Below are 55,683 nucleotides of genomic sequence, written 5' to 3'. Positions count from 1 at the left end.
GCCGATTGACGCCCGTCGAGTACGAAACCATCATGGCCCCTCACACAGCACTCGCTGCGTAAACCCCAACTGTCACCCGATCACGCAGCAGTCCCGGGCGACGATCAGACCCCCGCTCCGGGTCTGTTCCACCCACGCGCGGGGGAACTCCCGCACGCCGACCGTGGCGATGATGCGATCGTACGGACCGCCGGCCGCGTGGCCGGCGAACCCGTCCCCGACGACGGCCTGCGGGGACAGCCCGAGGGCGGTGAGCCGGGTGCGGGCGTGGGCCGACACCGCGGGGTCCACATCGATGGTGGCCACGTTCCTGCTGCCCAGCCGGTGCGCGAGCAGCCCGGCCGTCTCACCCGTGCCCGTACCCACGTCCAGCACGGTCATCCCCTCCTCCACCAGCAGGTCCTGCAGCAGGGAGTAGACGACAGACGGCATCGACGAAGAGGACGTGGACACCGCGCCCGGCTCGCGGCCGCGGTGTCGGCCGTCGTCCCACTGCGTGACGATCGGGCTGTTGCTGTCAGCAGCGTCGCACCACGCATCGGCGTCCTGCAGGCGGTCCACGCCGACGCTGCTCTGCCGCGCGATGTCGAACGGCCACATCAGGTCGGGCAGGAACACGGCCCGGTCCACGGCGGCGAAGGCCTCAGCCCAGTCCGCGGACATCGCCCGCGTATCACTCAGGAACCGCCCCAACTCCTTGCGGCCGGGTCGGTCCGGATCTGCCTCGGAGATCACTTTCGGTGCGTCCCGTCGCCGAGAGGGGTGGAACCGTCCGGGTTCGGCGGGTCCTGCGGTGGCGTCCACGGCTGCCCCGGGTGCCGGCCCCCTCGCCACCGCCCTCGCCTCCGCCGTGCTGGCCGCCGGTGCCGGCCGTGGCCCACTCGTATCGACTCATCGCTCTGCTCCTCCCCCGTTGTGGGATGGTGCCCACGGGGGTGCACGACCGGCTGGCAGCCGGCTGCCCACAGCCGGGCGGAAGACTCCATACCCGGACCTGAAGCAGGTGTCCGCGCTGGCGACCAGACGTCCCATACGGGCGGCGGATTTCTGCTGACGGGGCTGCGAGGGCCGGGGCCGACGCCGTGCTGGGAATGCCGGCGACGATGAGCACGGCGAATTCGTGGGTGCAGGGCGTCACCGGGTCACGGCTGGCGGGTCAGCTGCCGAAACGATCGGCAGGTGCCGTGCGGGACCGGGGGTTCGAGCAACGCACCCGGCAAGCGCCGGCCGTACGGTGGGCGGACCTGGAGGGGCCGGTGGGGACAACCTGGATCCGTGGCGGCCGTGGACAGCCCCTCTGGCGATGAGGCCGTGCCGGGAGGCCAGGTGCAGGTGCGCCGTGTACCTTCGCTCCGTGGGCATGCCGGGCTGTACCTTGTCCGGCATGGACGCTTCCCGTGAGCCTCCAACAACCAACTTGCCGGGTGGCAGTTCAAGGAGAGCCGCGAATGCAACTAAATGAAGTCAGCCTGCTCCGCTGACAAAGCACCAGCTCAGCAAGGGGTCGACCCCGCGCCCGCGGGGATGCTCCGTTGGAGGTGACGAGGTCGCCGGCCTGGATCTGGTCGACCCCGCGCCCGCGGGGATGCTCCGCCGCTGATTCGCCCGCTCACTGACCGGGTTGCCGTCGACCCCGCGCCCGCGGGGATGCTCCCGCGTTCACCGCATCCTGCACGGCATCCGCCGAGTCGACCCCGCGCCCGCGGGGATGCTCCGGCGTCCTTGACGAGGCCGACGGCGCGCTTGATGTCGACCCCGCGCCCGCGGGGATGCTCCGCCGAGGCCTCCGACGTTGGGGATCCACAGCTGGTCGACCCCGTGCCCGCGGGGATGCTCCGCAGTGGGACGACCCCGACGTCCCGCCATGCGGCGTCGACCCCCGCGCCCGCGGGGATGCTCCGTGGTGCCGCACCAGCACGGCGAGGGAACGGCTGTCGACCCCGCGCCCGCGGGGATGCTCCGCGGATCGGTGAGCGGCACGCGGACGTGCTCGCGTCGACCCCGCGCCCGCGGGGACGTTCCGGCGTCACCATCGACCAGGTCCCCGACGGTACCGTCGTGGACGGCGCTTCCTGACACTGCGAGGTCCGCCGACAGGCTCGAAGACTTCCTCCGCAACGGCGGGCCCCATGTCTGGCCAGGCCCAGACCTGCAAGAGTCGTGAGGCGAGCCGCTCCAGAGCCCTTCCTGCGGGACGTGGCCCGCTTGGGTTGGTGGGGCTGAGGGCCATGCGGCTCGGCGGCCGTTCACCTCCTGTGCGGCCGCGCGGGAGCGGTTTGATGACGTACGGATGGGACCATCCGTAGCGGTTCAGGACACCGCAACCACGGGCGGTGTGCCGACCGGCGTCTTTCCCTGGCAGTTCAGACGTTTGCTGGACGGGCCGTTGGGTCGGTGGGGGTGTTGGTGAGGGCGTGGTTGATGGTGTCGTGCGTGGCGGGGTCGAGGGTGATGTCGTAGGCGCGTGCCATGTGTTGGAGGAGGGCGACGGTCCGTCGGACCCCAGCGTTGTTTCCGGTGGCCCGTTCGATCATGAGTAGGTCGCGGTAGAGGACTTCGGAGGTCTCCTCGACCTCGAGGGCCTTGAGTACGGTGCGGCGTGCTGCGTCGGGGTCGGGGTGGGGTCCGTCGGTGTGCCAGCGGGCGAGGGTGTGCGCGGTGTCGGTGATCCGTGCCTGGATCTCCTGGACGACGGGGTCCGCCCACGGGTGGGTGCGGCCTGCGAAGGGCTTTCCCCGTACGAGGGCCATGGCGGCTTCGAGGTGGGCTGTTCCGGCCTGCGGGCCGGTGGCCAGGCCTCGTACGGCGAGCTGTTGGAACTCCTGCCAGTCGGAGGTGACGGCCTCGTGGAAGCGGTAGCCGGCCCCGCTCTTGGGGCGGGGGAGGAGCGGCTGCCCGTCTGCGTGGTCTCCGATCACGTTGCGGAGTTCGGAGATGCGGGAGTGGAGGGTGCGGGTGGTCCAGGGCTTCGCCGGGTCCATAGCCCGGCACAGGGCCTCAGCGCTCCGTCCGGGCCGCAGGTGGATGTAGGCGGCGAGGAGGGTGGTGCGGTTGCTGTGCGCGCCGTCGGGTCCGCCCTCGATGTGCAGCGGACCCAGCAGGGAGATCCGGGCCGTGCGTCCGGGCCCCGGTAACCCGGCTGCAGGCCTGGGGCCGTCGGGGTGTGCGGCTGCCCGGGGCGCGGGTGTTGGCGGCGGGGTGTTGGTTGCGGGCCCGGCTGGAGGCTGGCCCGGGTCGGTCTGCGCATGGCCTGCAGAGAGCCGTTTGCCGGACTCCTCTGCAGTTCCCGCCTCAGGGGCGTTCCTGCCATCGGTCTGTACGGGTAGGAGGGCGGGGAAGGGGTTGCCGGGGTCGAAGGCTCCGTCGCCGAGGGTGCGTACGGTCACCGCTACTCCGCTGCCGGCCGGGTGGTCGTGGGATTCGGCGTGGTCCCAGGGCTGTTCAGCGGGGGAGGGGTCTTCGGTGGAGACCTGCAGGGCGTGGACGTACTGCCGATACTGCTCGTCGGTGATGCGCTGGAGGTCGACAGCGGTCTCCAGGCCGCTCACGTCGGCAGCGTCCCCGCGGGCAACGCCCAGGACTTCGGCGTGGGGGAAGCAGCGGCGGGCTGGGTCCGACGCGGGGAGGACGACCGCGGCCTGGAGGGTGCGGCCTGCGGCGAGTGCGTCGGCGAGCTGGACGAGATGCTCCTCGTCCAGCTCCCCGGCGGCGACGGCCAGCCACGGCAGGACCTGCCCGCCGTTCTGGTGGGCTTCGAGCATCAGCTCGCCCAAGTCGGCAGCGACTGCGGGCAGGTGGGGCGTGCTGCGGATGCGGCCTCGGGGGAGGAGGCCGGCGAGGCGGGTGCCGAGGCCGGTGGTGAGGATTTCGGTGTAGTCGGTCCACGGGCACGTGCCGAGCTCCAGCGCCAGGGCCCGCGCGACTTCGAGAACTTCGTCGCCGGTGCCGTCGAGGAGGAGGACCCGGTGCGTCATGAGGTCGGCGAGGACCAGGCCCTGGTCGTTCGCCCCGAGGGTGACGAGGCCGGGGTACGGGGCCGAGGCGTCCCCGAGGGCGTCGGGCTGGGGGATGTCCTCGTCCGGGTCGAGCACCCAGGTGCGGGGTGTGGGGCCTGCGGTGAAGGGGGCGATCGGCTCGGCGGGCTCGTCGAGGAGCAGTGTGATGCCGTCCGCGCCGAGGCGGGCCCCGCGCAGCGGGGGAAGGTCGCGGCCTGTGTCGGCGGCCTGGCGTGCGAGCGTACGCAGCACGCGGTCCAGGAACGCCACCCCGCCGGGCTCGCCGCCGGCGGCCAGGACCTGCTCGGTGTCGGTGGGGTCGGGGTCCTGGGCGATGGTCTGCCCTGCGCGTCGGCGGCGCTGCTGGAGGATGCGCCGTACGGCGAGGGCGGAGGTGAGCGATGCGGCCAGCAGCGTTCCGGTACCCGCGACGAGCGCGAGGTTGAAGCGGCTGGCAGCCTGCGGTTCTACGGCGAGCGCGGCCTCGGCCGACGGCACTGCCTGCGGGGTCCAGGGCCCTGCCGGTGGCGCGGCCGTGTTGATGGGAGCGGCCGGTGGGGACTGGGCGGGCAGAGACGTAGTCGGCGCGGGAGCCGGTTGGGCGGGGACGGACGCTGTCGGCGCGGGCGAGACCTCTGCCGACGGCTTCGGCACCGCGGCTGCTTCCGGAACGGTGTGTTCCTCCTCCGCTCCCACCTCTTCCTCCTGAGGCGGCGGGGCGGGCGCGGCCGCGTGGGGCGTGGGCAGGAGGAGGTTCTGCCCGGGGTGGATGAGGTCGGGGTTGGTGAACGTACCGCCGTCGGGCAGGGCGCTGCCCCGGTTCAGCTCGAAGACCTCGCCGTGCCGCTCCGCATCGCCGAGCTGCGACTCGGCGATGTGGGACAGGCTGTCGCCCTCACGGACCGTGTACGTGCTCGTACCCGCCGCACCGGGGCCCGTGCCCTGGTGCGTGGTGGTGCCGTCGTCGGCGTGGGGGCGGGAGTCGCGGGGGAGGTGGAGCACCCAGCCGGGCTGGATCGGCTGGTCGGCGTGGAAGGTCAGGCCGTCGCCCATATCCCGGCCCTCGTTGAGGGCGGCGATGTCGCCCCAGCGTGCGCCGTCGCCCAGGCGGGCTTCGGCGATCGACCACAGGCTCTCGGCCGGCTTCGCATCCGCCACCGTATGTGTGGCCGTGGCTGCCGCCGCATCCCGGCCGCCACTCGCGGGGCGAGTTTCCGCGGCCGCGCGCATGGTCCCGCTCTGCACGGACGCAGAGGCTGCAGCCGGTGCGGCGTGGGAGGGCGTCGGCGAAGCGATGGCGGTACCGGCCGGCAGGGCCAGCAGGACCGCGCCGACGAGCGCCGCGGCCGTGCGCTGGCCGGCCAGGCCCCGGATCTGCGGGGCTGCTCGCCCCCGCAGCTGCGCGGGGATCTCGACCACCACCGCGCACGCGAACATGCCCCAGCCCGCCCAGCCGGCGGCGGCGAGGGCCAGGAGGAACACCTGCCCCGAGTCCTCGGTCGACAGCAGGTGCGACAGGGCGGCCAGTCCGGACGGGCCGACCTGGGTGGTGGCCCACCACAGCAGCACGGGCAGTCCGGCCAGCAGGGTGGCGAGGACGGTGAGGCCGGCCAGTGCGCGCAGGGTGGCGGCGGCGGTTCCGGCACGGCTGCGCGCCGGACGGGCCGCGGCCCGGGCCTTGCTGTTCGGCATGAGCGGTCATCCCTTGGAGAGTGTGGGCGAGGGGCTATTGGGGTGTGCCGTGGAGGAGGCGCGCGCTTCCGTGCCCGGACACTGTCAGCGAACCGATTCCGGCGACGGCGAGGAACGTGGTGGGGTAGGTGTCGCGGACGGTCACGGACAGCCGGGTGCCGTCCGCGGACACGGCGACGCTGCCGGTGGCGCCTGCTCGGGCGAGGTAGCCGCGGGCTGCTGCCACCCCGGTATGCGGGTCGGCGCGGGCGCCGTCGCCCATGACGGCGCGGGCGGCGTCGAGGGCCTGTCCGCCGGCGCGGGCGGCTTCCATGGCGACGGCGTCGGCGCGTTCGGTGGCCCGTAGCCTGCCCGCGCCGTCGACGGCCAGCCCGATGATGCCCAGCAGGGCCACGGTCACCACCGCGGTGTAGACGGCGACGCCGCCCGCATCCCGCCCCGTGGGTAGGCGGCGCAGCCACCGCCTACGCAGTGCCGGCATCTGCATGATCAGCTCCTTCCCTTGCGGGAGAGTCGTGGGTTCGGCGGTCCCGGCACCACCGCAGCCGTAGACGACCTCGGCTCGACGTCCACCGCCCTCTGGTTCTGGCCGGTCCCGCCGAGATGGAGGCCGAGGCGCTCGCGTACCCTCACGGCTGTGCCCGCAGGTCGCACCGCCTGTCACTGCATCCTCCGCCGGGACGCCGACGGACTGGATCTCCGTACCCGGTCGACTGCCGAGGCCATCGAGCAGTACGGCTGGCAGGTCACGATGATTCCCGCTGATAGTCACGGGCCCGGCTGGGCCTACACCACCGGCCTGTGGCACAGCCACCGGATGCCCGAGGTCGCGATGTTCGGCCTGGACGTCCGCCTGATGCAGACGATCCTCAACGACCTCGCACGCAAGGCTGTTGACGGACAGCCGTTGGACGCCGGCCAGGAACGGCATGACGTCGCAACCGTCCCCGTCGCGCTCAGAGCCGTCGACTACCGCTGGTACAGGGCGTTCTTCGGAACCGCGGTCACCTACTACCGCAAGCCGCCCTTCCCCTTCCTCCAGGTCGTCTGGCCCCACCGCGACGGAGCCTTCCCCTGGCAGCCCGGCGGGGAAGCGCTCCTGAGCCACCAACCACGACTGGACCTGCGCCCCGACGAACACCCCGTCGGCGTATGGACGCAGGACCTGTGAGGCCACGGCGGGCCTGTCGCGGACAATGACGGCATGAGGCACTGGTTCCGCAGCTACTGGCCCGAGGAAGACACCTGGTTCTATTTCGAGGTCGACGCCGAGGGCTGGGTCACCCGCCAGATCGAACTCCAAGGCCCCGACGAGAAGCCGATCGCCGCGGCCTCCCTGGCCGAGTGGCAAGCTGCTCAGCAGGCCGGAACGCTCGCCGACTACGAGTTGATATTCGGCGGCACGGCAGAGGTGCCCCTCCAGGAGTGGGAGGGACACGAGCCGTACCACCTCACCCTCGAAGAGTTCGAGGCAATCTGGCTCACAGCACGAGCAGCCTGCCGAGAGGGATCGCGGAATCGCGCGACGCGCGGAGCGTGAACCCAAGCATTCGCGCCCGCTCACTGCACGGCCTCCCTGCTTCGGTTCGTACTCCACTGCCGTTCAGAAGTCGCGAACCCAAGAGCTCTTGATCGGTATGCGTCGACGATGGATGTGAACGTGCTGGTCAGCGTCTTGCTGCCCGGCGCCCCGGGCAGCAGCAGGTCCGACAGCGGGACGGTGCAGGAGATGGTGACGGTGACCGTTCCGGCCTGCCCGAGCGGTGCCGCCATCCCGGAGACATCCACGCTCGTAGACGTCTGCGTGCAGTGCAGGCCCCGCCCGGCCAGGGAGCGGGCAGCAGCCGCTGCCGCCGCGCTCTGCGCGGCCCCCTGCATACGGGCGAGGGAGGCGGCGCGGGCGGAGTCCTGGGCGGCTGCGTCGATCTTCGACCCGGAAGTCACGATCCGGCCGCCCGCGACGGCCGTGCACAGCAGCATCAGGACCAGAGGGGTGACGACCGCCGCGGCGATCGTCTCGCTCCCCCGGTCGTCCCCCGCCCGGCAGAGCATGCGCCACCCACCGAGGAACCTGTTGCCGCGCGCGCTCACGGGGTGGTCCACCGTTCGCGGGGTGCGGACGCCGACTGGGAGACGTGCAGTCCGGACACGCCGGGGATCAGGGAGGGGGCGTACCCGGTCACGGTGACGCGGACTTCGGTGACGGTGCCGGAAGTGCTGACGGTGCTGCCGGTGAGGCTGTCGCCGGCGACCCGCCCGAGGGTCTCCCGGGCCCGGGCCGCACCCGCGCCGTCGGTGGCCTGGTAGGCGCGGGCGGCTGCGGCGCCTTCGCGGGCCGCGGTCAGGGCGACGTTGCGGGCGTACACCCACATCGAGGCCTGCACCACCAGGGCCGTGACGAGGATGACGAACGGGAACACGATCGCCATCTGGATCGACGACTCCCCCCGGTCACCGGACCGGGTGCGCCGGATGCCCCACCGGCTCCCCGGCCCTGGCCGGCTGAATCGCTGCGCCACCCCGCTCCTTCCCCTTCCCCGTGTTGACCGGCTGTCTAGATGCCGGAGAGCTTGCCGTTGTACTTCGTCACGACCACGGCGATGGTTCCTGCGATGGCGAGGGCGCCTGCGGTGGCGGCGACCCAGATGATGATGGTGGTGATGGAGATGTCGCCGCGGTCGGTGTCGCCGCCCTGCTCGATGCGGGACTTGACCCACCCGGTGATGGCGGAGGCGGCGACGGCGGCCTTGGCGGCGAGCTCGTGGAGCATGGTCGTGGGACTCCTTCGGGACGTCTGGTTGCTGGGGGTGTGGATCAGGTGTGGAGCATGCGGATGATGGAGGGGAAGGCGATCAGGAGCATGACGAGGACGGCGAGGAGTGCGCCGGGGGCGGTCATCTTCTCGCTGTCGGCGTTCGCCTCTGCGGCCTGGGCGGAGAGCAGTTCGGTGCGGAGGTTCCTCGCGCGGGAGCGCAGGGTGGTGTAGACGGCGGCGCCGTCGTCGGAGGACTGCCGCATGATCGCGGCGAGGTCGTCCAGGACGGGCAGGTCGAGCTCGGCCGTCAGGCGGGCGAGGGACTCCCAGTGCGGGACCTTGTCCACCCTGGAGCGGGCCAGAGCACCCTGGATCCGCTGGAACGCCCACCCCTGCCCGACGAGGGCTGCCTGCTCCATGGCCTGCTCGGCGGACACGTTCCCGGCCCGGCGCAGCGCAACGAGGTCGAGGTAGGCGGCCATGGCGTGCGCGAACTCGGCCCGGGCCCGCCGGGCCTTGTCCCGCAGCGCGAGGTCGGGGGCGAACCACAGCACCACCGCGGCGAGGATCCCGACGATCGCCGGGAGGTAGAGCGGCAGGCCGAGCAGCAGCAGCGGGATTGTGGACAGCGGAGGCAGCAGCAGCCCGGCCCCGGCCAGCGCCACCTTCGTCAGGACGAACCGCGCCGGCGTTGAGCCGGTCAGCGCGAGGTCCTTGTGGGGGATGCGGACGCCGGGCAGGTCGGCGAGGCGGTCCAGCAGCCACTGCCCCCACTGCTCGTCTCGGCTCACCGGACCCTCAGCCCGTACGGGCGCGGGCTCGTTGAGCCGGCGCAGCGCCGGACCGAGCGCGGGCGCCGGGCGCAGCACTTCACTGATCAGCAGCGCGGCACCCGCACCGATTGCGGCCCCGGCCATGATCGCGGCCACGGCGGTCATCCGCGTACCTCCAAAGCCTCTTGGTCCTGCACTTCGTCCCGTTCGCCGCCGGGAACCGGATCGGGGGTCACTGCACTGCGGGGGTCGGCAACCAGGAAGCGGGGTACGGGCTTGACGTCGGCGATCTGCCGCATCAGGGCGAGGACGCCGACGAACCCGGCTGTCAGCACGGCGAGGACCAGCTGTCCCAGCAGGGTTCCGTACGGGGCGGTGTAGGAGGGGATGAGGAACCCGGCGGCGACGACACCGAGGGTGATGACCGTCATCCACCGCATCGTGGTCCTCGGCTTCGCGCGGTCCGCCTCGATCGCCCTGCGCCGCGCCACCTCTTCGTGCACGGACTCCGCGAGGTCGTCGAGCGCCTGGGCCAGGCCCGGCCCGCGGTCGGCCGCGGACAGTACGAGCGCAGCCACCACCTTGTCCGCGGTCACGTCGAAGAGCGCGTCGCCGAACAGGCGCAGGGCTTCGGTGGGCCGCCAGCCGACCTGCAGCCGGTCCACCAACTCGCCGACCTCGTCGGCGATGTCGTCGGGGCAGCCCTTGCGGGAGATCTGCAGCGCCTCGTCCAGCCCGCGCCCGAGCCGGAGCACGTTGGCCAGGCGCTGGGTCCAGTCCCCGAGGGCCTCAAGCTTCCCGATCCGCGCCGCCGCGGACCTGGTGGGGGCCAGCAGCCAGGGAACGCCGACCACCGCCAGGAGCACCAGGGCCCCGCCGATGAACACGCCGGTGATCAGCCACACCCCGATCCCGGCCACCGTGCCGGCGACCAGGCGCGTACGGCGCGCCATCGCGGCATCCCGGGACGCCAGTTGGCGCCCGGCCCGGAGCCGCGCGGTCAGGGACGGCCCGGCGGGCCGGGTGGTGCCGGCGATCCCGGCGGCCAGCCCGACGAGCCCGGCGGCGACGGCAATCCCGCACACCACCCACAGCAGGAGCGTCGTCACAGGGCCGCCTCCGCAACGAGCAGCGGCAGCCGCGCCTGCCAGGCACCGTCGGCCGCGTTCAGGAGCTCTGGGTTGAAGCCGGCGCGCCGCAGGTCGTTGATGCACCGCGGGTGCATGAGGGGTACGGCCCGCGGCTCGCCCCACTCCGGGCGCGGCCCGAAGACGAGGTTGGTCTCGGGGCGGCCGCCTTCGCCGATGCCGGTGACCTCCAGGACGTGGGAGACGAACCGGTGCCGGTGCCCGCCGATCTTCGTCTCGTCGACGGAGGAGACGAACACGATGAAGTGGAGTCCGTTCGCGGCCTGCCGGTAGGCGAGCTGCTCGGACATGTTGGCCTGGGCGAGGAGGTAGAGCTCGGCGATCCGGTCGAACACCACCGACGGGTGGATGGCGTGGAGGGTGCACAGGTTGCCGCCGGCCCCGTTGGTCATCGCCTGCAGCATCGCCACGATCTCCGGCCCCCGGACCTCGCCGACCACAATCCGCGTGAGCGTCATCCGCAGCGCCCGGTACATCAGGTCCATCAGCGTGATCTCGCCGGCGGCGTGCCCGGCGACGACCTCGCCGTTGGACTCGCGGGCCTCCATCGGCACGACCTGCCGGTGGTGGCCGTTCTCATGGGCGAACAGCTCGTACTCGGTCTCCAGCGTCGCGAACCGCTCGTCCGGATCGATCTCCCGCAGCAGCGCCCGCAGCAGCGTGGTCTTCCCGGCGGCCTGCCCGCCGACGACCATCACGTTCTTCTCCGCGCGCACGCAGGCCCGCAGGAAGGCCTCCAGCGTCGTGTCCAGCATTCCCCGCCCGACGAGCTGGGGGAGGTCGGCGTGCTGCATGGTGTGCCGGCGGATCGTCACGTACGTACCGGGCGTGACGTCGATGACGGCCTGCAGACGCGACCCGTCGGACAGCCGGAGCGCCAGGAACGGGTCCGCCGTCGACAAAGACCGCTCGGACTGACCCGTCGTACGCCGCGCCAGGTCCCGCAGCAGCTCCCGCAGCTCCTCGTCGGAATCGGCAACCGGCGCCACCTGGACGCGCCGCCCGTCGGTGAAGTCGAGCCACGTGTCCGCGTGACCGTTGATGAAGATGTTCTCCACGGCAGGGTTGTCGAGGTGCTGCTGCAGACGCCCCGCCCGGAACTGCAGGTCGAACACGGCCTGCGCGACCGCGGCGTCCTCGGCCTGCGACGTCGCCGCCCCGCGCTTGACGGCCTCGGCGTCCGACCACACCGCCACCTGCTGGTTGATCAGGTGCCGGCCCTGCTGCTCCTGCGCTGCCACCCCGAGGCCCGGCTGGCTGCGCAACAGGTCGGTCAGCCGCTCGCCGACTTCCTTCTTGATGAGGCGGACCGCGGCGTAGTCGACGGCGGCCGCGCCTGAGGGCCTGGTGGCGGGCGCGGTGAGCACCTGCCGCGGGTCCGCGTGCCCCGTACGGGGGGCCTGGGCGGTCCAGGGGGCGGCGAGGCGGGCCTGGAGGGTGGTGTCGTGGACCAGAGGGTTGCCGTGCAGGGGGTTAGCGCGCACCGGCCGCACCCTCCAGCACCGCGCCCGGCGGGGCGAGGAGGGAGCGGCGGACCAGCACCAGCTCCTGCACCCGTACGGTCGCCGACCGGGCCGCCCGCATCAGCTCACCCGACTCGAACCGCCTCGGCGCCTCAGCCCCGTCGGAGAGCACCGAGGCTTCCGCGGGCCGCCAGGGCAGCACCGCGGTCACCGGCGCTCCGAGATGCCTGCGGACGTCCTCCTTCGCGTACGGGCCCTCGTCGACCAGGAGCACACCGACCGGCGAGCCTGCCCCGACGGCCCCCTGCAGGGCGCGCAGCCGGACCTGCGCGCCCTGCAGGCCGCGCAGCGTGTTCCGGGCCACCAGCAGCACCGCGTCAGCCCGCTTGACGACCGCGGCGCCACCCGCCATCGCTCCCCGGCGGCCGAGGTCGACCAGGACGTCGAAGCCCTGCTCCTCGATCCCGGCGAACAACTCGGCCAGCGGCGCCCACACCGGCTCCAGCGCCGAGGCGTGCGACGGGTCGTAGATCCCCGGCAGCACCAGCCGGTCCCGACTCACCGCATCGGTCACATCGACCAGCTGCCGCCAGAACGCCTCGTCCAACTGGCCCTGACGGCCCGCCACAGCGAGGTTGCGCAACCCGTACGCATTGTCCAGCGTCCCCTGCAGCGCCCCGGGCAGCACCGCCCCACCGTCCGGATCGGCCTCCGCAAGCACCACCCGCCGCCCCTCGGCGAGCGGCCACGCCATCAACAGCGCCATCGCCGCCGTGGTGGCGCCCGGCGCTCCCAGCCCGCCGGCGAGTGCAATGACCGCCATGTCAGCCCTCCCGCGCAGCGACGATGAGCGCAACCGCCCCGGTGGCGACCTGGGCGGCCAGCGAGGGCCCGGTGCCTACGGGTACCGCCACGTCCACGACGACCATCCCGGTGGCCGGGGCCGGCGGCCCGACGGCCACGACCCTGGCCGCCACCGTGGCGGGGACCAGATCCTCCTCCACCCGCCCCCCGTCCGCGGCCGCCGGCCCGGGCGTCGACACGATCAGGACCTCCTGCCCGGGCGAGAGCGGACTGGCCGGCAGCTGCGACGGCTTGAGGGCCACCCCCACCAGCTGCTCGCCCGCCTCCACCAGGGACTCGGCAGTAACCTGCGACGGCGACAACAGCCCGCCGGCCGTAAGGCCGACAGCAGCCCGCTGCCCGACCACCCGGGCCTTCTGCGAGGCCGGGACGGCCTTGACTGCGGGGTCCAGCGCCAGCGACGCCACCGCCAGGTCGCCGCCCGTAATGGCAGCGCCCACCGGCACGTCCCTGGCCACCACCAGGACGGCCGTCCGCTCACCGGACGCGGTGAACAGCAGCGCGCCCGACAGGCCTCCCGCACAGATCAGCGCGACCGACACGGCGATCAAGCCGGGTCGCCGACGGCGCTGCCGCAACACCCGGGGTGCAGCCGCGGGCGCCGTGGCGGAAGCCCCGGGCCACGGAGCGGCCGCCGAACCCGGCCCCGGCGAGATCGTAGTGCCCACGTGCGACGCCTCCCGAAACGAAGTGAATCCGTACGCCAACCGGCCCCCACACGACTGCAGTTCACGGACGAATCCCGACGTGACGCACACCTCCACCGCGCCACCACAATCATCCGCAACAGAGCGCTGCCCCTGCGCCCACCGCTGCCCCGATTACGCCGTGAGACAGGGCAGAACGGGACGCACGAGCGGAAGAGGGTCCCTCACGGCGCCCTCCCCAACTGCTCGCCGGGCAGGCAGCCCCCACCCTCCAGCTCCGCATGAAATCGCGTTTGCAACCAAATTGATCTGCGGTGGATCGTAGTCGGAACCACGCGGCATGAACGTGCAGATCCTTCCGAGACCCCGTGGATGCGAGGCTTGTTTTACTGCATAACGAGTCCACAGTCTGTTCGAGTGGACGTAGTTTGTGATCTCTCAACTCGATGTAGCACCAGGTGAATGGCCTCTTCTGGCTGTCCTGGAGGTCGCTGGCGGAGGTGGTGAAGCTCTTGTACTTTGGCTCGTTTTTGCTCCAGTAATGCCCTGTATGCGCTACCGAAGGTGCGGGTTGTCGTACATCTGATCCCTTGTGAGATGTTCGCTATTCGCTTGCGGGCAAGAGATGCAACTAGGTGCCGCCGTGACTTGAGCGGCGACCGGGCGGCCTCAAGGCCCGGCAAGGGGCGGAACTGCGCCCCATGGCACGGCCGTCAGACGGGACCGCGAACGACCCGGGACCTTGCGCCTGAACTCGCCTTCACCGGTGGAGCCCCCGCGCTGACGGCCCCCGACACCACCCGTACGAACCGGGACTCCTCATCGCCCCGCCTTCGGCTGTGACGGGCCGGTGGGGCCGTCCCTGAGAGGGGTCCGGCGCCGATGGCATCAGCCACGGGCGGCCGCAGCCCGACCTGGGCTGTACCGTGGCAGCCATGGACGGGGCTTTTCCCCAGGCTCCAACAGTTCGCCGGAAGGCAGTCCAGCGAGTGCACCGAAATCAACTGAATGAAAACGGCAGCCTCGGCTGACAAACCTGCAGCTCAGGAAGTGTCGACCCCGCGCCCGCGGGGATGCTCCCTCCCGGGCGAGGGTGACCGCTTCTTCGACTGGGTCGACCCCGCGCCCGCGGGGATGCTCCGCGGCCTTCCGGGGCCTGGCAGTCGTCAGCCGCGTCGACCCCGCGCCCGCGGGGATGCTCCGGCGCGGGCGGACGCTCCCCGGATGCAGGAGCTGTCGACCCCGCGCCCGCGGGGATGCTCCGCCGCGTACACCTCCTCCTCGCCGGCCACCGGCCGTCGACCCCGCGCCCGCGGGGATGCTCCGGTGACTGAGGCTCAGTGGGAGTCTGCTACTCCGTCGACCCCGCGCCCGCGGGGATGCTCCGGGGTCCGGCAAGGGCACCGTGTCGGCCGCGGTGTCGACCCCGCGCCCGCGGGGATGCTCCGGCGGAGGCCGCGAAGGCGGCGGCGGTCGCGGAGTCGACCCCGCGCCCGCGGGGATGCTCCGTCGCGGCGGCTGGTTGCCAAATCTCTGGAATGGTCGACCCCGCGCCCGCGGGGATGCTCCGGGGGCGGCGCGCCTGTTGGAGGAGGGCGAGTAGTCGACCCCGCGCCCGCGGGGATGCTCCGGGGGCGGCGCGCCTGTTGGAGGAGGGCGAGTAGTCGACCCCGCGCCCGCGGGGATGCTCCTACTACCTGGCGAAGCCGATCGATATTTCGGAGGTCGACCCCGCGCCCGCGGGGATGCTCCGGCCGACCGCTCAGGCCTGGCTCGCGGGCCGCGGTCGACCCCGCGCCCGCGGGGATGCTCCGGCGGTCGCGGCGCTGTTTCTGGTTGGCGATCCGTCGACCCCGCGCCCGCGGGGATGCTCCGGGAAAATCTTCGTCCACCGCAGGTCAGAGGGGGTCGACCCCGCGCCCGCGGGGATGCTCCGTCGTCTCCCATGTCGGGGGTCTCGATCGACTGGTCGACCCCGCGCCCGCGGGGATGCTCCGCTGGTCGCGAGCATGAGGCTCGCCCGCCGGCAGTCGACCCCGCGCCCGCGGGGATGCTCCCGGAGGGGACACCACGGATGTCCCCCTCCTCGAGTCGACCCCGCGCCCGCGGGGATGCTCCGGCGGACGCCGGAGCGACGCAGTCCGGCGGCAAGTCGACCCCGCGCCCGCGGGGATGCTCCTGCCTCCTGGTACCAGAGCTCCTCGGCGATCAGGTCGACCCCGCGCCCGCGGGGATGCTCCGCCGTGGAGGCGCAGGCCTTGGCTGGCGAAGTGGTCGACCCCGCGCCCGCGGGGATGCTCCGCCGCGCAAGCCAGTCGCCGCCCGCCCCGCGGGGTCGACCCCGCGCCCGCGGGGATGCTCCGATCAACGCGATCCGGCGTGTCCCCGGGGCGACGTCGACCCCGCGCCCGCGGGGATGCTCCTCGCGGGCCGATCCAGACAGGATGTGACCCGGAGTCGACCCCGCGCCCGCGGGGATGCTCCGGAGCTGGAAAAGTGGATCTTCCCGACCTTCGGGTCGACCCCGCGCCCGCGGGGATACTCCGACGAAGCTGCAGGCCGGCGCCGAGCTGGACCTGTCGACCCCGCGCCCGCGGGGATGCTCCGGTACATCAATGGGAGCGCCAAGGTACATCCTTGTCGACCCCGCGCCCGCGGGGATGCTCCGCCGAGTACGCAGCCGCCGTGTACCGCGACCTGGTCGACCCCGCGCCCGCGGGGATGCTCCGAACGAGGACCGCGTGAAGGAGATCGCGCGCCTGTCGACCCCGCGCCCGCGGGGATGCTCCGCCGACGTCGCCCTCGCCGTCCACGTCGGTGCGGTCGACCCCGCGCCCACGGGGATGCTCCGGCGAGGGACGACCTCGTTGAGTGCCGCACCATGTCGACCCCGCGCCCGCGGGGATGCTCCGCCACCAACTACCGGTGCACCGCCTGCCCCTACGTCGACCCCGTGCCCGCGGGGATGCTCCGGAACAGGCCCTTCAGCTGCTACGGGTGTCGAAGTCGACCCCGCGCCCGCGGGGATGCTCCGGCGCCGTCGAGTATCGACCGGCACCTGGCCGGGTCGACCCCGCGCCCGCGGGGATGCTCCCCGTGCCCCAAGTAGTTCACCGCTCGGTGCGTAGAGCGGTGAGCCGGTCCTTGTACAGAGTCCCGCGAATTCGGTAGCCGTGTGTTCGGTCGGCGCGTTCACCTCCAGGAACCGGTGCGCCCTTGCCTTCCTACCGCCGCCCTCAGCTGCGCGGCCCGGCACGAGGGCGGGTCGAGCGGGATGTCGTACCCCGCGATGGCCGCGGAGATCCGAGGCAAGGCGGCGTGGACCCGGTGGTGTGTGCCTGCGTACGAGGGGTCGAGACGGGAGGCGTCCACACCGAGGGCGGACGCCAGCGCCTCCAGCACTACCGGGGAGGGCGTACGGACGCCCCGTTCGATGCCCTTCACCATCGGGAGGGATACGTGGGACTCGCGGGCCAGATCGGCCTGCGTCATGCGTCGGCTCCGGCGCCGCGCGGCGATGCGCTGCCCGATGTGCTCGGCCATCCGCGCACCGTACCGCGCCGCGAACCCTCCGGTGGGGCCTACGACTTCACGATGCCGACGAGGTCGTGCAGCGAATCGATCGACCAGTCCGCAGCCGCACGCACGGCCGGATCGTCGGCCCACCAGAACCCCCACGGCCCGCGACGTAGATGTGCGGTCCGCAGACCGGCGGCCGAGGCCGGGAGCACATCGTTCTGCGGGTGGTCACCGACGTACAGGGTCGCCGCGGGGGCCGAGCCGGACACCTCCAACACCCGGGTGAAGAAAGCACGATCAGGCTTCGCAACCCCCCATTCTCCGGACGTGCACACCAGGTCGGCGGGCAGATCGAGCGCGCGCAAGAGCTTGCCCGCCTTGGGGGATTGATTGCCCGCGACGACCACCCGGGCTCCGGCTGCTCGTACCGCTGCGAGGGCGGGCCGCACGTCGTCGTACAGGTCGGACTCATCCAGCTGCTCGCCACCGCCGGCCGCTTCTCGGGCCGCATACTCCGCACCCACGTCGATCCCGGGGCGGAGCAGTCGGAGCGCGTCGGCGTTGTCGCGGCCGTCGACGACGACAGCGCCCACGAGCGCGGACAGGGTATGCCGCGGCACACCGAGCCAGTCGGCCCAAGCCGCCCAGTAGCGGTCATCGCGGGTCAGGGTCTCGCCTACGTCCAGCACCACGGTACGGATCACTTGCACAGAGTAGAGTCACGGACACGCGAAGCCGCCCCCTCCCGCCCGAAGGGCGCGGTGGGCGGGGTTCTGGAATCCGACCTTGCGCCCGCGGGGATGACATCGCCGTTTGTGGCTGGTCGGGTTCGTTGCCGAAGTAGTCGCCCAGGACGTGCTGCTGGTCAGGCGGATGCGCGGGCGTCGTTCGGGCCCGGGGGCGAGCCCAACGAACCCGGTGAGCGTCGGCCGAATCCGTGGGCGGCCTGGACGGGATCGGTGAGGTCAACCGGTACCGCGCTCGCGAGGATGCTCCGCGGACCGCCGATCTGGCGGTGACGCTGGGTGGGAAGCCGTGTGCAGTTGCGTCTGACCCTGGGCCATTTCGCTCCGCTGGGGCCTGTACCTTGTCCGGCATGGACGCGTTTCCCGCCAGCCTCCAACAGTCAACTTGCCGGTTGCCTGTTCAAGGAGCGGGGCGAATGCAACTGAATGAAATCGGCCTGATCCTCTGGCAAAGTGCCAGCTCAACAAGTGTCGAACCCGCGCCCGCGGGGATGCTCCGCAGGCGCTCCCCTGAAGGTTCGCGCGGACGTCGTCGAACCCGCGCCCGCGGGGATGCTCCCGGAAGTTCCGGCGCGTCCATTGTCGGATTCGAGTCGAACCCGCGCCCGCGGGGATGCTCCGAGCTGTCCGTGGGCACCCGCTACACATTCCTGGTCGAACCCGCGCCCGCGGGGATGCTCCGTCCGGCCGGCCGGTGTCGAGCCCGTGCAGCCGGTCGAACCCGCGCCCGCGGGGATGCTCCGGAGGCGCCGCTCCCCTGGTGCACGCACTTCCGGTCGAACCCGCGCCCGCGGGGATGCTCCGGGTCCATGGCGCTGGGTGCGCTTTTCGTCGCCGTCGAACCCGCGCCCGCGGGGATGCTCCGCGAATCTCCCTGAACTGCTTCCGGGGCGTGCCGTCGAACCCGCGCCCGCGGGGATGCTCCGCGCTGCCAGGAACTGGTCGGCGGTGAGTGGGGGTCGAACCCGCGCCCGCGGGGATGCTCCGGCCAAGCGCCGCCAGAAGAGCGCCTACCTCTGGTCGAACCCGCGCCCGCGGGGATGCTCCGCAGTCGGCGGCCGAGCAGGCCGCGGAGATTGCGTCGAACCCGCGCCCGCGGGGATGCTCCGTGCCGTTCGGGGAGCTGGCGAACCGGCCTCGCGTCGAACCCGCGCCCGCGGGGATGCTCCGCCCGGCGGGGGGTGCGCGGTGTTCGCGGGCGGGTCGAACCCGCGCCCGCGGGGATGCTCCGGCCCGGGGCCGTCCGGCCCCGGGCCGACCTCTGTCGAACCCGCGCCCGCGGGGATGCTCCGGCCGGGAGGACGAAGTTGTTGCCGGGCATCCAGTCGAACCCGCGCCCGCGGGGATGCTCCTCGGAACTCACGCGCGCGCACGGCTGTGACGACGTCGAACCCGCGCCCGCGGGGATGCTCCGCACACCGGCAACGAGGCGACGGCCAGCCTGATGTCGAACCCGCGCCCGCGGGGATGCTCCGCAGAGAGGTGAGGACGGCGGCTGCCGTGTCGCGTCGAACCCGCGCCCGCGGGGATGCTCCGCGCTGGCCCAGCCCCCGAACCGAGCCGCACGGGTCGAACCCGCGCCCGCGGGGATGCTCCGGGGAAGGGGCTGATCCCGGTGGGGGCGGGCCTGTCGAACCCGCGCCCGCGGGGATGCTCCGACGTGCAGCTCGGCCAGGGCCCCCGCCATCAGGTCGAACCCGCGCCCGCGGGGATGCTCCGGCGCGGCAGCAGGTTCTGCCGTGCCTGCCCGGGTCGAACCCGCGCCCGCGGGGATGCTCCGTACTCCGGCCGGTACGGGTGGGCGGAGATCGAGTCGAACCCGCGCCCGCGGGTATGCTCCGCGGAACCACTTTCCGGCCCCGGTGAACCCGCCGTCGAACCCGCGCCCGCGGGGATGCTCCGAGGATGGCGCGCTGGAGGCGTCCCGTGGCTGAGTCGAACCCGCGCCCGCGGGGATGCTCCGACGAGGGAGGTGTCGGACACGGCAGGTCACCTGTCGAACCCGCGCCCGCGGGGATGCTCCGCGCTAGCACGCCCGCCGAAATTCTGCAAAAGGGTCGAACCCGCGCCCGCGGGGATGCTCCGGAGCCACGCCCATGCCGCTCGGCGACAGCTACGTCGAACCCGCGCCCGCGGGGATGCTCCGACGTCGAAGCGGCCGAAGTCGGCGTCCAGCATGTCGAACCCGCGCCCGTGGGGATGCTCCATGAACCGATCTGCGCTCAGTGGTGCGGACATGGTCGAACCCGCGCCCGCGGGGATGCTCCGTGGGGCGGCTTCTCCTTCTCGGACGACCCGCGGTCGAACCCGCGCCCGCGGGGATGCTCCGCTGCCGAACTCGGTCCAGGGCCCGTCGAGGCTGTCGAACCCGCGCCCGCGGGGATGCTCCGCTAGGACAGCGACCGCCACGGGGACTACCCCGGTCGAACCCGCGCCCGCGGGGATGCTCCGCTAGGACAGCGACCGCCACGGGGACTACCCCGGTCGAACCCGCGCCCGCGGGGATGCTCCAAACGAGTCGTACGGAGAGCGGCCGCCGGCCCCGTCGACCCCGCGCCCGCGGGGATGCTCCGGGCTGCGACCAGCCCTTTCGCGGCGCGACCCGGTCGACCCCGCGCCCGCGGGGATGCTCCGTCCCGAGGCCTGATCGGCTCCTACACCCACGTGTCGAACCTGCGCCCGCGGGGATGCTCCGACCGAGCTCGAGCAGGTCGGCGTGCCGGAGCTGTCGAACCCGCGCCCGCGGGGATGCTCCGTTGGCCGTACGGCGTGCCGAACGGCGTCGGCCAGTCGAACCCGCGCCCACGGGGATGCTCCGGGCCCCTGAGGAAGGGCCGACCAGTCAGTAACGTCGAACCCGCGCCCGTGGGGATGCTCCGTGTCCCGCGGATTCGAGGATCAGGCCGACGTTGTCGACCCCGTGCCCGCGGGGATGCTCCGTACGGCTACGCGTCCACCCTGTCCACGGAGTTGTCGACCCCGCACCCGCGGGGATGCTTCGGCTGCATCACGTTCCGGGCGGACGAGCGAGGGTGCTTCTGCCTTTTCGCAGCTCGGGCGGGCTGTCAGTGGGGCCCCCTAGTGTGTGAGCCCCTGGATGGTTGGCGGTTGGAGGCCTGGTGGATTTACAGGAGCTGGGCGGGCGGCACGAGCCTGCTGTCGTCGGGGCTTTGGCGGTGCTGTGGGGGAAGTCACGGGAGCGGGCGGGGGGTACGACGAGCCTGCTGATGGCGCATCTCCTGGATACCGCTGCCGTTGCCGAGCGGCTGTGGGACGACTTTCTTGCCCCGTCGACGCGGTCGGCGCTGGATGAGGTCGCCGGGGGGCCGGGGCGCGGCCGGAGGCTGTTCGTCTGGTTGTGCGGGGTTCACGACTGGGGGAAGGCGACGCCGGTGCACCAGCGTCTGTGGCCCGAGGGTGCCGAGGCGGTGCGGCGGTCGGGGTTGACGTGGGTCGAGTCGGCGGCTGTGGCGGGGCAGAGGAGCAAACGGCGTTGGCGTCATGACTGGGCCGGCGGGCTGGTGGCACGTGAGCTGTTGACCGCGGCGGGGTGGGGTCCGGGGCAGGTGGACTGGGTGTGGCCGTTGGTGGCGGGGCACCACGGCGCCTTTCCGTCGTTGAAGGATGTGCAGGAGCCGGGTTCTGCGAAGGGGCAGTTGAGGGGCCGGGGGGTCTGGCGCCGGGTGCAGGAGGCGGTGGTGGACGTCTTCACCCGGGAGCTCGGGTTCGGGGGCCTGGGTGAGGTCGAGCCGGCGGTGGTCCCGTCGAGGGCGCTGCAGTTGCAGTTGAGCGGTCTGGTGGTGATGGCCGACTGGATTGCGAGCGACGAGCGCCACTTCCAGGGGGTCGATGATCTGGAGCAGGTGGGTCTGGGCGCGTCGCGTGAGCGGGCGGCCGCGGCATGGGCTGCGCTGGGTCTTCAGCGCGGCTGGGGGTCTTTGGCGCTGCCGGGGCCTGAGGCGTTCGTGGACCGGTTCGGTTACGCTCCGCGGCTGTCGCAGGCCATGGTGGTCGGGGCTGCGCGCCGGATGGGTGGTCCGGGGCTGATGGTGGTCGAGGCCCCGATGGGGGAGGGGAAGACGGAGGCGGCGCACGCGGCGGCCGAGGTGCTGGCTGCGCGGTTCGGGGCGGACGGTGTCTTCGTGGGGATGCCGACCCAGGCGACCAGCGATCCGATGTTCACGCGGACGCGGCGGTGGCTGGGGGCCGTTGATGCCGGTCTCGCCTCGCGGGTGGTGCTGCTGCACGGCAAGCGGGCGTTCAACAGCGAGTGGAAGGACCTCCTGGCCGGCGCGGGCGCGTCTGCGGACGAGGCGTTCCGGGGAGTCGACGAGTACGGGATGGACGACGACCCCTACGGCGTCGGGCACGCCGGATGCGGTGGGCAGGAGCGGCTCGCGCCCGCGGAGTGGTTCCTGGGGCCGAAGCGGGGGCTGCTGGCCCCGTTCGTCGTCGGTACGGTCGACCAGCTGCTGTATGCGGCGACGCGCACGCGGCACGTGATGCTGCGGATGGCCGGGCTGGCGGGCAAGGTCGTCGTGCTGGACGAGGTCCATGCGTGCGACGTGTACATGAGCCAGTTTTTGGGGGAGGCGCTGCGGTGGCTGGGGCAGGCCGGTGTGCCGGTGGTGGCGCTCTCGGCGACGTTGGCGCCGGCGCAGCGGCAGGCCCTGTTCGAGGCGTACCTGGCGGGGGCCGCCTCGCGTGAGGAGCTGAAGGTGGGTGTTCCCGCGCCCGGGGGGTATCCGAGTGTGACGGCCGCCTGGCTGGACGGTGGCGGGGAGCCGCAGTTCCTTGCCGATGCGGTGGGCAGCTGGCGCGCTGACCTCCCGGTGGCGGTCGGTGTGCTGCCGGAGTCGCTGCCCGGTGCGGGCTTTACGCGTGAGGAGCGGCTGCGGCTGCAGGCGGAGGCGGACGCCGCTGTGGGGGACCTGTTGGAGGGGGAGCTCGCCGACGGGGGGACCGCGCTGGTCATCCGGAACTCGGTGGCGCGGGCGCAGAGCCTGTACGAGGAGCTGTGCGGCCGGTTCGGCGGGGACGAGGTGCGGCTGCTGCACGCCCGTTTCACGGTGGCCCGGCGCGCGGACCTGACGCAGGAGTGCCTGCACCTGCTGGGGCCGCGGACGCCGAGGCCGCGGGGCGGGAGGCTGATCCTGGTTGCGACGCAGTTGGCGGAGCAGTCCTTCGATGTCGATGCCGACCTGCTGGTCACCGACCTGGCCCCCGTCGACCTCCTGCTGCAGCGCATCGGGCGGCTGCACCGGCATGACGGGATCTGGCGGCCGGAACGGCTGCGGACGCCCAGGGTGTTCGTCACCGGTTTCGAGCCGCGCCCGGGCCGTGAGCCGGCGTTCGGCTACGCCAGCGAAATGATCTACGGGCGCCACCTGCTGCTGCGTACGGCTGCCGTCCTGCCGGGGGAGGGCGGGGGCTGGTCGGTCCCGGGGGACGTGCCGCGGCTCGTGGAGACCGTCTACGGGCAGGACCCTGCGCTTGTCCCGGATGCGTGGGGGGAGGCGGCTGGGGCGGCCCGGCAGGTGCAGGAGCAGGCGGACCACGAGCGTGCCGCGGTGGCCGCCGGCTTCCTGCTGACGGGTCCGGGCGAGCACGAGCGGCGGTCCCTGGCGGGCCTGCACTACGCGGGGTCGGGGGGCAGCGGGGAGGATGCGCTGCGGGCGGCGGTGCGCGACGGGGACGAGTCCGTGGAGGTCGTACTCGTGGTGCGCCGGGAGGGCGAGGGGGTGTTCCGGACCCTGGCCGGGCGGGCCCTGAGCGTCAACGGGGATGTGGCGCCGGAGGTGCTGGAGGAGGTGGTGGGCTCGACGGTGCGGCTGCCTCCCCGGCTGACGCAGTCGGCTGTGGACCTGAAGCCGCTGCCGGGCTGGCTCGGGCACCCCTGGCTGCGGCGCAGCCGGGCCCTGGTGCTGGACGGCTCGGGCCGGGCCCGCATCGGGGACTTCGCCGTGTCCTACGACGAGGAGTTCGGCCTGCGGCAGCTGTAGGGGGGCGCGGTGCGGGCCCGGTTGTCCGTCGGGGGAGGTCTGTTCGGGGGTGGTGGGCCGCCGGGCGGTGCCCGGCGGCCCGTACCCCGCAGGGCGCGGGGACTACGTGAGCCCCTGGCTGTGATGCAAACAGAAGAGGGGACCATCCCCGTCGGCGCGTACGGCTTGGTGCAGGCCGGCGGGGTCAACTGCGGGATTGTCGCACCTGGTTGTGGAGAAAGCACCCGTGCACCCCAACCCCGCTGCTAGCTTAAACACAAGAGATTCCCTCAAGGGGTACTGATGACGCATGGCTTCTCCCTGACCGATGATCCCTGGCTGCTCTTACCCTCGGCCATAGGCGGTCCGGCACGGCAACACTCTCTGCGGACGGCGCTCCTCGAGGCGCACGGGTTCGGCGACCTGGTGGTGGAGATCCCCACCCAGCGGGCCGCCGTCCTGCGGCAGGCGATGCTCCCGGTCGTCGTCGCCGCACTGGGCCGCCCGGCCGACGAACGTGAGTGGATGACCTGGCACTCCGCGGGCCGCTGGTCGCCGCAGCAGCGCCGGAGACTCGAGGACTACCTCGACGAGCACCAGCACCTGTTCGACCTGTTCGATCCGGTGCATCCCTTCGGTCAGGTCGCCGGGCTGTCCACCGCGAAGGGCGAGACGAAGAACGCCGCCCTGATCGTGGCCACCTCCGCCACCGGGAACAACGTGCCCCTCTTCGCCTCCCGCACGGAGGGCGACACCTGCTCGCTGACTGCGGCGCAGGCGGCGCACTGGCTGCTGCACACCCAGTGCTGGGACACCGCAGCCATCAAGACCGGTGCGGCGGGCGACCCGCAGGCGAAGGCGGGCAAGACCACCGGCAATCCGACGGGCCCGCTGGGGCAGTTGGGCGTGACGCTCCTCGCCGGCCGGACCCTGTTCGAGACGCTGCTGCTGAACATCCCCGTCGGCGCCCCGCCGACCTCGACCGACCTGCCCCAGTGGGACAGGCGCGACCCCGCAGCCCCCCGGCCGGCCGGCAGCCCCCAGTGGCAGACCCGCGCCCCCGAAGGCCTCCTCGACCTGTGGACCTGGCAGTCCCGAAGGATCCGCCTCTTCCCCGAGGCCACCGACGAGGGTCTGCGGGTCACCCGGGTCCTGGTCGCCGCCGGGGACCGGATGCCCCACACCCCCGAGACCGAGCCGCACACCATGTGGCGCCTCGAGCCGACCGGCACCCGCACCTCCCCCAAAACCAAGGCGAAAGCCGGTGCCGTCGCCGCGCTGCCGCGCCGCCCGCTGCGCCTCCAGCCGGGGAAGGCCGCCTGGCGGGGCCTGGACGCACTCCTGGCACCCGAACGGCAATCCCGCGAGGCAGGGGAGAAGACCAGCGGGTTCGCCACCAGCCGGATCCTCGACCAGGCCGGAGGCCTCGCCGTCGAACTCGGCGGGACGTACCCGCTGCGGGTGGAGCTCTCCGGCATCGCCTACGGCAACCAGTCGGCCGTCATCGACGACGTCATGTTCGACGCCCTGCCCCTGCCGCTGGCCGCACTCGACGCCGACAGCGACGTCCGCGCCGCCCTCCTCGAAGTCGCCGCACAGGCCGAACAACTGGCCACGGCCGTCAACCACCTCTCCGCCGACCTGCGGCGCGCCCTGGGCGCCGACCCGATCCCCTGGGACAAGGGCCAGCGCCCCGGCGAACTCGTCCTGCACGCCCTCGACCCGCTGGTGCGGCGCCTGCTGTCCGGGATGAGGGACGTGGACGACCTCGAACGCATCGAAGCCGGCCAGCTCGCCTGGGAACAACTGGCCTGGTCACGCACCGCGGACATCTCCGACCGGCTCCTGCAGGCCGTACCCGTCGGCGCGTTCGCCGGCAGAACCACCTCCCAGGGCGAAGGCAAGCCGGAACACACCCACCGCGCCTCGTCCGCCGAAGCGTCCTTCCGCAGGCGCCGCGCGGAGATCCTCCACCGCGCCGACGCCCACCGGCGCGCCCAGGCCGCCACCGCTGCCGGCGACGGCCCGGCCTCCGGCAGCGCGGCCCCCGGCCACCCGTAGTCGGCACCGCCACAGCCCGTACGGCCCCGGCACCCCGCGGGGCCGTGCAACAGGCCGCGCGGATCCGCTCCGCCCACTCTCCCCCGGCCGCCGGGCCCGCAGGCGTACCCTGCGGCACCCACCGGCACCCGCCCGTACGCATCCGTCCCACGGCACCGCAGTCTCACCACGTCTGGATACGGTCATGACCGAAGAACAACGCCCCAAGCAGAGGATCTGGCACCTCTACATCGGCGCCGACGGCACCTGGAGGCGCAAGGACGGGACCGCCGCCCAGCGGCGCCCGCCCGGCGAGGACCTCGCCGTCCTGCGCAAGGGACTGAGCCGTCCCGCCGGCACCGTGCTGGAGATGTTCCCCTTCTACACCTGCGAGGTCGACGACTTCGCCGCCCGCCGCGGCGAGGTCTCCGCCGCCCAGGAGGCCGAACACATCGCGCTCGCCCTCTACGGGCTGCACCAGCAGAGCCAGGAGGCGCCGATGCACCGCGACGGCATCAGCCTCGGCCGCGCCGTACGCGCCCTGCGCCACCACGACCGCACCAGCGACGAAGCCGTCGACCGGCGCTTCCAGCAGACCTTCTCCGCCACCTCCACGGCCGCCCTCCAACTGCGCCTGCGCGGCCTGGTCACCCAGCTGAGGGACATCAGGCAGCCCCTCGACTACAACGCCCTGGCCGCCGACATCCTCCGCTGGAACCGCCCGGACTCCCGCAACCGCGTACGCCGCCGCTGGGGCCTGGACTACCACGTCTGGACCCAGAAGCCCCCGACGGACCCGCCGACCGGCACCTGACCCACCCACCCGCCGCGAACCGACGGGTACGGCACCCCCTCCCTGCCCGCACGCGCCCCGGCCGCCCGCCGCCCGCGCACACACGCCTTCACACGACCTGGAGCCACCCGATGAACCAGCGCCTCTACATCGACGTACACGTCATCCAGACCGTCCCGCCGGCCAACCTCAACCGCGACGACCAGGGCAACCCCAAGGAAGCCGTCTACGGAGGCGTCCGCCGCTCCCGCGTCTCCTCCCAGGCCTGGAAGCGGGCCACCCGCCGCCACTTCGACGAGCACACCCCCGAGCCCCAGCGCGCCACCCGCACCCGGCGCCTCACCGCCGAACTCACCACCCGCATCACCGCCGCCACCGGCCTCGACGACCGCGCCGCGGCCGAACGGATCGCCGCCGCCCTCCTCGACCAGCTCGGCATCAGCCAGGGCAAGAAGGCCGGCGACACCGCCTACCTCCTCTTCTACGGCAACGCCCAACTCGACGCCGTCGCCGCCCTCGTCACCGACAGCGCCGCCGACCTCGCCGCCCTCGACGACAAGCCCCTGGCCGAGGCGGTCAAGGACCTCCCCGTCGCCGACGCCTTCGCCACCGGCCACCCCGTCGGCGTCGCCCTCTTCGGCCGCATGGTCGCCGACATCCCCAAGCTCAACGTCGACGCCGCCGTCCAGGTCGCCCACGCCCTGTCCACCCACGAAACCCAGCTCGAATTCGACTACTTCACCGCCGTAGACGACCAGAACGAGCGCGACGAGACCGGCGCCGGAATGATCGGCACCATCGGCTTCAACTCCGCCACCCTCTACCGCTACGCCACCGTCGGCTTCCCCCAGCTCACCGACAACCTCGGCGGCGACACCGAAGCCGCCCTCGACGCCCTCGACCGGTTCGTCGACAGCTTCGCCCGCTCCGCACCCACCGGCTACGAGAACTCCTTCGCCCACCGCACCCGCCCCAGCCTCGTCGCCGTCGTCGTCCGCACCGACCAACCGGTCAACCTCGTCTCCGCCTTCGAGGAACCCGTCGCCTCCGAAGCCGGCATCCAGGCCCACTCCGCCCGCCGCCTCGCCAAGGAACACCTCCAGGCCACCGCCGTCTGGGGCGACACCCCCCTCTACCACGCCGCCGCCCACACCTTCCCCGCCGACGAGCCCCGCACCAAGGACACCGCCGAAGCCCTCACCCAGGCCTTCGGCGACCCCGTCACCTTCAACGACCTGCGCACCACCCTGCGCGCCCGCATCACCAGCGCCCTGGAGACCCAGGCGTGAGCACCCCCGACCCGCGCTCCGTCCTCCTGCTCCGCCTCGCCGGCCCCATGCAGTCCTGGGGCGACCGCAGCGCCTTCAACCGGCGCGAGACCCGGCCCGAACCCACCAAGTCCGGCATCGTCGGCCTCCTCGCCGCCGCCGCCGGCCGCCCCCGCCACGCCCCCGTCGACGACCTCGCCGGACTCGCCCTGGGCATCCGCATCGACCAGCCCGGCAGCATCCTGCGCGACTACCACACCGTCGGCGACTACCGCGGCCGGCCCCTCCTGTCCGCCGCCGTCACCGCCAAAGGCCAGCAGAAACCCACCTCACCCGCCAAACACACCCACATCACCCAGCGCTTCTACCTCCAGGACGCCGTCTTCCTCGCCGCCCTCGAAGGCCCCGAAGGCCTCATCGACACCCTCGCCCACGCCGTCACCCACCCCGCCTTCCCCCTCGCCCTGGGCCGCCGCTCCTGCCCGCCCGCCCAACCCCTCTACCTCGGCCGCCGCACCGCCCCCCTCGAAGACGCACTCCGCGACGAACCCTGGCAGGCCACCGAGACCGTACGCACCCGCTGGGGCCGCAACCACCACAACGCAGCGCGCATCGACCTGCCCGCCACCCTCGACGACCCCACCGGAGACGACGTCCGCGACGACGTCCCCCTCTCCTTCGCCCCCCACAACCGCACCTACACCACCCGCCGCACCCGCCACACCTACCTCCAGGCCCCCACCGGCCTCACACCCGACCCCGCACCCCCCGGCCACCCCACCGGCGGCCACGACCCCTTCGCCCTCCTGGGCTGGTGACCCGCATGCCCTACCTCTCCCGCATCCGCATCAACCCCCTGCGCGCCGAAAGCCGACGCCTCCTCGCCAGCCCCCGCGCCCTGCACGCCGCCGTCCAAGGCGGCCTCCCCGCCACCCCCGACCAGGCACGCACCCTCTGGCGCCTCGACCCCGACAACCCCCACCGCCCCCACCTCTTCGTCCTCACCACCGACAAACCCGACTGGACCCACCTCGTCGAAACCGCCGGCTGGCCCGGCGCCGAAGGCGAGCACTACGCCGTACGCGACTACACCCCCCTCCTCCAGCAGCTCGCCACCGGCCGCAGCTTCGCCTTCCGCCTCACCGCCAACCCCGTCCAGAACACCACCACCCCCACCAAGCCCACCGAACGCCAGCAGCAGCGCATCGACGCCGGCGGCCGCCGACGCGGATTCCGCCTCGGCCACCGCACCGCCACCGCCCAACTCGACTGGTTCCTCAAACGAACCGACCGCTGGGGCTTCGACATCCCCACCGCCCCCCACCTCGACGACACCCGCACCACTGACGGACACCCCCCGCGCGACCTCCGCATCACCACCCGCCGGCGCCACACCTTCGACAAGGGCCCTACCACCAAGGAAGCCCGCGTCGTCATGAGCGCCGTCACCTTCGAAGGACACCTCCGCGTCACCGACCCCGCCCTCCTCACCCACCACCTCCTGTCCGGCATCGGCCCCTCCAAGGCCTACGGATGCGGACTCCTCACCCTCGCCCCCATCCCCGAAAGGCCGTGACACCCCGTGCCCGACATCTGGTGGAAGGCCGACCCCCAGGACCTCCACCGCCTCGTCGACCGCGTCTCCAGCGTCTACGTCGAACGCAGCCACCTCGACCGCGACGAGAACGCCGTCGTCATCATCAACAAGCACCAGACCGTCCGCGTCCCCGCCGCCATGGTCGCCGTCATGCTCCTGGGCCCCGGAACCCGCGTCACCCACGGCGCCGTCCGCCTGCTCGCCGACTCCGGCACCACCGTGTGCTGGGTCGGCGAGCAGGGCGTCCGCATGTACGCAGCCGGCCTCGGCCCCAGCCGCGGCGCCGGCCTCCTCCACCGCCAGGCCTGGCTCGTCACACGCCCCAAGGAACGCCTCGCCGTCGCCCGCACCATGTACGGCATGCGCTTCCCCGGCGAAGACGTCACCGGCCTCACCATGCAACAGCTCCGCGGCCGCGAAGGCACCCGCGTCCGCAAGATCTACCGCGCCCACGCCGCCCGCACCGGCGTCACCTGGAACGGCCGCGACTACAAACCCGGCGACGCCTTCGCCGCAGGCGACGACCTCAACCGCCTCCTGTCCGCTGCCCACGCCGCCCTGTACGGCATCTGCCACGCCGTCATCACCGGCCTCGGCGCCAGCCCCGGCCTCGGCTTCGTCCACACCGGCAAAGCCACCTCATTCGTCCTCGACATCGCCGACCTCTACAAAGCCGAATACACCATCCCCCTCGCCTTCGACCTCGCAGCCCAGGGCCTCACCGAGGAACGCGACGCCCGCCTCGGCCTGCGCGACCTCGTCGCCCGCCACAAACTCCTCGGCCGCATCGTCAACGACGTCAAGAACCTCCTCACCCCCGAAGGCACCGACGCCGACGACCACGAAGCAAACCTCCTGTGGGACGAACACCTCGGCACCGTCCCCGGCGGCACCAACTACGCCGCCCACGCCGACCTCTCGCCCCACGGCATGACTGACAACCACATCGCGGTCATCGGCCCCGACCCCGACGAGCCCGACCCCACACCATGACCGTCATCATCCTCATCGCCGCCCCCGAAGGCCTCCGGGGACACCTCACCCGCTGGATGGTCGAAGCCAGCGCCGGCGTCTTCGTCGGCAACCCCAGCCGCCGCATCCGCGACCGCCTCTGGGAACTCCTCGCCACCCGAATCGGCGACGGCCAGGCCATCCTCATCGAACCCGCCCCCAACGAACAGGGCTGGGCTGTCCGCACCGCAGGCCGCAACCGCTGGCAACCCGTCGACTTCGACGGCCTCATCCTCTCCGCCCGCCCCAAAACCCAACTAAACGAAAACAGCCCCACGCCCCGATAGAACCCCAGCTCAGGAAGTGTCGACCCCGCGCCCGCGGGGATGCTCCGCCGGGATTGTCCTCCCCCGTACCGCGGCTGCACGTCGACCCCGCGCCCGCGGGGATGCTCCGGAGACCCGGAACTACGTCAAGGTCATCACGCGGTCGACCCCGCGCCCGCGGGGATGCTCCGTGATGGCGACCCCCACGACTGGGCGCGGGCCCGTCGACCCCGCGCCCGCGGGGATGCTCCGGGAGCACCCTGGCCCCAAAAGTGATGTGTGTGGTCGACCCCGCGCCCGCGGGGATGCTCCTTGTGCGGGGGCTGGATATCCCGCCGGGAAAACGTCGACCCCGCGCCCGCGGGGATGCTCCCAGGACGACGGCGACGGTCACGGCGATCTCCCGGTCGACCCCGCGCCCGCGGGGATGCTCCGCCGTGCGCGTCGCCCTTGGACGGGTCGTCCCGGTCGACCCCGCGCCCGCGGGGATGCTCCGCACTTCGACGGCCACGACCGCGTGGTCATCGTGACGGACGTCGACCCCGCGCCCGCGGGGATGCTCCGGCCTGATTGGTGAGGCAGGCGTGCACAGGCCGGTCGACCCCGCGCCCGCGGGGATGCTCCGCTGACGAAGTCGATGCCGCCGTCTCGCAGGCCGTCGACCCCGCGCCCGCGGGGATGCTCCGGACGCGGCCGCCGTCTCCCGCGTCTCCCACCCGTCGACCCCGCGCCCGCGGGGATGCTCCGATGATCGTGTCGTCATCGTTTCCGGCGGTGGAGTCGACCCCGCGCCCGCGGGGATGCTCCCTGGCACGGGACCACGATCGACAGGGTCTTCAAGTGGACCCCGCGCCCGCGGGGATGCTCCGGTGCGCACCGTGTGAGTGCTCCGGGGCGAGGAGTGGACCCCGTGCCCGCGGGGATGCTCCGCAGTCGTGGCGAGATTGACGGCGGGTGCAGGGGTGGACCCCGCGCCCGCGGGGATGCTCCCGGCGAGCGCCACACGCTCCGCGTCGCCTGCCGGTGGACCCCGCGCCCGCGGGGATGCTCCGACCGGGGCGGCCGCGTTCTACGCGGCCCCGGCGTGGACCCCGCGCCCGCGGGGATGCTCCGTCGTACCGCAGCGCCCCGCCGGCGCGCTTCCCGTGGACCCCGCGCCCGCGGCGCCCGCGGGGATGCTCCGAGGACCGCGGTGTACAGCGGGTCCCGGCGGGGGTCGACCCCGCGCCCGCGGGGATGCTCCGTTCTCAGACGGGCTGTCCTCATTCTCGATCGGGTGGACCCCGCGCCCGCGGGGATGCTCCGTATGCCGCGCGCAGCTCCGGGCGGACGGACCAGTGGACCCCGCGCCCGCGGGGATGCTCCGAGGACACCTGCGGTGTGCAGGCGCCAGTCGGCGTCGACCCCGTGCCCGCGGGGATGCTCCGGGGGTGCCGACCACCATCCCTTCGGGGGTTGGGTCGACCCCGCGCCTGCGGGGATGCTCCGCGAGTGCAGTTCACCCTCGCGTACGGAGAGGCGTCGACCCCGCACCCCGCGGGGATGCGCCGGCGGTCTTCGGCGGCGGCACGATCACCGAGATGTGGACCCCGCGCCTGCGGGGATGCTCCGAGCTGGATGCCACGTCCAGATAGCGTACGGAAGTCGCGGCCAGACTCGCAGCGGGTGTGCCAGGTCTGTGCGGTGTGGGTGGTGTTTACACGCTGCAGGCCCCTCCTCTGGCGCGGGGTGGCCCAGGGACGGTCAGTGGAGTGCTGGGAGGCGGGTCCGTAGAGGGCGGTGGGCTGGCCGGTCATCAAGGCTTCAAGGCGCGGTTAGGTACGGGGTTCCTTCCTCGAAGGGGGCAGGCGGGCCCGGTTCAGGGGCGATAAACCGTGTGGAGGTGGCGCAGGGTGCGGTGCCCGCGTTCGGTGACCTCGGGGTCGCCGTGGCGGGTGCCGTAGGCGATTCCGGAGACGGCGTCGAAGGCGGCTTCGCAGTCGAGGCGGAGTTCCTCCTCGGAGGTGAGGGGCCTGCCGTAGCCGTCGAGGAATGCGTGGCGGAGGCTCGGCCGGCCGGTCCAGGTGTCGCTGAGCCGCACCATGTCCCGGGTTGCGGTGTTGTACTCGGAGCGCTCGAAGTCGAACAGGAGCGGTTGTCCGTCGTCTCCGATGAGGACGTTGCGGTACTGCAGGTCCCCGTGCGTGGGCACGAGCACGGGCTTCGGCAGTCCCGCGTAGGTCCGGGTGAGGGCGAGGACCAGGTCCTCGTCCCCGTCGGCCAGGTACGGGCGTGCGCCCTCCAGGTGGCGCGTGATCTTGTCGGCTGCGGTTGCGGCTTCGGCGTGCCGCCCGGGTGCGCTGCTGTGGAGGGTGCGGACGAGGCGGCCGAGAGCGTGCTGGATGCGTGCCTCGTCGGCTGTGCCGAGGGCCGTGCCGTGCAGGGGGCGCCCGGGCAGCGCGGTGACGACGACGGCCTGGGCCTCGGAGTCGGCCGCGACGAGACGCGGCGCCCGCGGTCCCAGCGCCGGCACGTACGACCGGTACGCGGCCACCTCCCTGCCGTGGAACTTCGCCCCGCGGTGCCGCTTCAGGTACCAGGTTCCGCCACCGGCCCCGGAGACCCTCCAGACCCGGCTGCCGGTGCGGACCCAGGAAACCTCCGAGACGTGTGCGATCCGGCCGACCGCCCCCTCGGCGAATACCCGCAGCCGGTACGGCAGTTCCACCTCGCCGACGGGCGGCCCGGCCAGGAGGCGGGTGCGGTCGGCGCCGTCAGGGCCGTACGCGACAGAGTCGCCCGGGTGTTGGAAGTGCACGGCGGCGGGCACGCCGGCGCGGTAGGCGTCCAGACCTGCCCGGCAGTACGCCACCATCGGATCGGGCAGGGCGCCCAGCGGGTACCAGTCCATGCCGGCGCACCGGTCCGGCTCCATGACCTGGGGCTGCCCGGACCAGTGGCGCACCTCGAAGAAGACCCCGAGGCGGGAGCGGGATCCGGTGGGCGGGTGGTGGTGGACGGTGACGGCTGCGGTGACGTCCTCCCTCTCGATGAGTACGCCTGTCTCTTCGCGGGCCTCCCTGATGACGGCTTCGACCATGTCCTCGCCGGGGTCGAGGTGCCCGGAGGGCAGGTGCCACAGCCCCGACGCGTACACCGGTCCGGCGCGGCGGGACAGCAGCACCTCGGGGCCGCCCCCGCCCTCGCGGCGCAGGATGAGGTGGACGTCGACCGGCAGCGTGTGCCGGGCCCCGCCGCTCACCGAGCCACCCCCGGGCGGCGGGCGAGCAGCACGGTGAACACGCCGTCCTCGTGCAGGACTCCGTCCTGCGCCGTATGCCGGAGGAGGAGGTCCTCGGCCTGTTCCTCGAATCCGGTGTGGTCGGTGAACAGGTCCGGCCGGGCGAAGCTCGTGGAGCGCAGGTAGCCCAGGACGCTGCGGGGCGTCCAGGCGCGGTGGAAGGGGATGTGGTGCTCGGCGATGTCGCTGAACGCGGAGTCGGCGAGGTCGTCCTCGTAGCTGCGTCCGGGCTCGCGGTAGGTGCCGGTGGTTCCGGCGCGGCGGTCCTCGCCGAGGTGGGACTGGATCAGGGCCCTGAGGGCGACGGTCCACTCGGCCCGGTGGGTCCACAGGCTGCCGTCCCCCATGATCGCGACGGGGGAGTGCGGAGCGGCGACCCGGTCGGCCATGGCCAGCACCGCGGGGCGGTCCATCCAGTGGAACGCCCGGCAGCAGGTGACCAGATCCGCCTGGTAGCCGGGTCGGGTGGGGGTGAACTCCTCGGCGGGGAGGGCGTGCACCGTGGCGGTGCGCTCGCCCAGGTGCGGTCGGAGCTCGTCGAGTGCGGTGCGGAGCATGCCCGGGTCCTGGTCCACGAGGTCCAGATGGGCGGCGGGAGGCAGGGTGGGGAGGAGGGACAGGGCGACCTGTCCGGTGCCGGAGCCGAGGTCCAGCACTGTGGGTGCCTGCGCGTCAGCCAGTTCTCGGGCCAGGAGCCGGACGGCCTGGTCGGGCAGCCGGGGGCGGTAGCGGGCGTAGGAGTGGTCCACTGAGTCGAACAGGGTCACGGGTCTCCGATCTCGTGGTGCGGGGGTCGTGGTCAGCTGCGGGTGTCGGGGACCTGGGGCAGCCAGGACACGGTGGTCTCGCGGAAGGACTGGTTGACGGGGACCAGGGCGGGCGGGTTGCTGAGCGCGGAGAGGGTGCCCGCGGTGCTGTCGGCCCCGTCGTCGAGGGCGCACGCCCGCTGCGCCGCACGTACGCCTGTGGCATCAGCACCTTGCGCCGCACGGCGGGGAAGGCCTCACGGACCGGGCCCGGCCGGAGGTGGCCGGCGGCTTCCAGCGCGGCGGCCATCTGCGCCCGCGCGGCCTCCGTTCCCTTGCCGGGGGAGGCTTCGGGCAGGGCGGGCGGTACGGGGGGATCGAGCGCGTACGGACTCCTCGGGCCGGGGTGCGGGGGACGGCGGGCGGGCGGGTGCGGGGCGGTCAGGTCCAGCCGAGTTCCGTGTAGGGGCGGCCGGCACGGATGCCTTCGACCGCCGCACGGGTGTAGGGGACGATCGGCTCGGGGAGGGCGTCGGCGGGCCACCAGCCCCAGGACACGCACCGGTCCGGCTCCAGGACCTCCGGGGTCCCCGTCCACCGCCGGGCCCGGAAGACGAACCCGACGCGGGGCTGTGCGCCGGGCCCGTCCACCATGTGCACCACGTGAGCCAGCTCGACGTCGTGCGGGTCGATGAGCAGGCCTGCCTCCTCCTGTGCCTCCCGCACCAGGCAGGCCACCGCCGACTCCTGCTCGCAGTGGCCGGCGAGGAAGTGGTGGGTGCCGCCGGCGTACGCCGAGTCGGGGTGCCGCAGGCCGAGCAGCACCCGGCCGTCGCGCTCCAGGTAGAGGTGGACGCCGACGATGTGCGGGACGCTGGTGCGGCCCGCCGTGGGCCGGTCCGGCCGGAGGGCCTGCCGCCGGGGCACGGCCGCGTTGCTGCCGGCCGGCTGCTCGGCGTGGCGGCGTACGAGCTCCAGGGTGGAGGGGCTCAGCCGCAGGCGGGCGACGGCGTCGGGGTGGAACCAGGCCAGCATCACGCCCTCGGTGAGAGGCAGGTGGGCGGGGTCGCCGCTCCACCGGGCGGTGAACACCTGCACCGGTACGGTCAGCCCGTCGGTGCCGGTGGCGAGCTCGACGGCGAACGGCTCCACAAGGCCGGGCTCGAGCCCGGCCTCCTCCCGCAGTTCACGGCGGACGGTGTCTTCGAGCGAGGCGTCGCCGGGCTCGCGGCCTCCGCCGAGCAGGGTCCAGGCCCCGGGTTCCCAGATACCCGGCAGGTCGTCGCGCAGGTGCAGCAGGTAGCGGCCGTGGCCGTCGTGGATCAGTGCCGAGGCGTTGACCGGCTCGATGCGGCCGCCGAGCCCGGAGGCGCAGAGCTTCGCCTGCAGCTGCGGGGCCGTGACCCGGTCGAAGGCGACCCACTGCGGGGCGGAGACCTCCTCCGGCTGCACCGTGACCTCGACGTCCTCGTCGACGAGCTGGAAGACGAACCGGAAGTCCCAGTGCTGGTGGGCGCCTTCGCCCTTGGCAGGGTTGGCGTCGATGTCGAAGACGTCGATGTCGATGGGCAGGGAACCGTACGAGGCGGTGGCGCACAGGGCGCCGGGCGGGATGCCGACCTCCTCGTGGACTTCGCGCAGCGCCGTCTCCAGGAGCGAGCGATCCGCGGTCTCGACGTGGCCTCCCGGCGCGAGCATCAGCCGGAAGAGGTTGTGGTGGATGAGCAGGACGCGGCGGTCGCGGTCGACGACGACCGCGCTGCACGTGATGTGCCCCGGTACGGTCGAGCGGTTCGTGGGCTCGGTGGCCTCATCCAGCAACCCCAACAGGGGCGCCAGCAGAGGCGCTTCAGCCGGATGCCGCTCCAGGTAGGCGGTGACGACGGCGCGGATGTGCGGGCGGGCGGGTGGCAAGAGCGGCCTCACAGGTCGGCGGGACGGGGGAGTCGGCGAAGTTCACAGGTGCGGCGCTGGTCCAGTGGCGCCGGCGGGCGGCTGTTCCCGGCCGGTGGGGGCGGTGTCCTCACCGGAGGCACAGGGCATGGGCAGGGGCATGGCGGTCAGGCGGCTGACGGGGGAGCGCCACAGCACCAGCACCGGAAGCACCAGCAGGAGCGTCCCGACGGCCAGCGCCGCCCTGGCCCCGTAGGCGGTGGCGACCGCCCCGGCGGCCAGGGCCGCGAACGGCTTGCTCCCGGAGACCAGCCAGGTGGAGGTCTGCTGCGCCCGCGCCTGCAGCTGCGGCGGGCAGATCTGCTGGCGTACCGACCTCTGCGTGGTCCCCGCCACGGCCGCCGCGGCGAGCTGGACGGCGCCCGCCGTGGCGAGCACGGCCAGCCAGACCGGCCCGGGGGCGGCGAACAGCAGGGGCACACCGGCCGCCGGGCAGGCGGCGAATCCGGCGAGGAGAGTAGGGCCGGGGCCGAAGCGGGCCACGATCCGCGGGGCCGCCAGAGCCCCGGCGAGCGCACCGGTGCCGGAGACGCCCATCACGATGCCCAGCCCGGTCGGACCCGCCTCCAGCACGGTCAGCAGGTAGTACGCGAACAGAGCACCGGTCACGCCGGCGCCGGCACCGGTCAGGGCCAGCGCGAGGACGAGATCCCGTACCAGCGGAGTCCGCGCGGTGTACGCCAGCCCCTCCCAGACCTCCCCGGCCAGCCGCCCCCGGGCCGGGGCCCGCCCTTCGGCCGGTGCCGGCCGGCCGGGCTCCGCAATCCGGGCTGCGCAGTACGCGGACACCAGGTACGACAGGGCTTCCAGCCAGAAGGCCCTGGCCGCGCCCACGACGGCGACGACGGCGGTGCCGAGGGCAGTGCCGGCCGTGTCCGCGGCCCCGAACGCGGCACCCACCCGGGCGTTGGCCCGGTGCAGCAGGGCGGGCTGCACCAGCTGCGGGACGATCGCGATGGCCGCCGCCTGGTGCAGCACGCCCACCGCGCCCAGGACCAGCGCGACCGCGTACAGCACGGGCATCGACAGCACCCCGGCCAGTGCCGCCACGGGAACCACCGCGACGACGACGGCGCCCGCCAGGTCCGTGCCCACCAGCAGGGCCCGCTTGGCGTAACGGTCGACGATGCCGCCGGCAGGGAGGGCCAGCAGGAAGGCGGGCAGGTGGGCCAGGGAGGCGAGGAGAGCGGCCTGCCCGGCCGTCGCGTCCAGTTCGAGTACGGCCAGCGCGGGCAGGGCCACCAGGTGCACCGACGTCCCGACCAGCCCGGCGGACTCCCCTCCCAGATACCACCGGAACCCTGACCCGAGCGGCTGCGCCTTCCCGCCGGCAGCAGGCCGGGGGCGCGGCAGCGTCACCACAGGCCGGCCTCCGTCGGCATCCGGCCTGCCGGCAGCAGCTCGGGCGGGGTCCGGCCGGCGACCAGGTTCTCGGCTGCTCCAGCGGGACCCGGACCGGTTGCGTCGCGTCCCACTGCCATCCGGGCGTTCCCTTCGGCGTCCGGCTTCCGGACAGCTGCAGCGGCGATCATGCAGGATGCACCACCTGCGCGACACCCCGGCCGGCATCGGAGGCCAGGACCACGAGCAGCGACCGTGCGTCGGCGAGGCCACCGCCGGACAGGAGCCGCTGGGGGTCCGACACCCCCGCGTCGCAGGATCCGCCTGCCGAGTCCCTCCTCACGCAGCCTCATCGAATCCGGTCGTGGGTCGAGGCAGCGGGGAGACGGGGCGTCAACACGAACCCCTTCCGCAGGACGCAGGCCGGGGGCGGACTCGCCGTGTTCGATTGCGGGGACGGTGCCGGGCGGTTTCGGCAGCAGATGCACTGGATCCTCCAGATGGGCGCACCACTGGTACTGGTGCTCTAAAGAACGGCTCTGGTCCGGGTGCGTCACGGCCGAATCGGAGGCAAAAGGGGAACGAATGTTCTTGCCTGTTGGTGTGGGCGTGGCGCGCCTGGGTGCGTCGCGTTGAAACCCGCTCGAACAGGGCGGGTCACCCGGGCGGGGGATTGCCGACGGATCGGTGACACCGGCTCGGCGTGCAACCCAGCTCGTCCTGCGCGATCGGGGTCGGGATGGGGCGCTCGGCGTTACGGGGTGCCGCAGACGGCGAGAGTGGCTGCGAAGCGGGCAGCAGCGACCTGCCGCGGTCTCCCGTACCCGATGACGATGGTGCCGGGCCCGTAGAGGGCGCCCCGGCACACCGTGTTGCAGGTGAACGGATCGTCCGGTCCGGCCCGGAGATCCGTCACACCGTCCCCAAGAGGGCGAGCAGCTTCCGGAGTTCGCGGGCGGTGCGGTTGGGGTTGGTGGCGTGGAGGGTCGTCATGCCGAGGTCGTGGGCCGGGGCCAGGCTGGTGGCGTTGTCGTCGACGAAGATGCATTGGGCTGCGGGTAGTCCGAGCTGGTCCAGGGTGATCTGGTAGATCGCAGTTCGCGTGTACGTACACCGTGGTGCTGGGAGAGGACGACGTCGTCGTGGTTGTGCGCGTTGTCCCCACTGGCCGGCTCCAGCCTGGCCACGGCGAAGTCAAAGCGCCCGACTTCCACTCCGCCGCCTATGCGGGCGTCGCCATCAAGGCTCGAACCTAGGGAAGACGACTACCGTGCACGCGATGCAGCAGCTGACCGGTGAGGACTGGGCGCCCGCCGCCCGGTATACCCGCGACCGCCGGAGCACAGCATCAAGGCCGGCCCGTCAAGCCGCTCGTCGGCGACTACGCAGCCCGCCGGGGCCAAGCCGCCCACCCGGACGGATCACGCGCGCTGTCCGCTACGTGAACGCTACGCGGCACCTCGAAAGGACGTACGGGCAGGGCCGTCGTATGTAGACGCCGCGACCCGAGCACCGCCCTCCTCTACCCGTACGCATCAAAGCGCGTCGAGCTCTTCGACCTGATGACGGGCACGGGGACAGAACTCTGGGCTGAAGGCGCTCCGGCAGGTGGCCCTCGCCGTCGCAGAGTGAGTGCCTGGCGGAGCGGGTGGGATTGCAGGTTCTGGTGGCTGCGCACGTGGCGACATCTCTAGGCTCGAACAACCAACACGATGACGGGCTTGGGCCTGTCGCAGGCGAACTGGTGCAGGAGAGAACGTGCTGCTCGAAGGCAAGCTGGTCAGGGACCGAATTCCACAGATCATCCGCGAGAGCGGGAGCGAGCCCGACGTCTACGTGGCGGCTCCGGAGGAATACCGGGCCCGTCTCCACGCGAAGCTGTCCGAAGAGGTCCGCGAGGTCCAGGAGGCGGACGCGACCGCGGCACCCGACGAACTCGCCGACGTGATGGAGGTCGTATACGCCCTGGCCGCGGACTACGGCATCGACCACCAGCAACTGGAGAAGATCCGCAAGGACAAGGCGGCCGAGCGCGGAGGCTTCGCCGACCGCATCGTGTGGACCGGCAACCGCTGACCACGCGGCCGCCGGCCCCGCACGAAACCTAGCCTGGCACCCTCCTGAGCAGTACATGGCTCACCCCGGACAACGAGAGCGCCGGTGCCGAGCCGACGGACGGTGAGAGCCCTGCGTGCCGGGCGAGCAGCACGGTCTCCTCCGCGCTGATGCCGCGCTGGAAGGTTCCCCTGGCCTCGCTGGACCAGAAGCCGTCGTGATGCCGGGCCCAGCCCCCGGCGGCCGCCGCTTTCGTGATCTCCCCGGGCGAGCGAGTCACCACGAGCACGTGCCCTCCAGGCCGTACGAACGACGCGGCGTCCTGGAGGGCACGGAGGCGCTCCAGGGGGTTGGGCAGCACGTTGAGGACGAATGCCTGGGTCACCAGGTCGTACCCGTTGCGCTCGGGCCGCGGCCATCCGAAGTCCTCGTGGGGGTCGTAGCCGTCCGCGTCCAGGCCGGCGGACCGGTAGTGCGGCACGTCCCCTCCTCGTCCGCAGCCGTGGTCCAGCAGCCTCGCCACTTTGAGCGGGCCTGTCAGGGTGGCCGTGACGGCCCGCGCGGTGGGGGAAGGGCCCGGTCGGCTCATACCGTCTTGTGCGGCTGGTACACCCGCTGTGCGGTGGGCGCTGGCCCGGTACCACCGCCCGGGCCAGTGAACTACGCGACCGAATCCAGGACTTGACCGTCGCCCTGGCCGAGACCGAAGCGCGACTCGCGGACCTTGCCACCACCGCCAAGGTCATCGCCGAACTCGTACCGGCTGGAGGTGAAGACCTCGATCCACCCGAGACGAACACCGTCTGCCAGGCGATCGTGAACGCCTTCAACCAGCACCCCGACCAGGTCTTCCGAGCCCGTGAGCTGCACGAACTCCTCGGCATGCCCACCGACGAGGCATCCGTCAACATCACCCGAAGCCGCCTCGGACGCCTCACCCGCCAAGGCTTCCTCAACCAACCCGGACGAGGCCGCTACCAGAAACGGACTTAACGTCCTCTGAGAGACATACGGCGTTCCCTCAGCGGCCATTCATGATCCCTACGCTCACGCCTCGTGAAGAACGTGATGAAGACGATCGTGTTGCTCGCCTTGATAGTGAGCTACTTCCCGCTGACCCCGACGGCGTTCGCGGCGGCCAAGTCGCCCGCGCAGGTAGCCGAGGACTGCGCCGACCCGAGGCCCACGCAGGCCGGGGACATCATCTACTGGGACCCCGAGTGCTACCTCACCTTCAAAGGCAGCAAGCAAGTATGGGGCGAGGCCACCATGCCCGACAAGCTCGGCAGTGGGAAGAGCCCCATCGCCTACGGCTGCACCAGTAGCGGCAGCGTGAGCGTCGCCGGAACGAAGAGCTCCTCCACCAGCTTCTCCTTCGGCCTCGACATCGGCGGGAAGAAGAAGTTCGGTGACTGGGAGGCCTCCGTCGGGCCCAAGCTCGGTTGGAGCTGGACCTGGAGCACCAGCGACACCCACACGCACACCGCCGCGGTCCCCCTGGGCAGTGTCGGCTGGATCGAGGTCAAGGAGCCGCTGATCGAGGCGGTCGTCGACATCGATGCCCGCTACGACGGCAACAAGAACGAGCTCGTCAAGAACGCGGTCGTCCGGGTGCCGGACACCAGCCGGTCCTTCGCCTGGTTGTATCAGAGCCGCAAGATGACCGACACGGAGCTGAGGGACATCTGCGGGCAGGACCCGCCGACCACCAAGACCTACGACATGTGGTCGGCCGGCGGCAAGGCTCCTTATAAGAACCTGCTGAGCGGCAAGTGCCTGGCCATCGGCCCCACCGTCCCCAACGGCGGGCTCGTGGTGCAGCGTACCTGCGACGGCGGGGCTGCGCAGAAATGGAACGCCGTCAAGGCGAGCAACGGCTATTTCACCATCCGCAACAACAACGGCTACTGCCTCACAGTCCCCTACAACAACGGCACCCCGCCCGGCCAGAACACCCAGCTCATGTGGTGGGGCTGCGAGACCCGCTGGGACTCGGGCAACCAGCTCTGGTCGGTCAACCCGACCAAGATCAGCGGTACCTACACCTTCGCCAACCAGTGGACGGGGCTCTGTCTCGCGCCGCACTCCAGTGAGATGACCAAGAACGGCGGCCGGGTGACCATCCGCAAGTGCGTGTAGCGGGATCGGTTGACCCCTCCTATGGAGTCCTCTGCGGAGTGGAGAAGACTCCGTAGGAGGGGCCCTATGGACTCTTCTGCAGGAGCGAACCGGACTCCACTGGAGTGGAGTGCGTACGGGACGGACGGCACCGTCCTGGTCCTCAGCGCGCTGCACGGCCGCTGATTCGCGCGTTACGGGACGGACCCAGCACCCGCGAGTTGCTGCCCGAGATGGTCCGTTGATTCCCGCGCGTACGGGATGGACGGGCCCAAGCCGCTCCAGAACCTGATCGACGGCCGTTGATTCCCGCGCGTACGGGATGAACCACCGGTTCAGCAGCACCCAGGTCTCCGGCGCCCGTTGACTGCAGCGCGGCCACCCAGGTAGCCCAATACGCGCACCGGCTCCGTCGGGGTGACGGCACAGTCCGGCCGCCCCGCCGCCGGGCGGCAGGTTCAGGATGTGGCGTGCCCCGCCTGCGGTGCCGGACCGGGGGTACGGTGCGACACGCCCCGCGGCAATCACCCGTCGCGGGCCGCCCGGCTGCAACGCTCACGCTGATCCGCCCTGCGGCCGCCCTATGCAGCGGCTGGCGAGGTGGGGAGCTGGAGGCAGCACCTGGATGTCGGTGCCGCACCGTAGCGTGCGCCCATGACGCCTCCGCTCCAAGCGGCCAGGCGGGGTACTCCGGCAGGGAGCCGTGACGGGGAGTAGGGCGAGGGGGAGACGTGGGGTTGGTGGCGAGGCCTGTCAGCGGCGAGGTGCACGTACACTACGGGCAGCTCTACGTGGAGAGCGAGTTCGGGTTCGGGGCCGATCTCACGGAGTCGTTCGCCGGGCAGCGCACGGGCCTGTGTGGTGCGGCCGTGCCCGGCTCCCTGTTTCTGATCACCGGACTGCACACCGGGAGTGTCGGCTTCACCGTCGAGATCCACGACCAGGCCCCGCCGCTGGCAGACGAGTGGGAGGAGGCCGTCGAGCTCTCCTTCCGCCCCCTGACGGGGCGCAGCACGCTCCTGCAGTGGGGCGGCGAGGCCCACTGGGACCTGGGCCTCAAGGAGCAGGACTACCGGGTGCGGTACTGCGCGAAGGGCATGGACGCATCCGAGGGAACCGATCCGTTCCGGGACGACTGGCCGAGCCGGGAGTACTACCTCCTGCAGTTCTGGCCAGCCCCGCCCGCCCCCGAGGCACTCCTGCGGCATACGACGGGCACCGCAACCTACTGGCACCAGCACGCTGCCCAACTACCGCCGCCACCCACCCCCGCCGAGCGGGCCGAAACAGAACGCCTCGCCCGAGAAACCCAGGAGAAGGCCGAGCTGGAGCGGACGCTCGCGCGGGAGCGCAGGGAGTGGGGTGGCCGGCTACCGAGCCCGGCCCTGCGGGCCCTCGGCTCAACGCCCAGGCTGCTGGCATTCGATCCAGGCCTCGTCCACGCCCTGGACGAGGCCGGACCGGCGATCCAGCGCGCGGTCGCCGTGCAGGCGGCACACTACGCGTGCGAGACAGCCGGGCTCGCCGAACTGGACTGGATCGCCCCCGGCCTCGCCGCCCTGCGCGCCGGCCAGCCCCTGCCGCCACCCCTGCACGACCCGGAACAGGCCTGGCAGCGACTCGAATCCGACCCGCGCACCCCCCAGGGCACGGTCGCAGAGGCCGTCCCCCCGGGCCGACCCGCACGCGGCCTGCTCCCTAGGCCCTCGCCGTTTCCGATTTCCCAGCCGCACATGGCCCTGCCCACCCTGTTCGCCGCGGCCGGCCCTGATCCGCTCCCCGCCGTTCTGGACGCGGTGAGCGCAGCCGTACATGTGTACGGGGAGAACTACCCGGAGCTGCTCCAGAAGGTGTGGGCCCACTGCCGCAGACGAGGATGAAGTGCTGCGTACGGTTTTCACGAGGAGCGACAGCACCCGAGCTCGGCGATGAGGTTGTTGCCGCACCGGGCAGATCCTGCGAGCTACTGGACGCTCCAGCGGTGTGGATGGTCGGGGTCGGTGGGGCAGGCGAAGACGTTGAGCTCGCCGGAGCGGCCCACAGTGACCTCGGTGGGTGTGGCGTGCTGATGGGCGGGAAGGTATCGGTCCTCCGTCGCCTTCCAGCTGCCGCTGCCGCCGTCCCACTCCGAGCTGTCGATGGTCAGCAGCAGGTGCATCGGCATCCTGCACGTCTGGCAGTCCATGGGGTAGGGGTCGGTGGTGTGCCAGGAGGCGAAGCCGCCGACGCGCCAGCCGGGCGGGATGGACAGGTCGTACTGGTAGCCGATCGGCTCGGGCGTGTTCTCGTCGGGCGACTGCTCGGCCTCTTCCTCAAGGGCTGCTTCCCAGGCATCGATCCGGGTGCAGAGGTCCTCGGGCAGGAGGCCGGCGAACGGGTACGTGGTCACCTGCTCCGGGTGCAGAACGCAGGGCTCGGGTACGAACCCGTCGTCCCCAACGACCAGCGGTTGCGGGGGCACGGCCAACACCTCACCGACTTCCCAGGACCGTCGCCAGCGCAGATGCAGTTCCAGGTCGTACCGGCCTGGGCCGTGTACGTCGAACGGGCACCAGAACACCTGGAGCAGGTCGCAGTCGCCCGGACCCGCCGGCAGGTCCGGAACATCCCGCCGGTACAGCTGGGCGAGGCCGATCATCGGCAGCGGGTCCGTCTCCGACACCCCGGGAAACCGGCGCTCCAGGCGGAGCTCGCCGAGCAGCTCGCGCTCCTCGTCCGTGGGGCCCGGGTTCTCCTCCCGGGCCCATGCCGTAGACAGGACCCGCCGGTAGCGGTGGATGTCGGCCGGGCGGCGCCCTCTCCCGCGGCCGTGGGCCTCACCGCACACCGGCCACGGTTCGTCTGCCGGCCACAACATCGGACCGCCCCCCGAGCTGCCCGACACCGTCGGGCTGCCCGGACGCGGGTGCAGGCGCGTCGTCGTACCGCGGTAGGCGGCCAGTTCCGGGAAGAGCCCCTCGACCTCGAGCGGGCGCGGGGCGTGGTCCTCGTCATGGAACGCGACCCTAGACACCCGACAGCCTCGGCCAGCGCCCACCCCCGGCAGCAAACTCTCCATGGCGGTGCCCCTGTCGAAACCCGTGAACACTCGTGGACGTCGGCTGCGCCGGTCGCGGTGCCCGCGCCGCCCCTGGCTGCCGCCATCGCCCGCGCTGCGGAGCCGGAGTGCACCAACATCGGCGACGGCCAGGAGCTCGTTCTCGAGGAGCTCACCCGCGAGAAGGTCCTGGACTGGCGCAACCGCGCCGCCGCCGACCACCAGCTCGTCTTCGACCACATCGACCGGTACGGCGAGCTGTCGGCGCCACGGAGGAAGTGGCCGCTTCCGGGGGAGTGCCTCACCGGTGTTCGACCGGGCCGGATATGTTCGGGCCCGGCATGTCGAGCGTCTGCTCCGTGCCTGACCAGGGAGGAAATCCATGCGCAACACCCTGCGCCGGCGCGCGGCCGCGTCGGCCGCTGCACTGGGCCTCGCGTCTTTGGGGCTGCTCGGTTTCGGTGCGGTGCCCGCGCAGGTGGCGATCAGCGACTGCCCCAAGGGCTACTTCTGCGCTTGGCAGAACGACGGCACCTTTTTGCCGACCGTGATGGTCCCCGCCAGCCGTACGTAGTCCCCGGGCAGCGTCCAGCCCGGATAGTGCCCTGCCAGCGTCCGCAGTCTGGGCAGTAGGTCCTGGGACGCGCTGGTCGCCGGGAAGGCCGCGATGGCCGCCAGGGCCATGCGGACGGTGACGCATTCGGTCTCCCACCGCGCCAGGAGCTGCGGAAGGGCAACTTCGACGGATGCCCGAGATCGTGCCTCACCAGGAGGATTCGCATGGGGAGGTGTCTGGGGCCAGCATTCGGCCTCGTGCCGGTCGGTTACGGTCGCGATGGAGAACAGCAAGGACACCAGCGACATCCGCTCGTGCGGAGGAACGCGGTCGTCGGCCGCGAGCACCAGGAGAAGCGGCACACCTTCATGCGTGTGCTCGTTGCAGGTGTCCTGGTGCAGGATCTCGTTGTAGAAGTCGCCCAGGAACTCGCGGTCGGAGTCGAAGGCGGTGTCGGCGAGCAGGAGCTCCGCCTGCGCGGGCGCTGGCCTGTCGGCGAAGCGGTCGGTCACCACGGTGCGGAAGATCTCACGGATTCGTGGTCCGGTGCCGGGTTCGGTGTTCGCGGTCGACGGGGCGGACATGATCGAGACCCTAGTGCCAGGGCTCGGGGCCCTGGCGGGTGGGATCAGCAGGTCAGACCGCTTCGGCCCGGTCCGCCTGGGCCGTGGTGTGGGCGAGGCTGTAGGACTCGGTTCCGGTCTGGGCGGCCGAGAGCGGCAACGACCAGTGGTCAGACGACGGCATCGCCGGGGTCCAGATCATGCGCAACACTCCGGCCGGCACCGCGCTGCTCGCGCTAAGCCGGTCCATGACAGCGCCTCCCTCGTCGAGTAGGTCCGGGAGGGGATCCAGGCCGCGGTGCAGAAGAAGATCACCAAGCAGCTCGCCAACGCGAAGCAGGCAGGCCGGATACCCGGTGGTGCTCCTGATCGACCAGCACCCCGTCCTGACAGCAGGAGCACCACCTTGTGGCAGGTGCAGCACCCGGCCACCGTCCTCGAAGCCGTACGGCCGTACCTGACAGCCCACCCGGGCATCGTGGACCTGCTCTGGTACCGGCCCATCGGAACTGAGGAAGTCCAGCTGCTCCTGGGCACACTGCCCAGCAGCTACTGAACTTGATCGAGTGATGTCCGGGCGGTTCGACTGACAGCAGCCTGCTCGCTCCGGTAGCTCCTGGGGAGTGAGATACGCGCAGGGCGGTGGGCTGACCGACACCCAGAGAGCCGCGCGGGAACGAATCCGGTTGCAGGCTGTCGTCCGCTTCGAGGACGGGGAGACGAACCGGGAGGTCGCTGCCGCTCTGCGGGTGAGCGAGCGGGCCTGGCCGGCCTGGTGCAGCCGCTGGACCATGCGGAGCAGGATCACGTACTTGTGTGCCCTGGCCAACCGTATCGCTGCGACGAGCGAGTCGAGGGGGCCGAGGGCAAGTTGGAGTGCGTAGCCGGACGGCAGGGCGATGGGGTCCAGGGTTCCGAGTCCGGCAGAGGTGAGGCGGCTGTTCGCAGCGATGCGGTCGAGGACGTGGTCCACTGGGGATCGAAGCTCCACGCGACGGTGGTGCGACTCCTGCGGGAGGCCAACCGGAAACTGGACGAGGAGAACGAGCGGCTCCGCAACGAACTCGCCGTGGCCCTCGGACAGCTCCGCGACCTTCGCCGAGGCACCCCCGCTCCACGTGGTCAATGACCGGTCTCGGGGTACGGCCCGACATCGGCGAGTCGGCGGATCCGGTCCTGTTCGGCGGTCTCGTCGGAGGCGTCGAAGTGCCGCACCTGGTTCCACCAGCGGTCATGGTCGTAGCCCTCGCAGTGGTTGAACTCATGGGCCGTACTGCGTAGCCGCTGCCACTCCCGCACGATCGCGGCCCGCTGCCACGTCTGTGGGCGCTTTACCGTGAGCAATGTGTACAGGAGCCCGGCGGAGTCGCAGACCAGGATCAGCAGAGACCGCATCGCGAAGGACGTCTCACCGGTCTCCCCGACCTCCTCGTAGACCCGCCCCAACTGCACGCTCAGGAACGTCTCCAAGGCGCGGACGTCCTCGGGCCTGAGGTCTTCAGCGTAGGTCAGGGCGCGCTCGGAGGGCGGGGTGGTCATGTAGGTGGGTCCTTTCTGTCCTGCGGTGCCAGCTGGATCAGCTCCTGCGGCGCTGAGCGACTCTAGGGAGAGGTGACTGACACTGTCAGCCGTATAAAGGTCCAGCTCATCCTGCCTACCGCGCGCAGGAAGTCCAGATAGCGGCCTGCTCATCAGTTAGGAACTCAACCGGTGCGGGCGGGAGGGTAGCCGGGCTGGCGACGTATCAGTTAGCCGTCACCCGAGCCCCTGCGAGGAAGATCCCTTCCGTGGTGTTGCCCCGGGGACCATGATCGTTCTCACCGATGACCGAGGTTCCATTGATCCCCGAGGCCGGATCGGCGCGGCGGTCGCCGCCGCCCGGTCACGCACCCACGTCACCGCATCGGGTCGGCACAGGTACTCCAGCAAGTACCTGGGGTCCACTGGTGCTCCCGGGCGCAGCCGCAGCCGCAGCAGGTTGGTACTCATCACCCAGCCGGCCTGCCACTCCCGTACCAGCGCGGGCGGCCCCATCGCCCCTGACCTGATGCAGGCGATGTCGCCCGGAGCCAACCGGAAGTCCCGCAGCCGCTCGGCGAGCCGCGCCGGGATGCGCTCGGCGCCCGTGTCCTCGATGTGCCCCTGTCGCAGGTGCCTCGGGAACACCACGGGCACGTCTCCGTACGGCGTACGCTGCTGCGTGCCCAGCAGTGAGTACGACGGGCCCGCCTTGATCTCGCAAACGTCGGCCAGCACGGGGTCGGCCCATCCGGTCGGCAGGCGACCGGACGCTCCTCGCGGCGGCCGCTGCGGTGACCGGGGCCCCAGCCCGGCATCGGCGACGGCGGCGTCCGCCTCCCGCAGCGCCGAACCGCGGGCTTCGATGTCGTGCCAGGCCTCGATGGCGGCCGCCTCAGCCGCAGCCGCGTGCGACTGATCGGCGAGGACGTGGTCGGTGGGGCTGAGCGAATAGCCCCGGCCACGAAGGGCCTCCCGAGAAACGAGCGCGGACCGCACCCCCCGTTCCTGTCGCGCCGCCCCGGCGTTCGCGGCAGCGCCGCCGTGTCCGTCGTGACCACCCGGCGGCGTAGCGCCGCCACCACAGGCCTCCAGAACGGCTTGGACGTCCGCGTTGTCAAGGACCCGTTTGCCCTTATGCAGCGTGCCCAGGCTGCGGGCGTCGACGAACAGCACCTCGTCGCTGGGGCGCGCAGGATGCCCGAGGAACCACAACGACACAGGTACCGGTGTGCTGGAGAACAGCCGGTCCGGCAGCGCGACGGCGCACCTCACCACACCGCGTTCCACCATGTTCCGGCGGATCTCCGCTTCCGCCGCGTTCGTCGAGTTCCCTGCCTTGTTGGGCATCACGACGCAGGCGGATCCGCTGTCCGCGAGGGAGGTGAGCACGTGCTGCACGTATGCGAAGTTGTCGTTGCCGACCGGCGGGGCGCCGTACGGCCAGTCCCCGTCGCCCCGGGCCTCGCCCGCGGAATCGTTCATATTGAACGGGGGGTTGGTGAGGATCAAGTCGAAGCCGGTCACGCGACGACCTTCCGCAGAGCCCCACGGTGCGCCGCGTGTCAGCCGCAGGTTGGGACGGACGCCCTGGAGGGCCAGGTTCATGCTCGCAAGCCGCCAGGTGTCGCGCCCGGGGCTGGATCCGCGAACGTCGAGGGCGCCCGGCCCCCTGCCCTGCAGGGCGCAGCGGGTGGCAGCCTCGGCGAGGAGCTCGCCGCCACGGACAAAGGGGTCGTAGATGCTGCTCGGCGGCCCCTCTGCACAGCCGCTGTGGGCGACCCCGGTCATGATGGTCGCCACCGCACGTGGAGTGAAGAACTCGCCGCTTCGTAGTCCGGCGCGTGTCTCGTACTCGCCGAGGATGAGGCGGAACGCGCCCCGTCCCAGCAGGCCGACCGTTTTGACGACGCGCTTGAGGTCGTCGTACGTACGGGGCTCCAGCCGCAGGAGCGCCTCGCGCATTCCGGGCAGCACGGCGAGCCCCTTGAGCTGTTCGTCAACCGCCGAGCCGATGTGGTGCAGCAAGGCGTTGGCACCGTCCGAACCGGTTCCGATGGAAGCCCGCCGTCCGACGCCCTCCCATCGCGCGCCGCCCTTCACCCTGAGGAAGTGGAGGCAGAGCAGGAGGTTCATGTAGTCGACGATCGAGCCGGCACCGCTGACGCGGTCGGCAAGATCTCCCATGAGCTCCCGTACGCGTTCCTGATGGAGGGGATCCGCCTCCGCCCGCTCCGGCTCGGAGGAGGCTGTCCCAGCGGCGGGGACGGCCGACGACTCACCCTGGTTCGGGGCACGTCGGCGGGCCCGGTCTCCGTACGTGCTTCCTTCGGCCTCTGCCGCGTCGCGGAACCTCCGGGGAATGGGGCGTGCGTCGAGCCAGGCGAGGACGGCCTCCTGATGGAAGAACTCGGCTTCGCCAGCCCTCACCGGGGCGGGAAAGCCGGAGTCGCGGCCCCAGGAGGTGACAGTCGGTCTTGCGACGCCGGCCCACGTTCCGATCTGCGACCGCGTGATCAGCCGGTCGTCTTGTGGTGCTGGGCTACTGGCCATGGCTGGCTCCCCCTGAACTGTCCGTGTACGGCGCTTCGTTGAGACCGAGGCTAGAGGGGCGGAGCCAGCACGATCATGTGCGCACTGGGAATGCGCAGACAGTGCACGTAAGCCTTCGCCCCCAGAAGCAAGAAGAGGCATCGGGCATTTCCTGCACTTTTGCTGCTTCGAGTCGGCTGATTGGCCGGTGACCATCCAGAGACAGTCAGAAGCGGGTTAGCAACACATGCAGTGGCATGTGCCGACTGCTGGCGCGCATCGCCGCAGATGCGTGGAGCGGCAGTCGGCCCTTCAGCTGGAGGTTCATAGGATGCGCGTGTGACTCGGTTCGATGAGGTCAAGGCGGTGTTCTGGGGCGAGGGCTCGTACGGGCTTCAGGCGCCGTTGCGCGACGTGGACGTCCGGGATGCCGAGCGTTCGCTCCGGGTGCGTCTGCCGTCCTCGTTGCTGGAGGTCTTGCGGCTGCAGAACGGCGGCCTCGTGGCGTCCGACTGCGACGCCTTCCCGACAGCGGTGCCGACGTCGTGGAGCGAGAGCCACGTGCCGTTGGACAGCCTGATGGGCATCGGCCGCCGCGAGGGCCAGCCGTCGTTGCTGGACACCCCCTATCTGACAGAGGAGTGGGGCCTGCCGTCCCCGCTCGTCCTGCTCTCCGGCGACGGGCACTGCTGGATTGCCCTCGACTTTCGGCTCTGCGGCCGGCAGGGCGAGCCTTCGGTCACATGGTTCGACACGGACTGGAACACCGAGCTCACTCTGGCCTCGGACTTCAGGAGGTTCGTCGAGGGCCTCACCCCGGCCTCGGCCTTCGACGCCGAGTGACAGGAAACGCCTGAACCGGGCTTCCTCCCGTACAGACCGGCACAGCCGTCCCACGGCCGGTACGCCCACCGGCTCGACCAGATCGGCCCGCAGAAGGCAGACTCGGTAGAGCAGTCGACCCAGGGAGTCAGGTACGGTGCCACCAGCCCGGGCCCCCGCTTCGGCCCGCGGCGGAAGGGATGCCGAGCATGGCGCTCACGGTCAGGATGAGCCCAGAGGTCGAGCAGGCCCTGGGCCCGCAGATGGCCCTCCCCGCCCGCCAGATCTCCGAAGGCACATGCATCGAATGCCGCCGGCCCCTCGACGACGGGCCGGTCAACACCGTGCTGGGCCTCGGCCCCGACGGGGCCGGCGGCCTCTGGTTCGCGCACGGCCGCTGCGCACCGTCCCGGGTGGTCGAGCTGGACGCTCAGGCCGCGCAGGCTCTGGTGCAGCCCGAAGGCGGGCACACCATGACCATGGCCGCGGCCCTCGTCGACGGTCGTCCCGTCCTCGTCGCCCGCCTCCCCATGACCCCGATCACCGACTCCGGCACCCGCGGCGCCGAGCCGCGCGCTTCTTCATACAGGCCCTGCTGGCAAGCGGCCTGCACCTGGTCACGGGCGGGAGCGTGGTCAACGCCCCGCCGGCGGCGCAGTGGGCCGCGGTGTTCCGGCCGTACGGCCGCGACCTGGAGCTCATCGTGCTGACTCCCAGCGCGGAGACCTTCTTTCACGGCACCCTGGCCCGGCCGCCCGCCGGCTGGGTCCAGGCCGTGCTCACCGAGCGGCAGGTGCTCCTTCTCGGCGGAAACGTCTCCGGCGGCCACGACGACGCTCCCGAGCTACTGCCCGCGGCCCTTGCTGACGCATCGCGCAAAGGCGGACTGGCGGGAGGCCGGATCAACTGCAGTCGGCCCAGCGACTTCGGCGTGGACTAGACGGCGTAGCACCCCTGCTTGAGGGTGCTACAAGACCTTGCGCGGCGGCGGTGGACGGCCTGCCTGACTTCACGGTCCGGGCGTCAAATCCGCCTTTCCGGCTTCGCAGTTGCTCAGGGTTTGCGTAACGTATGCACTGCTCAGGCCGCAGGAACCACAACTGGCGTCCCGCTGACGATTTCCAGTCAGCAAACGATTGGATCCAGTCAGGGCGGCTCTTGTCCACGGGAGGCAGCACGTGACACTACTTGCTCCACAACTCGCCCGCGTCGCGGGATCCGGGCGCTCTCTGTATGCCTCGCCGTATGCGCAGTGCTCACCTCGGCCTGCACCGCGTCGAACGACTCAGAGAATAAGAAGGTCCCGCCGACCTCTCCTACGCCCTCGGCCGCACCGAGCGGGCCGGCCACCCTCGACCCGGCCGAGGTTGCGAAGGCCGAGGCCCTGAAGGCGTATGAGGGGTACTGGACGGAGCTGCCGAAGGCCTTCGCGGTGCCGGCGATTGAGGGCACGGACCTGAGGCGCTACGCCGCTGCCGAAGCTCTGAACAAGGCCATGGAAACGGTCGCCAACTTGAAGACCAACGGACGGGTCATGACCGGCAAGCCGGCCGTCTCCAGGTCCACCGTTACCGCGGCGGAGCTGGGGAAAAAGACGCCCAACGCCTCCATCTCGGCCTGCCTGGACATCTCCAACTGGAAGATCACAGACAAGAAGTCAGGGCGGCCCGCACCCGTCGCAACCAGCCCCGTCAGCAGGTACGTCGTCACGAGCCGCATGGAGCGCTGGAAGGGCTCCTGGCTGGTCCTCGGGTACGAGCTCCACGCGGACCAGCCGTGCTAGTCCGCAGGCACCTCGCACTCGCTATCCCGGTCGCCGTGTCCCTGGCTCTCCCCGCCCCAGCCCAGGCGGACGGGAAGAAGAAGTGCGATGCCGACTACGTCTGTCCGATCGTGGTCGTCCCCGGAGGCCCCGGAGGAGGCCCCGGCGGAGGAACCGGAGGCGGCGGGTGAGGCGGCGGGGGAGACACAGGCGGCGGAACCAGCCGCTACACCTGCACCTACACCCTGGTTGCCCCCCCAGCCCGAGGACGACAGTAAGGTGTGGGGGCCCGGCGGCCGAAAGCCCGGCGTCTCCATGTACATCGAGGACTGCCTCGACAACGAGACCGGCATTCACAACATAGGAACATCTTCACCGACGCCCCACCCGGCGACGGAGGTTCGATGATCGACCCCGCGGACGTGGCCAGGCAGGCGGTGGACAAGATGCTGCTACGCGGGCCGGCGATCGGCATCACTCCGAAGCCCGGCGGGAAGGGCGTCCTCGGCATGCCGGTCTACATGTGGACCACAACCGGGGCCGAAACCTACGGCCCCAACACCGCGTCAGCCTCCGTGGGACCCGTGTCGGTCACCGCAACCGCCCGGGTCACACGGATCGTGTGGTCGACGGGCGACGGCAAGACCGTCACGTGCACCACACCCGGCACCCCGTACAAACCCGCGTACGGCACAGAGCCATCCCCCGACTGCGGACACCGCTACGAGGTTCCGTCGTCCACCACGCCCACCGGAAAATTCCACGTCACCGCCACGTCGACGTGGTCGATCGACTGGCAGGTCACCGGAGGAGCCCAAGCCGGGCAGCTGACAGAGGTACGCACCAGCACCGTCGACGTCACCGTCGCCGCAGTCCAGGTCGTCATCGACTAGCGCAGAAGCAGGGTCCGACAGGAGTTGACGGCCCGTCCACTGGTACGGCCAGGGACCGCCCGCGCGTGCGGGGGCCGACCCACTACGTCGGAGGGAACCCCGCCATGTCCGGGACCGCCCGTGCACGCGCGGGGGCCGAGGGTCGTGAGCTGCGGCTTCAGTGGACGGATGCTCGGTTTGTGTCCACTATTGCTGATTCGGGCTTTTCGGTCTTCCCTGCGTGTTGTGGACGTGGGGCGGCTGAGGCGCTGGGCCTCAGTTTGCTCCCGCGAGGGGTGCCTTCCCGCTTCTTCCTGCTCCGTCCGGGCGTGGTGCCGGGATGGTGTTGCGTGCAGTCCGCGGGCGTTTGTGCCCCCTTCCAGGGTCACGTTGTCCACAGCATTGAGTTGTTGTACGGGTACGGCGTGGTTCTTGATGTTGCGGGCCGCGTTGATGTCGCGGTCGAGGATCAGTGTGCATTGTCGGCAGTGGAAGACGCGGGTGCTGAGGGTGAGTGTCGCGTTGTACCACCACCCGCATGCCGAGCAGGTTCTGGACGAGGGGTGGGAGCAGGTGACGCGGGCGATGGTGACGCCGTGCCAGGCGGCCTTGTACTCGATCTGCCGGTTCAGCTCGGTGAAGGCGGCGTCGAGGATGGAGCGGTTGAGTCCGGCTTTCTGTCGCACGTTCCTGCCGGGCTGCTCGGTGGTGCCTTTCGCGGAGCGGGTCATGTTCTTCACTCGCAGGGTCTCCAGGGCGATCTCGGCGTACTGCTGCACGGGACGTTTGCTGATGCTGGGTGGAGGCGCGGCGTTCGGCGAGCTGGGCGTGGAGCTTGGCGACGCGTGCTGCGGCCTCCTGGTAGCCCTTGGACTGCTCGCGGGCGCCCTTTTGGTGGCGGCGGGCCATCTGGCGTTGGGCGCGGGCCAGTTTGCGGGCGGTGTTGGCGAGGTGGCGGGGGTTGGCGATGAGGGTCTGGGGGCCGGTGTCGGGGTGGAGGGTGAGGGGGTCGGTGAGGGTGAGGAGCTTGCTGACGCCGAGGTCGATTCCGAGGCTGCGGCGGTCTGCTGGGCGGGGGTGGGCCGGTCGGGGATGACGCGCTGGTCGCGGCAGAGCACGGATGCGTACCAGCGGTGCCCGCCCTGCGAACAGAACACCGCCCGCCACAACGGCGTATTGCCATGGCCGTCCACGGCATCGACCGACGCACCTGCGGCCAAGAGAACCCCGATGACCGATGGCGCTTGGGCCTGAGCCGCTAAATGCAGCGGCGTCCAGCCGGCGGCATCGGCTGCCTCATGGCCGGCGCCCTCAGCCAACAGCCACCCTCAGGCCTTCAACGTCCCCGTCGACAGCCGCATAGTGCACTGCCGTCCGCCCCAACCGATCCCGATCCGTCATGCCGCCATCCCGATCCACGACCTTGACCAAGGAGTTAGGGGCACCCACTCGCCGATCACCGCCGTCCTGTAGGGCTGGGCCCGTGTCCTCAGCGACAAGCAGCGCCTGTCCCCGCCAGCCACCGTCCGGGACCGAGCTCGCCGCGTGGCTGCTCTGAGGTGACCCCTGGGATGTGGACACTCTGACAATGGATCTTGGTGGTCCGAGGGAGGGTGTCCTGGTGGGACGTAGGTCTCCGTATCCGGAGGAGTTCAGGAATGACGCGGTCGCGCTGTTTCGCGCGGCCGCTGGTCGGCGCACGTATGCGGCTGTTGCGTCGGACGTTGGGGTGACCGGCGAAACGTTGCGGTCCTGGGTGCGTCAGGCCGATGAACAGGCCGGCCGTGTTGGTGGCCGCGGCCGTGACAGCGAGGCGGCCGAGAGTCGGGACGAGGAGCTCGTGCGGCTGCGTGCCGAGCTCGGCCGGCTACGGAAGGGACTGCTGCGTGATCGGGTGACAGTTGGGGTTTACGCAGCGAGTGCTGTGTGAGGGGCCATGATGGTTTCGTACTCGACGGGCGTCAATCGGC

General features: G+C 71.8%; 48 protein-coding genes, 4 pseudogenes and 4 CRISPR repeat arrays. Of the genes and pseudogenes, 24 read left to right on the top strand and 28 right to left on the bottom strand.

The features are described from left to right. Positions 1-72: 72 nt before the first annotated feature. The 3 genes from ACZ7JZ_RS33455 to ACZ7JZ_RS33445 all read right to left on the bottom strand — a co-directional run bounded on the left by ACZ7JZ_RS33455 (position 73) and on the right by ACZ7JZ_RS33445 (position 6,174). Positions 73-663 carry a methyltransferase domain-containing protein gene (locus ACZ7JZ_RS33455; protein ID WP_470946217.1) on the bottom strand — a complete coding sequence of 197 codons (591 nt, stop codon included), beginning with the start codon at positions 661-663 and terminating at the stop codon, positions 73-75. A 1,700-nt stretch (positions 664-2,363) separates the two neighbouring features. Continuing rightward, entirely contained in the window at positions 2,364-5,687 is a 3,324-nt protein-coding gene (locus tag ACZ7JZ_RS33450; RefSeq protein ID WP_470946215.1) for a LysM peptidoglycan-binding domain-containing protein, read from the bottom strand. A gap of 34 nt (positions 5,688-5,721) precedes the next feature. Beyond that, positions 5,722-6,174, bottom strand: a complete 453-nt coding sequence (locus ACZ7JZ_RS33445; protein WP_470946214.1) for a hypothetical protein — start codon at positions 6,172-6,174, stop codon at positions 5,722-5,724. A gap of 150 nt (positions 6,175-6,324) precedes the next feature. Here ACZ7JZ_RS33445 and ACZ7JZ_RS33440 point away from each other — a divergent pair, with 150 nt between their 5' ends. Together ACZ7JZ_RS33440 and ACZ7JZ_RS33435 are read left to right on the top strand one after the other, a co-directional pair. Further along, complete coding sequence (locus ACZ7JZ_RS33440; protein WP_470946213.1) at positions 6,325-6,858, top strand: DUF4262 domain-containing protein; 534 nt, start codon at positions 6,325-6,327, stop codon at positions 6,856-6,858. A 33-nt stretch (positions 6,859-6,891) separates the two neighbouring features. After that, a complete protein-coding gene (locus tag ACZ7JZ_RS33435; RefSeq protein WP_470946210.1) occupies positions 6,892-7,227 on the top strand; it encodes a hypothetical protein in 336 nt (111 codons plus the stop codon). Between the two features lie 20 nt (positions 7,228-7,247). Here the strand turns inward: ACZ7JZ_RS33435 and ACZ7JZ_RS33430 are convergent, their stop codons facing one another. The 10 genes from ACZ7JZ_RS33430 to ACZ7JZ_RS33385 all read right to left on the bottom strand — a co-directional run bounded on the left by ACZ7JZ_RS33430 (position 7,248) and on the right by ACZ7JZ_RS33385 (position 17,560). After that, the gene (locus ACZ7JZ_RS33430; RefSeq protein WP_470946207.1) at positions 7,248-7,778 is read right to left on the bottom strand and encodes a TadE/TadG family type IV pilus assembly protein; all 531 of its coding nucleotides are present in this window, start codon (positions 7,776-7,778) and stop codon (positions 7,248-7,250) included. Further along, positions 7,775-8,206, bottom strand: a complete 432-nt coding sequence (locus ACZ7JZ_RS33425) for a TadE family protein (RefSeq protein ID WP_470946205.1) — start codon at positions 8,204-8,206, stop codon at positions 7,775-7,777. Before ACZ7JZ_RS33425 ends, ACZ7JZ_RS33430 begins: the two co-directional genes overlap by 4 nt. A gap of 35 nt (positions 8,207-8,241) precedes the next feature. Next, complete coding sequence (locus tag ACZ7JZ_RS33420; protein ID WP_470946203.1) at positions 8,242-8,457, bottom strand: hypothetical protein; 216 nt, start codon at positions 8,455-8,457, stop codon at positions 8,242-8,244. A gap of 44 nt (positions 8,458-8,501) precedes the next feature. After that, positions 8,502-9,380: a type II secretion system F family protein gene (locus ACZ7JZ_RS33415; RefSeq protein WP_470946201.1), complete on the bottom strand. Its 879-nt coding sequence runs from the start codon at positions 9,378-9,380 to the stop codon at positions 8,502-8,504. Continuing rightward, positions 9,377-10,309: a type II secretion system F family protein gene (locus tag ACZ7JZ_RS33410; RefSeq protein ID WP_470946231.1), complete on the bottom strand. Its 933-nt coding sequence runs from the start codon at positions 10,307-10,309 to the stop codon at positions 9,377-9,379. Before ACZ7JZ_RS33410 ends, ACZ7JZ_RS33415 begins: the two co-directional genes overlap by 4 nt. An 11-nt stretch (positions 10,310-10,320) precedes the next feature. Further along, complete coding sequence (locus ACZ7JZ_RS33405) at positions 10,321-11,847, bottom strand: CpaF family protein (protein WP_470946198.1); 1,527 nt, start codon at positions 11,845-11,847, stop codon at positions 10,321-10,323. Further along, entirely contained in the window at positions 11,837-12,649 is an 813-nt protein-coding gene (locus ACZ7JZ_RS33400; RefSeq protein ID WP_470946195.1) for a hypothetical protein, read from the bottom strand. Before ACZ7JZ_RS33400 ends, ACZ7JZ_RS33405 begins: the two co-directional genes overlap by 11 nt. A gap of 1 nt (position 12,650) precedes the next feature. Continuing rightward, a complete protein-coding gene (locus ACZ7JZ_RS33395) occupies positions 12,651-13,232 on the bottom strand; it encodes an SAF domain-containing protein (RefSeq protein WP_470946228.1) in 582 nt (193 codons plus the stop codon). Between the two features lie 1,157 nt (positions 13,233-14,389). Further along, positions 14,390-16,432: direct repeats of the CRISPR family, unit length 29 nt; unit sequence GTCGACCCCGCGCCCGCGGGGATGCTCCG. 97 nt (positions 16,433-16,529) lie between these two features. Continuing rightward, positions 16,530-16,880 (bottom strand): helix-turn-helix domain-containing protein, encoded by a 351-nt coding sequence (locus ACZ7JZ_RS33390; protein ID WP_470946193.1) that lies wholly within the window; start codon positions 16,878-16,880, stop codon positions 16,530-16,532. Between the two features lie 38 nt (positions 16,881-16,918). Next, the gene (locus ACZ7JZ_RS33385; RefSeq protein WP_470946191.1) at positions 16,919-17,560 is read right to left on the bottom strand and encodes an HAD family hydrolase; all 642 of its coding nucleotides are present in this window, start codon (positions 17,558-17,560) and stop codon (positions 16,919-16,921) included. Between the two features lie 512 nt (positions 17,561-18,072). Continuing rightward, positions 18,073-20,603: direct repeats of the CRISPR family, unit length 29 nt; unit sequence GTCGACCCCGCGCCCGCGGGGATGCTCCG. 118 nt (positions 20,604-20,721) lie between these two features. Here ACZ7JZ_RS33385 and cas3 point away from each other — a divergent pair. The 8 genes from cas3 (at position 20,722) to cas2e (ending at position 30,579) form a co-directional block, all read left to right on the top strand. Next, complete coding sequence (cas3, locus tag ACZ7JZ_RS33380; RefSeq protein ID WP_470946189.1) at positions 20,722-23,604, top strand: CRISPR-associated helicase Cas3'; 2,883 nt, start codon at positions 20,722-20,724, stop codon at positions 23,602-23,604. A gap of 282 nt (positions 23,605-23,886) precedes the next feature. Beyond that, entirely contained in the window at positions 23,887-25,644 is a 1,758-nt protein-coding gene (casA, locus tag ACZ7JZ_RS33375; protein ID WP_470946186.1) for a type I-E CRISPR-associated protein Cse1/CasA, read from the top strand. A gap of 184 nt (positions 25,645-25,828) precedes the next feature. Continuing rightward, positions 25,829-26,437 (top strand): type I-E CRISPR-associated protein Cse2/CasB, encoded by a 609-nt coding sequence (casB, locus tag ACZ7JZ_RS33370; protein ID WP_470946183.1) that lies wholly within the window; start codon positions 25,829-25,831, stop codon positions 26,435-26,437. 110 nt (positions 26,438-26,547) lie between these two features. Further along, positions 26,548-27,705, top strand: a complete 1,158-nt coding sequence (gene cas7e, locus ACZ7JZ_RS33365) for a type I-E CRISPR-associated protein Cas7/Cse4/CasC (protein WP_470946181.1) — start codon at positions 26,548-26,550, stop codon at positions 27,703-27,705. Continuing rightward, positions 27,702-28,502 carry a type I-E CRISPR-associated protein Cas5/CasD gene (gene cas5e, locus ACZ7JZ_RS33360; protein ID WP_470946178.1) on the top strand — a complete coding sequence of 267 codons (801 nt, stop codon included), beginning with the start codon at positions 27,702-27,704 and terminating at the stop codon, positions 28,500-28,502. Before cas7e ends, cas5e begins: the two co-directional genes overlap by 4 nt. 5 nt (positions 28,503-28,507) lie before the next feature. Next, positions 28,508-29,260 carry a type I-E CRISPR-associated protein Cas6/Cse3/CasE gene (gene cas6e / locus ACZ7JZ_RS33355; RefSeq protein WP_470946226.1) on the top strand — a complete coding sequence of 251 codons (753 nt, stop codon included), beginning with the start codon at positions 28,508-28,510 and terminating at the stop codon, positions 29,258-29,260. A 6-nt stretch (positions 29,261-29,266) separates the two neighbouring features. Next, complete coding sequence (gene cas1e, locus ACZ7JZ_RS33350) at positions 29,267-30,274, top strand: type I-E CRISPR-associated endonuclease Cas1e (RefSeq protein WP_470946176.1); 1,008 nt, start codon at positions 29,267-29,269, stop codon at positions 30,272-30,274. Then, a complete protein-coding gene (gene cas2e, locus ACZ7JZ_RS33345) occupies positions 30,271-30,579 on the top strand; it encodes a type I-E CRISPR-associated endoribonuclease Cas2e (RefSeq protein ID WP_470946173.1) in 309 nt (102 codons plus the stop codon). Before cas1e ends, cas2e begins: the two co-directional genes overlap by 4 nt. A gap of 18 nt (positions 30,580-30,597) precedes the next feature. Further along, positions 30,598-31,671: direct repeats of the CRISPR family, unit length 29 nt; unit sequence GTCGACCCCGCGCCCGCGGGGATGCTCCG. Positions 31,672-31,772: 101 nt separating this feature from the next. Next, positions 31,773-32,046: a CRISPR direct-repeat array (repeat unit 29 nt; unit sequence GTCGACCCCGCGCCCGCGGGGATGCTCCG). A 370-nt stretch (positions 32,047-32,416) separates the two neighbouring features. On the opposite strand, the gene ACZ7JZ_RS33340 is transcribed toward cas2e, so the two are convergent. The 6 genes from ACZ7JZ_RS33340 to ACZ7JZ_RS33315 all read right to left on the bottom strand — a co-directional run bounded on the left by ACZ7JZ_RS33340 (position 32,417) and on the right by ACZ7JZ_RS33315 (position 38,961). Further along, the gene (locus ACZ7JZ_RS33340; protein ID WP_470946171.1) at positions 32,417-33,799 is read right to left on the bottom strand and encodes a phosphotransferase; all 1,383 of its coding nucleotides are present in this window, start codon (positions 33,797-33,799) and stop codon (positions 32,417-32,419) included. Continuing rightward, a complete protein-coding gene (locus ACZ7JZ_RS33335) occupies positions 33,796-34,605 on the bottom strand; it encodes a class I SAM-dependent methyltransferase (protein WP_470946168.1) in 810 nt (269 codons plus the stop codon). Before ACZ7JZ_RS33335 ends, ACZ7JZ_RS33340 begins: the two co-directional genes overlap by 4 nt. A 420-nt stretch (positions 34,606-35,025) precedes the next feature. Then, complete coding sequence (locus ACZ7JZ_RS33330; protein WP_470946165.1) at positions 35,026-36,411, bottom strand: NUDIX domain-containing protein; 1,386 nt, start codon at positions 36,409-36,411, stop codon at positions 35,026-35,028. Between the two features lie 129 nt (positions 36,412-36,540). Beyond that, positions 36,541-37,896 carry an MFS transporter gene (locus tag ACZ7JZ_RS33325; RefSeq protein ID WP_470946223.1) on the bottom strand — a complete coding sequence of 452 codons (1,356 nt, stop codon included), beginning with the start codon at positions 37,894-37,896 and terminating at the stop codon, positions 36,541-36,543. After that, on the bottom strand, positions 37,893-38,018 hold the full coding sequence (locus ACZ7JZ_RS33320; protein ID WP_470946162.1) for a hypothetical protein: 126 nt from the start codon (positions 38,016-38,018) through the stop codon (positions 37,893-37,895). The genes ACZ7JZ_RS33325 and ACZ7JZ_RS33320 overlap by 4 nt, the downstream gene beginning before the upstream one ends. Positions 38,019-38,790: 772 nt before the next feature. Continuing rightward, the gene (locus ACZ7JZ_RS33315) at positions 38,791-38,961 is read right to left on the bottom strand and encodes a hypothetical protein (RefSeq protein WP_470946221.1); all 171 of its coding nucleotides are present in this window, start codon (positions 38,959-38,961) and stop codon (positions 38,791-38,793) included. Positions 38,962-39,636: 675 nt separating this feature from the next. Between ACZ7JZ_RS33315 and ACZ7JZ_RS33310 the strand changes: the two genes are divergently transcribed. After that, positions 39,637-39,954: a nucleoside triphosphate pyrophosphohydrolase gene (locus ACZ7JZ_RS33310; protein WP_470946160.1), complete on the top strand. Its 318-nt coding sequence runs from the start codon at positions 39,637-39,639 to the stop codon at positions 39,952-39,954. 28 nt (positions 39,955-39,982) lie between these two features. Here the strand turns inward: ACZ7JZ_RS33310 and ACZ7JZ_RS33305 are convergent, their stop codons facing one another. Continuing rightward, positions 39,983-40,522: a methyltransferase domain-containing protein gene (locus ACZ7JZ_RS33305; protein ID WP_470946157.1), complete on the bottom strand. Its 540-nt coding sequence runs from the start codon at positions 40,520-40,522 to the stop codon at positions 39,983-39,985. Positions 40,523-40,614: 92 nt separating this feature from the next. Here ACZ7JZ_RS33305 and ACZ7JZ_RS33300 point away from each other — a divergent pair, with 92 nt between their 5' ends. The 4 genes from ACZ7JZ_RS33300 (at position 40,615) to ACZ7JZ_RS33285 (ending at position 43,931) form a co-directional block, all read left to right on the top strand. After that, entirely contained in the window at positions 40,615-40,926 is a 312-nt protein-coding gene (locus tag ACZ7JZ_RS33300; RefSeq protein ID WP_470946154.1) for a hypothetical protein, read from the top strand. A 63-nt stretch (positions 40,927-40,989) separates the two neighbouring features. Next, positions 40,990-42,072 (top strand): RICIN domain-containing protein, encoded by a 1,083-nt coding sequence (locus tag ACZ7JZ_RS33295; protein ID WP_470946152.1) that lies wholly within the window; start codon positions 40,990-40,992, stop codon positions 42,070-42,072. A 396-nt stretch (positions 42,073-42,468) separates the two neighbouring features. Next, positions 42,469-42,615 (top strand): zinc finger domain-containing protein, encoded by a 147-nt coding sequence (locus ACZ7JZ_RS33290; protein ID WP_470946150.1) that lies wholly within the window; start codon positions 42,469-42,471, stop codon positions 42,613-42,615. A gap of 176 nt (positions 42,616-42,791) precedes the next feature. Then, positions 42,792-43,931, top strand: a complete 1,140-nt coding sequence (locus tag ACZ7JZ_RS33285; RefSeq protein ID WP_470946147.1) for a hypothetical protein — start codon at positions 42,792-42,794, stop codon at positions 43,929-43,931. An 83-nt stretch (positions 43,932-44,014) separates the two neighbouring features. On the opposite strand, the gene ACZ7JZ_RS33280 is transcribed toward ACZ7JZ_RS33285, so the two are convergent. The 3 genes from ACZ7JZ_RS33280 to ACZ7JZ_RS33270 all read right to left on the bottom strand — a co-directional run bounded on the left by ACZ7JZ_RS33280 (position 44,015) and on the right by ACZ7JZ_RS33270 (position 46,457). Beyond that, entirely contained in the window at positions 44,015-45,064 is a 1,050-nt protein-coding gene (locus tag ACZ7JZ_RS33280) for a hypothetical protein (RefSeq protein ID WP_470946146.1), read from the bottom strand. Between the two features lie 528 nt (positions 45,065-45,592). Then, positions 45,593-46,228 (bottom strand): hypothetical protein, encoded by a 636-nt coding sequence (locus ACZ7JZ_RS33275; RefSeq protein WP_470946144.1) that lies wholly within the window; start codon positions 46,226-46,228, stop codon positions 45,593-45,595. Between the two features lie 52 nt (positions 46,229-46,280). After that, the gene (locus tag ACZ7JZ_RS33270; protein WP_470946143.1) at positions 46,281-46,457 is read right to left on the bottom strand and encodes a hypothetical protein; all 177 of its coding nucleotides are present in this window, start codon (positions 46,455-46,457) and stop codon (positions 46,281-46,283) included. Positions 46,458-46,505: 48 nt separating this feature from the next. On the opposite strand from ACZ7JZ_RS33270, the gene ACZ7JZ_RS33265 reads away from it, so the two are divergent. The 3 genes and pseudogenes from ACZ7JZ_RS33265 (at position 46,506) to ACZ7JZ_RS33255 (ending at position 47,336) form a co-directional block, all read left to right on the top strand. Next, complete coding sequence (locus ACZ7JZ_RS33265; RefSeq protein WP_470946140.1) at positions 46,506-46,763, top strand: hypothetical protein; 258 nt, start codon at positions 46,506-46,508, stop codon at positions 46,761-46,763. Positions 46,764-46,830: 67 nt separating this feature from the next. After that, positions 46,831-47,004 (top strand): annotated as a pseudogene (locus ACZ7JZ_RS33260) (helix-turn-helix domain-containing protein); the annotation flags it as partial. A gap of 167 nt (positions 47,005-47,171) precedes the next feature. Further along, a complete protein-coding gene (locus ACZ7JZ_RS33255; protein ID WP_470946138.1) occupies positions 47,172-47,336 on the top strand; it encodes a hypothetical protein in 165 nt (54 codons plus the stop codon). Here ACZ7JZ_RS33255 and ACZ7JZ_RS33250 read toward each other — a convergent pair. Both ACZ7JZ_RS33250 and ACZ7JZ_RS33245 read right to left on the bottom strand, forming a co-directional pair. Beyond that, positions 47,330-47,746, bottom strand: coding sequence for a hypothetical protein (locus ACZ7JZ_RS33250; RefSeq protein WP_470946136.1), 417 nt, complete (start codon positions 47,744-47,746; stop codon positions 47,330-47,332). The two genes, ACZ7JZ_RS33255 and ACZ7JZ_RS33250, sit on opposite strands and share 7 nt — an antisense overlap. 216 nt (positions 47,747-47,962) lie before the next feature. Further along, on the bottom strand, positions 47,963-49,912 hold the full coding sequence (locus ACZ7JZ_RS33245; RefSeq protein WP_470946134.1) for an N-6 DNA methylase: 1,950 nt from the start codon (positions 49,910-49,912) through the stop codon (positions 47,963-47,965). 684 nt (positions 49,913-50,596) lie between these two features. Here ACZ7JZ_RS33245 and ACZ7JZ_RS33240 point away from each other — a divergent pair. The 5 genes from ACZ7JZ_RS33240 to ACZ7JZ_RS33220 all read left to right on the top strand — a co-directional run bounded on the left by ACZ7JZ_RS33240 (position 50,597) and on the right by ACZ7JZ_RS33220 (position 53,734). Next, the gene (locus tag ACZ7JZ_RS33240; protein WP_470946133.1) at positions 50,597-51,100 is read left to right on the top strand and encodes an SMI1/KNR4 family protein; all 504 of its coding nucleotides are present in this window, start codon (positions 50,597-50,599) and stop codon (positions 51,098-51,100) included. Between the two features lie 188 nt (positions 51,101-51,288). Beyond that, a complete protein-coding gene (locus ACZ7JZ_RS33235; protein WP_470946131.1) occupies positions 51,289-51,789 on the top strand; it encodes a hypothetical protein in 501 nt (166 codons plus the stop codon). Further along, a complete protein-coding gene (locus ACZ7JZ_RS33230; RefSeq protein WP_470946129.1) occupies positions 51,783-52,019 on the top strand; it encodes a hypothetical protein in 237 nt (78 codons plus the stop codon). The genes ACZ7JZ_RS33235 and ACZ7JZ_RS33230 overlap by 7 nt, the downstream gene beginning before the upstream one ends. 312 nt (positions 52,020-52,331) lie before the next feature. Further along, entirely contained in the window at positions 52,332-52,862 is a 531-nt protein-coding gene (locus ACZ7JZ_RS33225) for a hypothetical protein (protein ID WP_470946127.1), read from the top strand. A 383-nt stretch (positions 52,863-53,245) separates the two neighbouring features. Continuing rightward, complete coding sequence (locus ACZ7JZ_RS33220; RefSeq protein WP_470946125.1) at positions 53,246-53,734, top strand: ATP/GTP-binding protein; 489 nt, start codon at positions 53,246-53,248, stop codon at positions 53,732-53,734. Here ACZ7JZ_RS33220 and ACZ7JZ_RS33215 read toward each other — a convergent pair. From ACZ7JZ_RS33215 to ACZ7JZ_RS33205, 3 genes and pseudogenes are all read right to left on the bottom strand, one after another. After that, on the bottom strand, positions 53,731-54,444 hold the full coding sequence (locus ACZ7JZ_RS33215; protein ID WP_470946219.1) for a zinc ribbon domain-containing protein: 714 nt from the start codon (positions 54,442-54,444) through the stop codon (positions 53,731-53,733). The genes ACZ7JZ_RS33220 and ACZ7JZ_RS33215 overlap by 4 nt on opposite strands. A 106-nt stretch (positions 54,445-54,550) precedes the next feature. Beyond that, a pseudogene (locus tag ACZ7JZ_RS33210) lies at positions 54,551-54,880 on the bottom strand (transposase); the annotation flags it as partial. A gap of 2 nt (positions 54,881-54,882) precedes the next feature. Then, positions 54,883-55,032: pseudogene (locus tag ACZ7JZ_RS33205) on the bottom strand (ankyrin repeat domain-containing protein); the annotation flags it as partial. Positions 55,033-55,334: 302 nt separating this feature from the next. On the opposite strand from ACZ7JZ_RS33205, the pseudogene ACZ7JZ_RS33200 reads away from it, so the two are divergent. Then, positions 55,335-55,586: pseudogene (locus ACZ7JZ_RS33200) on the top strand (transposase); the annotation flags it as partial. Positions 55,587-55,683: the final 97 nt, after the last annotated feature.

The sequence above is a fragment of the Streptomyces sp. NPDC038213 genome (genome assembly GCF_055600495.1).
The sequence above is the reverse complement of the archived record's forward strand: the minus strand, read 5'-3'. Positions and strand labels throughout refer to the sequence as shown.

Coding starts and splice junctions, on each gene's coding strand:
- ACZ7JZ_RS33455 (WP_470946217.1), bottom strand. CDS start 663: ATGTCCGCGGACTGGGCTGAGGCCTTCGCCGCCGTGGACCGGGCCGTG.
- ACZ7JZ_RS33450 (WP_470946215.1), bottom strand. CDS start 5,687: ATGCCGAACAGCAAGGCCCGGGCCGCGGCCCGTCCGGCGCGCAGCCGT.
- ACZ7JZ_RS33445 (WP_470946214.1), bottom strand. CDS start 6,174: ATGCAGATGCCGGCACTGCGTAGGCGGTGGCTGCGCCGCCTACCCACG.
- ACZ7JZ_RS33435 (WP_470946210.1), top strand. CDS start 6,892: ATGAGGCACTGGTTCCGCAGCTACTGGCCCGAGGAAGACACCTGGTTC.
- ACZ7JZ_RS33420 (WP_470946203.1), bottom strand. CDS start 8,457: ATGCTCCACGAGCTCGCCGCCAAGGCCGCCGTCGCCGCCTCCGCCATC.
- ACZ7JZ_RS33415 (WP_470946201.1), bottom strand. CDS start 9,380: ATGACCGCCGTGGCCGCGATCATGGCCGGGGCCGCAATCGGTGCGGGT.
- ACZ7JZ_RS33400 (WP_470946195.1), bottom strand. CDS start 12,649: ATGGCGGTCATTGCACTCGCCGGCGGGCTGGGAGCGCCGGGCGCCACC.
- ACZ7JZ_RS33390 (WP_470946193.1), bottom strand. CDS start 16,880: ATGGCCGAGCACATCGGGCAGCGCATCGCCGCGCGGCGCCGGAGCCGA.
- casA (WP_470946186.1), top strand. CDS start 23,887: ATGACGCATGGCTTCTCCCTGACCGATGATCCCTGGCTGCTCTTACCC.
- casB (WP_470946183.1), top strand. CDS start 25,829: ATGACCGAAGAACAACGCCCCAAGCAGAGGATCTGGCACCTCTACATC.
- cas7e (WP_470946181.1), top strand. CDS start 26,548: ATGAACCAGCGCCTCTACATCGACGTACACGTCATCCAGACCGTCCCG.
- cas6e (WP_470946226.1), top strand. CDS start 28,508: ATGCCCTACCTCTCCCGCATCCGCATCAACCCCCTGCGCGCCGAAAGC.
- cas2e (WP_470946173.1), top strand. CDS start 30,271: ATGACCGTCATCATCCTCATCGCCGCCCCCGAAGGCCTCCGGGGACAC.
- ACZ7JZ_RS33320 (WP_470946162.1), bottom strand. CDS start 38,018: ATGGCAGTGGGACGCGACGCAACCGGTCCGGGTCCCGCTGGAGCAGCC.
- ACZ7JZ_RS33305 (WP_470946157.1), bottom strand. CDS start 40,522: ATGAGCCGACCGGGCCCTTCCCCCACCGCGCGGGCCGTCACGGCCACC.
- ACZ7JZ_RS33275 (WP_470946144.1), bottom strand. CDS start 46,228: ATGTCCGCCCCGTCGACCGCGAACACCGAACCCGGCACCGGACCACGA.
- ACZ7JZ_RS33270 (WP_470946143.1), bottom strand. CDS start 46,457: ATGGACCGGCTTAGCGCGAGCAGCGCGGTGCCGGCCGGAGTGTTGCGC.
- ACZ7JZ_RS33250 (WP_470946136.1), bottom strand. CDS start 47,746: ATGACCACCCCGCCCTCCGAGCGCGCCCTGACCTACGCTGAAGACCTC.
- ACZ7JZ_RS33245 (WP_470946134.1), bottom strand. CDS start 49,912: ATGGGAGATCTTGCCGACCGCGTCAGCGGTGCCGGCTCGATCGTCGAC.
- ACZ7JZ_RS33235 (WP_470946131.1), top strand. CDS start 51,289: ATGGCGCTCACGGTCAGGATGAGCCCAGAGGTCGAGCAGGCCCTGGGC.
- ACZ7JZ_RS33220 (WP_470946125.1), top strand. CDS start 53,246: ATGATCGACCCCGCGGACGTGGCCAGGCAGGCGGTGGACAAGATGCTG.
- ACZ7JZ_RS33215 (WP_470946219.1), bottom strand. CDS start 54,444: ATGACCCGCTCCGCGAAAGGCACCACCGAGCAGCCCGGCAGGAACGTG.